At 74.3% G+C, this 56,706-nt stretch carries 45 protein-coding genes and 2 pseudogenes (1 of these 47 only partly in view); 25 read left to right on the top strand and 22 right to left on the bottom strand.

The genetic code is table 11. The features are described from left to right. The 5 genes from ABZY91_RS07915 to ABZY91_RS07895 form a co-directional block, all read left to right on the top strand. On the top strand, positions 1–7 hold the 3' end of the coding sequence (locus ABZY91_RS07915) for a sterol desaturase family protein (protein ID WP_355400648.1). 872 nt of this gene lie to the left of the window's left edge; 7 of the gene's 879 nt are visible here — the last part of the coding sequence; its start codon lies off the left edge, out of view; its stop codon occupies positions 5–7. A 269-nt stretch (positions 8–276) separates the two neighbouring features. Then, positions 277–10,047 carry an amino acid adenylation domain-containing protein gene (locus ABZY91_RS07910; protein ID WP_355400646.1) on the top strand — a complete coding sequence of 3,257 codons (9,771 nt, stop codon included), beginning with the start codon at positions 277–279 and terminating at the stop codon, positions 10,045–10,047. 154 nt (positions 10,048–10,201) lie between these two features. Then, positions 10,202–11,392, top strand: a complete 1,191-nt coding sequence (locus ABZY91_RS07905; RefSeq protein ID WP_355400644.1) for a cytochrome P450 — start codon at positions 10,202–10,204, stop codon at positions 11,390–11,392. Between the two features lie 63 nt (positions 11,393–11,455). Then, positions 11,456–13,270 carry an NAD(P)/FAD-dependent oxidoreductase gene (locus ABZY91_RS07900; RefSeq protein ID WP_355400642.1) on the top strand — a complete coding sequence of 605 codons (1,815 nt, stop codon included), beginning with the start codon at positions 11,456–11,458 and terminating at the stop codon, positions 13,268–13,270. Further along, positions 13,267–14,325 (top strand): NADP-dependent oxidoreductase, encoded by a 1,059-nt coding sequence (locus ABZY91_RS07895; RefSeq protein WP_355400640.1) that lies wholly within the window; start codon positions 13,267–13,269, stop codon positions 14,323–14,325. The genes ABZY91_RS07900 and ABZY91_RS07895 overlap by 4 nt, the downstream gene beginning before the upstream one ends. An 87-nt stretch (positions 14,326–14,412) precedes the next feature. On the opposite strand, the gene ABZY91_RS07890 is transcribed toward ABZY91_RS07895, so the two are convergent. From ABZY91_RS07890 to ABZY91_RS07880, 3 genes are all read right to left on the bottom strand, one after another. Then, positions 14,413–14,997 (bottom strand): TrmH family RNA methyltransferase, encoded by a 585-nt coding sequence (locus ABZY91_RS07890; protein ID WP_329885663.1) that lies wholly within the window; start codon positions 14,995–14,997, stop codon positions 14,413–14,415. Next, entirely contained in the window at positions 14,994–15,638 is a 645-nt protein-coding gene (locus ABZY91_RS07885) for a methyltransferase (RefSeq protein WP_329885662.1), read from the bottom strand. The genes ABZY91_RS07890 and ABZY91_RS07885 overlap by 4 nt, the downstream gene beginning before the upstream one ends. Before the next feature lie 138 nt (positions 15,639–15,776). After that, the gene (locus ABZY91_RS07880; RefSeq protein ID WP_355400637.1) at positions 15,777–16,319 is read right to left on the bottom strand and encodes a carboxymuconolactone decarboxylase family protein; all 543 of its coding nucleotides are present in this window, start codon (positions 16,317–16,319) and stop codon (positions 15,777–15,779) included. Positions 16,320–16,529: 210 nt separating this feature from the next. On the opposite strand from ABZY91_RS07880, the gene ABZY91_RS07875 reads away from it, so the two are divergent. After that, positions 16,530–16,721, top strand: coding sequence for a hypothetical protein (locus ABZY91_RS07875; protein ID WP_329885660.1), 192 nt, complete (start codon positions 16,530–16,532; stop codon positions 16,719–16,721). Positions 16,722–16,807: 86 nt separating this feature from the next. Here the strand turns inward: ABZY91_RS07875 and ABZY91_RS07870 are convergent, their stop codons facing one another. Beyond that, positions 16,808–19,390, bottom strand: a complete 2,583-nt coding sequence (locus ABZY91_RS07870) for a lysylphosphatidylglycerol synthase domain-containing protein (RefSeq protein WP_355400635.1) — start codon at positions 19,388–19,390, stop codon at positions 16,808–16,810. A gap of 205 nt (positions 19,391–19,595) precedes the next feature. On the opposite strand from ABZY91_RS07870, the gene ABZY91_RS07865 reads away from it, so the two are divergent. From ABZY91_RS07865 to ABZY91_RS07855, 3 genes are all read left to right on the top strand, one after another. After that, complete coding sequence (locus ABZY91_RS07865; RefSeq protein ID WP_329952365.1) at positions 19,596–19,862, top strand: UBP-type zinc finger domain-containing protein; 267 nt, start codon at positions 19,596–19,598, stop codon at positions 19,860–19,862. A gap of 174 nt (positions 19,863–20,036) precedes the next feature. Beyond that, positions 20,037–20,309 carry a hypothetical protein gene (locus tag ABZY91_RS07860; RefSeq protein ID WP_355400633.1) on the top strand — a complete coding sequence of 91 codons (273 nt, stop codon included), beginning with the start codon at positions 20,037–20,039 and terminating at the stop codon, positions 20,307–20,309. 280 nt (positions 20,310–20,589) lie between these two features. Then, the gene (locus ABZY91_RS07855) at positions 20,590–21,594 is read left to right on the top strand and encodes a sigma-70 family RNA polymerase sigma factor (RefSeq protein WP_355400632.1); all 1,005 of its coding nucleotides are present in this window, start codon (positions 20,590–20,592) and stop codon (positions 21,592–21,594) included. On the opposite strand, the gene ABZY91_RS07850 is transcribed toward ABZY91_RS07855, so the two are convergent. Further along, the gene (locus ABZY91_RS07850; protein ID WP_355400630.1) at positions 21,475–22,005 is read right to left on the bottom strand and encodes an STAS domain-containing protein; all 531 of its coding nucleotides are present in this window, start codon (positions 22,003–22,005) and stop codon (positions 21,475–21,477) included. The two genes, ABZY91_RS07855 and ABZY91_RS07850, sit on opposite strands and share 120 nt — an antisense overlap. Positions 22,006–22,145: 140 nt before the next feature. Between ABZY91_RS07850 and ABZY91_RS07845 the strand changes: the two genes are divergently transcribed. Beyond that, positions 22,146–22,583: an SRPBCC domain-containing protein gene (locus ABZY91_RS07845; protein ID WP_329885655.1), complete on the top strand. Its 438-nt coding sequence runs from the start codon at positions 22,146–22,148 to the stop codon at positions 22,581–22,583. A 198-nt stretch (positions 22,584–22,781) separates the two neighbouring features. Continuing rightward, a complete protein-coding gene (locus ABZY91_RS07840) occupies positions 22,782–23,273 on the top strand; it encodes an NUDIX hydrolase (RefSeq protein ID WP_329885654.1) in 492 nt (163 codons plus the stop codon). A 57-nt stretch (positions 23,274–23,330) separates the two neighbouring features. On the opposite strand, the gene ABZY91_RS07835 is transcribed toward ABZY91_RS07840, so the two are convergent. The 3 genes from ABZY91_RS07835 to ABZY91_RS07825 form a co-directional block, all read right to left on the bottom strand. Then, the gene (locus ABZY91_RS07835) at positions 23,331–24,080 is read right to left on the bottom strand and encodes a Clp protease N-terminal domain-containing protein (protein WP_355400627.1); all 750 of its coding nucleotides are present in this window, start codon (positions 24,078–24,080) and stop codon (positions 23,331–23,333) included. 172 nt (positions 24,081–24,252) lie between these two features. After that, positions 24,253–24,960, bottom strand: coding sequence for a class I SAM-dependent methyltransferase (locus tag ABZY91_RS07830; RefSeq protein ID WP_329952359.1), 708 nt, complete (start codon positions 24,958–24,960; stop codon positions 24,253–24,255). A gap of 107 nt (positions 24,961–25,067) precedes the next feature. Beyond that, a complete protein-coding gene (locus tag ABZY91_RS07825) occupies positions 25,068–25,514 on the bottom strand; it encodes a GNAT family N-acetyltransferase (protein ID WP_355400625.1) in 447 nt (148 codons plus the stop codon). 51 nt (positions 25,515–25,565) lie between these two features. On the opposite strand from ABZY91_RS07825, the gene ABZY91_RS07820 reads away from it, so the two are divergent. Beyond that, complete coding sequence (locus tag ABZY91_RS07820) at positions 25,566–26,138, top strand: GNAT family N-acetyltransferase (RefSeq protein ID WP_355400623.1); 573 nt, start codon at positions 25,566–25,568, stop codon at positions 26,136–26,138. Between the two features lie 22 nt (positions 26,139–26,160). Here the strand turns inward: ABZY91_RS07820 and ABZY91_RS07815 are convergent, their stop codons facing one another. Beyond that, positions 26,161–26,898: a tyrosine-protein phosphatase gene (locus ABZY91_RS07815; RefSeq protein ID WP_355400622.1), complete on the bottom strand. Its 738-nt coding sequence runs from the start codon at positions 26,896–26,898 to the stop codon at positions 26,161–26,163. A gap of 242 nt (positions 26,899–27,140) precedes the next feature. Next, on the bottom strand, positions 27,141–27,875 hold the full coding sequence (locus tag ABZY91_RS07810; RefSeq protein WP_355400621.1) for a hypothetical protein: 735 nt from the start codon (positions 27,873–27,875) through the stop codon (positions 27,141–27,143). Between the two features lie 524 nt (positions 27,876–28,399). Between ABZY91_RS07810 and ABZY91_RS07805 the strand changes: the two genes are divergently transcribed. From ABZY91_RS07805 to ABZY91_RS07795, 3 genes are all read left to right on the top strand, one after another. Further along, the gene (locus ABZY91_RS07805; protein ID WP_329885752.1) at positions 28,400–29,227 is read left to right on the top strand and encodes an RNA polymerase sigma factor; all 828 of its coding nucleotides are present in this window, start codon (positions 28,400–28,402) and stop codon (positions 29,225–29,227) included. Further along, complete coding sequence (locus tag ABZY91_RS07800) at positions 29,224–30,591, top strand: hypothetical protein (protein WP_355400620.1); 1,368 nt, start codon at positions 29,224–29,226, stop codon at positions 30,589–30,591. Before ABZY91_RS07805 ends, ABZY91_RS07800 begins: the two co-directional genes overlap by 4 nt. 565 nt (positions 30,592–31,156) lie before the next feature. Next, complete coding sequence (locus ABZY91_RS07795; RefSeq protein ID WP_355400618.1) at positions 31,157–32,704, top strand: protein kinase; 1,548 nt, start codon at positions 31,157–31,159, stop codon at positions 32,702–32,704. Between the two features lie 185 nt (positions 32,705–32,889). Here the strand turns inward: ABZY91_RS07795 and ABZY91_RS07790 are convergent, their stop codons facing one another. Next, positions 32,890–33,195 carry a cupin domain-containing protein gene (locus ABZY91_RS07790; RefSeq protein ID WP_355400616.1) on the bottom strand — a complete coding sequence of 102 codons (306 nt, stop codon included), beginning with the start codon at positions 33,193–33,195 and terminating at the stop codon, positions 32,890–32,892. A gap of 104 nt (positions 33,196–33,299) precedes the next feature. Between ABZY91_RS07790 and ABZY91_RS07785 the strand changes: the two genes are divergently transcribed. Further along, complete coding sequence (locus ABZY91_RS07785) at positions 33,300–33,671, top strand: VOC family protein (protein WP_355400614.1); 372 nt, start codon at positions 33,300–33,302, stop codon at positions 33,669–33,671. 62 nt (positions 33,672–33,733) lie between these two features. Here ABZY91_RS07785 and ABZY91_RS07780 read toward each other — a convergent pair whose 3' ends face one another. From ABZY91_RS07780 to ABZY91_RS07745, 8 genes are all read right to left on the bottom strand, one after another. Then, the gene (locus ABZY91_RS07780; protein ID WP_355400612.1) at positions 33,734–34,330 is read right to left on the bottom strand and encodes a potassium channel family protein; all 597 of its coding nucleotides are present in this window, start codon (positions 34,328–34,330) and stop codon (positions 33,734–33,736) included. 113 nt (positions 34,331–34,443) lie between these two features. Beyond that, complete coding sequence (locus ABZY91_RS07775; RefSeq protein WP_355400610.1) at positions 34,444–35,184, bottom strand: response regulator transcription factor; 741 nt, start codon at positions 35,182–35,184, stop codon at positions 34,444–34,446. Then, positions 35,181–36,431 carry a histidine kinase gene (locus tag ABZY91_RS07770; protein ID WP_355400608.1) on the bottom strand — a complete coding sequence of 417 codons (1,251 nt, stop codon included), beginning with the start codon at positions 36,429–36,431 and terminating at the stop codon, positions 35,181–35,183. The genes ABZY91_RS07775 and ABZY91_RS07770 overlap by 4 nt, the downstream gene beginning before the upstream one ends. A 67-nt stretch (positions 36,432–36,498) precedes the next feature. Further along, the gene (locus ABZY91_RS07765; protein ID WP_355400606.1) at positions 36,499–37,968 is read right to left on the bottom strand and encodes a hypothetical protein; all 1,470 of its coding nucleotides are present in this window, start codon (positions 37,966–37,968) and stop codon (positions 36,499–36,501) included. A 197-nt stretch (positions 37,969–38,165) separates the two neighbouring features. Continuing rightward, complete coding sequence (gene tatA, locus ABZY91_RS07760; RefSeq protein WP_355400604.1) at positions 38,166–38,471, bottom strand: Sec-independent protein translocase subunit TatA; 306 nt, start codon at positions 38,469–38,471, stop codon at positions 38,166–38,168. Positions 38,472–38,666: 195 nt separating this feature from the next. Further along, a complete protein-coding gene (locus tag ABZY91_RS07755; protein WP_355400602.1) occupies positions 38,667–39,140 on the bottom strand; it encodes a DUF202 domain-containing protein in 474 nt (157 codons plus the stop codon). A 214-nt stretch (positions 39,141–39,354) separates the two neighbouring features. Next, positions 39,355–39,993 carry a class I SAM-dependent methyltransferase gene (locus ABZY91_RS07750; protein WP_355400600.1) on the bottom strand — a complete coding sequence of 213 codons (639 nt, stop codon included), beginning with the start codon at positions 39,991–39,993 and terminating at the stop codon, positions 39,355–39,357. A 176-nt stretch (positions 39,994–40,169) separates the two neighbouring features. Continuing rightward, the gene (locus tag ABZY91_RS07745) at positions 40,170–41,693 is read right to left on the bottom strand and encodes an MFS transporter (protein ID WP_355400598.1); all 1,524 of its coding nucleotides are present in this window, start codon (positions 41,691–41,693) and stop codon (positions 40,170–40,172) included. A 135-nt stretch (positions 41,694–41,828) separates the two neighbouring features. On the opposite strand from ABZY91_RS07745, the gene ABZY91_RS07740 reads away from it, so the two are divergent. Further along, positions 41,829–42,464: a helix-turn-helix domain-containing protein gene (locus tag ABZY91_RS07740; protein WP_355400596.1), complete on the top strand. Its 636-nt coding sequence runs from the start codon at positions 41,829–41,831 to the stop codon at positions 42,462–42,464. Between the two features lie 15 nt (positions 42,465–42,479). On the opposite strand, the gene ABZY91_RS07735 is transcribed toward ABZY91_RS07740, so the two are convergent. Continuing rightward, the gene (locus ABZY91_RS07735) at positions 42,480–42,797 is read right to left on the bottom strand and encodes a cupin (protein ID WP_329885635.1); all 318 of its coding nucleotides are present in this window, start codon (positions 42,795–42,797) and stop codon (positions 42,480–42,482) included. Between the two features lie 183 nt (positions 42,798–42,980). Here ABZY91_RS07735 and ABZY91_RS07730 point away from each other — a divergent pair, with 183 nt between their 5' ends. Further along, complete coding sequence (locus ABZY91_RS07730; RefSeq protein ID WP_329885634.1) at positions 42,981–43,247, top strand: hypothetical protein; 267 nt, start codon at positions 42,981–42,983, stop codon at positions 43,245–43,247. 103 nt (positions 43,248–43,350) lie between these two features. Here ABZY91_RS07730 and ABZY91_RS07725 read toward each other — a convergent pair whose 3' ends face one another. Further along, on the bottom strand, positions 43,351–44,508 hold the full coding sequence (locus tag ABZY91_RS07725) for an acyl-CoA dehydrogenase family protein (RefSeq protein WP_355400594.1): 1,158 nt from the start codon (positions 44,506–44,508) through the stop codon (positions 43,351–43,353). 340 nt (positions 44,509–44,848) lie between these two features. Here ABZY91_RS07725 and ABZY91_RS07720 point away from each other — a divergent pair, with 340 nt between their 5' ends. Further along, positions 44,849–46,027 carry a TetR/AcrR family transcriptional regulator gene (locus ABZY91_RS07720; protein WP_355400592.1) on the top strand — a complete coding sequence of 393 codons (1,179 nt, stop codon included), beginning with the start codon at positions 44,849–44,851 and terminating at the stop codon, positions 46,025–46,027. 120 nt (positions 46,028–46,147) lie between these two features. On the opposite strand, the gene ABZY91_RS07715 is transcribed toward ABZY91_RS07720, so the two are convergent. After that, a complete protein-coding gene (locus ABZY91_RS07715) occupies positions 46,148–46,462 on the bottom strand; it encodes a hypothetical protein (protein ID WP_355400590.1) in 315 nt (104 codons plus the stop codon). A gap of 341 nt (positions 46,463–46,803) precedes the next feature. On the opposite strand from ABZY91_RS07715, the gene ABZY91_RS07710 reads away from it, so the two are divergent. The 6 genes and pseudogenes from ABZY91_RS07710 to ABZY91_RS07685 all read left to right on the top strand — a co-directional run. Next, positions 46,804–48,810 carry an ATP-binding protein gene (locus tag ABZY91_RS07710; protein WP_355400588.1) on the top strand — a complete coding sequence of 669 codons (2,007 nt, stop codon included), beginning with the start codon at positions 46,804–46,806 and terminating at the stop codon, positions 48,808–48,810. Positions 48,811–48,989: 179 nt separating this feature from the next. Next, positions 48,990–51,347: a hypothetical protein gene (locus tag ABZY91_RS07705; protein WP_355400586.1), complete on the top strand. Its 2,358-nt coding sequence runs from the start codon at positions 48,990–48,992 to the stop codon at positions 51,345–51,347. A gap of 104 nt (positions 51,348–51,451) precedes the next feature. Further along, positions 51,452–52,063 (top strand): annotated as a pseudogene (locus ABZY91_RS07700) (VTT domain-containing protein); the annotation flags it as partial. A 319-nt stretch (positions 52,064–52,382) separates the two neighbouring features. Beyond that, a complete protein-coding gene (locus ABZY91_RS07695) occupies positions 52,383–54,221 on the top strand; it encodes a threonine/serine exporter family protein (RefSeq protein ID WP_355400584.1) in 1,839 nt (612 codons plus the stop codon). An 89-nt stretch (positions 54,222–54,310) separates the two neighbouring features. Beyond that, complete coding sequence (locus tag ABZY91_RS07690) at positions 54,311–55,399, top strand: hypothetical protein (protein WP_329885626.1); 1,089 nt, start codon at positions 54,311–54,313, stop codon at positions 55,397–55,399. A 335-nt stretch (positions 55,400–55,734) separates the two neighbouring features. Further along, positions 55,735–56,706 (top strand): annotated as a pseudogene (locus tag ABZY91_RS07685) (hypothetical protein); the annotation flags it as partial.

The following is a 56,706-nucleotide window of genomic DNA, read 5'->3' as shown; positions in this document are numbered from 1 at the left end:
GACCTGACCCGTCCGACTCGCCGGGGCGACCGAGTCGACCTGACCGCCCGGGTCGCGCCGGCAGGTCCGGTCGGTCCGGGGCCCGGGGGTTCGGCCGGCCGGCCCTCCGTTCCCGTCCGACCGTCCGCGCTCAATCCCGGCTCTCCTCCGGCCCGTCCCTCTCGGCCGGCCCGTCTCCCGGCCTGCCCGGAGCCGGGCCACGGCCGCTGTTCCCATGCCCGTGCGGCTCTCCCACACTCGTGCCGCGCGCGAACGCAGCGACTCAAGGACTCGACCATGACGGATTCATGCTTCGCCGCATCCCCCGACTCTCCTGATTCAGCCGACCTCTCCGACCACTCTGACCTCTCTGACCTTTCCGACCTCTCCGCGCCCGTCGACCCCGCCGGCACTGCCGGTACCGCTGCTCACACGCGGGCCGCCCCTTCCCCGGCCGGCGAGGACCGGGAGAAGATCGCGATCATCGGGATCGGCTGCCGCCTGCCCGGCGGTGCCTGCGACCACCGGTCGTTCTGGCAGAACCTGGTGGAGGGCAAGGACTGCATCACGCCGACCCCGCGCAGCCGGTACGACGTGGCGACCCTGGGCAGCCGGGACAAGGCCAAGCCGGGCCGGTTGGTCGGCGGCCGAGGCGGCTACATCGACGGTTTCGACGAGTTCGACCCGGCCTTCTTCGGCATCAGCGGCCGTGAGGCCGACCACATGGACCCGCAGCAGCGGAAGCTGCTGGAGGTGGCCTGGGAGGCGCTGGAGGACGGCGGGCAGAAGCCCGCCGAGCTGGCGGGCCGTGAGGTCGGCGTCTACGTGGGCGCGTTCACGCTGGACTACAAGATCGTCCAGTTCTCGGACCTCTCCTTCGAGACCCTGGCCGCACACACCGCCACCGGCACCATGATGACGATGGTGTCGAACCGGATCTCGCACTGCTTCGACTTCCGCGGCCCCAGCGTCTCCCTCGACACCGCCTGCTCCTCCTCCCTGGTCGCCGTCCACCTCGCCGCACAGAGCCTGCTGCGCGGCGAGACCGATCTCGCCCTGGCCGGCGGCACCCTGCTGCACATCGCGCCGCAGTACACGATCGCCGAGACCAAGGGCGGGTTCCTCTCCCCGCAGGGCCGCTCCCGCACCTTCGACGCGGCGGCCGACGGCTACGTCCGGGCCGAGGGCGTCGCGGTGGTCGCGCTCAAGCGGCTCTCCGACGCGGTCCGCGACGGCGACCCGGTCCACGCCGTCATCATCGGCAGCGGCGTCAACCAGGACGGCCGCACCAACGGCATCACCGTGCCCAACCCGGACGCGCAGGTCGCGCTGATCGAGCGGGTCTGCGCCGAGGCCGGGATCGTCCCCGGCGGCCTGCAGTACGTCGAGGCGCACGGCACGTCCACCCCGGTCGGCGACCCGATCGAGGCGAACGCGCTGGCCAGGGCGCTGGCGGTCGGCCGCCGCCCCGGCGACCGCTGCTACGTCGGCTCGGTGAAGACCAACATCGGGCACACCGAGTCGGCGTCCGGACTGGCCGGGCTGATCAAGTCCGCGCTGGCGCTCAAGCACCGGCTGATCCCGCCGCACATCAATCTGGAACAGCTCAACCCGGCGATCGACCCGGCCACCCTGCCGTACGAGATCCCCACCGAGCCGACTCCCTGGCCGGCGCACGAGGGGCCGGCCCGCGCCGGGGTCAACTCCTTCGGGTTCGGCGGTACCAACGCGCACGTCCTGCTGGAGGCCGCCCCGCAGCCGTCGTTCCCGTCGTCGCGGGAGCCGTCCCCGGAGCATCCGGCGCCGGAGCAGTCGTCCCCGCAGTCCTTCCCGCAGTCCTCCCCGCAGCCGGTGCCGGTCGCGCAGCCCGGGCCGGACGGGCAGCCCGTCTGGACCGTCCTGCCGCTCACCGCCCGGGAGGCCGCCGCGCTGCCCGAGCTGGCCGCCGGCGTGCAGGCCGAGCTGGCCGGCGTCCGCGGCGGGACCGCGGCCCGCCCGGTCGACCTCGGCCACACCCTGGCCCACCGCCGCCAGCACCACGACGCCCGGCTCTCCGTGGTCTACGACTCCCGGGGCCACACCGCCCGCGCCTCGCTGGACGAGGCGTTCAGCGCCTACCTGCGGGGCGAGCCCCACCCCCGGGTGCTCACCGGCCACCGACGCGAGACCCGGCACCGGAGGCTGGCCTGGGTCTTCACCGGCATGGGCCCGCAGTGGTGGGCGATGGGCCGTCGGCTCTTCGCCACCGAACCCGTCTACCGGGAGGCCGTCGAGCGCTGCGCCGAGCACCTCGCCGAACTCACCGGCTGGTCCCTGACCGACGAGCTGGCCGCCGACGAGGCGCACTCCCGGATGGCCGAGACCTGGCTCGCCCAGCCCGCCAACTTCGCGGTCCAGGTCGGTCTGGCCGCGCTCTGGCGCAGTCGCGGCGTCCGGCCGGACGCCGTCGTCGGTCACTCGACCGGTGAGGTCGCCGCCTTCCACGAGGCCGGCGTCTACGACCTGGCGGACGCGGTCAAGGTGGTGGTCCACCGCAGCCGGCTCCAGCAGAAGCTGGCCGGGACGGGCGGCATGCTGGCCGTCGCACTCACCGAGGCCGAGGCGGTCCGCCGGCTCCGCCCGTACGGTGACGCGGTCTCGGTGGCCGCGATCAACAGCCCCACGTCGCTCACCCTCGCCGGTGACGAGACGGCGCTGGCCGAACTGGCCTCCGCACTCACCGCCGAACAGGTCTTCGTGCGCCCGCTGACGGTCGAAGTGCCCTACCACAGCGCCCGGATGGAGCTCATCAAGGACGAGCTGCTGGAGTCGCTCGCCGACCTCAAGCCCCGCCCGGCCCAGGTGCCGCTCTACCTCACCGGACGTGAGGGCACCGCGCGGGGCACCGAGCTGGACGCCGCCTACTGGTGGCAGAACGTCCGCGACAGCGTCCGCTTCCAGCAGGCGGTCGAGCGGCTGGCCGACGACGGGTACGCCCTCTTCCTGGAGATCGGCCCGCACCCGGTGCTCGGCCGCTCGATCCAGGAGACCGTGGAGGCCCGCCCCGGGGGCGCCGACCGTCCCGAGGTCCGCACGCTGCCCTCGATCCGCCGCCAGGAGGACGAGCAGGCGACCTTCACGGCCTCGCTGGCCGCCCTGCACAACCTCGGTGTCGAGGTCGACTGGTCGGTGCTCCAGCCCGTCGGCCGGACGGTTCCCCTGCCGCGCTACCCGTTCCGACGGGACCGGCACTGGGTCGAGCCCCGGTCGGTTGAGGCGGTCAGGCAGGGCCGGCTGGACCACCCGCTGCTCGGCCGCCGGCTGGCCGGCGCCGAACCGGCCTGGGAGGCCAGGCTGGACGCCGAGGCGCTGCCCTACCTGGAGGACCACCGGATCCAGGGCGAGGTGCTCTTCCCCGCCGCCGGCTACCTGGAGATGGCCGTCCAGGCGGTCCGCGCGCTGACCGGCGGCACGGACGCCGCGCTGGCCGGCATCGAGCTGCGCAAGGCGCTGTTCCTCCCGGACGACGAGAGCCGGGCCGTCCGGCTCACCCTCTCCGCCGAGCACGGGGGCTTCACCATCGCGACCGGCGGCGCGGGAGCCGGAGGCGTCGCCGCGGGCGGAGAGGACGGCGCCCCGGGCGGGGGCGGCCCCGAGCGCACCGTGCACGCCGTCGGGACCGTCCGTCCCGGCCAGCGGCGCCGACCGGGGCGACCGCTGGACGTCGCGGCGATCCGCGGACGGGCCGTCCGCCATCTCTCCGGGGCCGACTGCTACGCGGCGCTGGCCGGGCTCGGCTACCACTACGGCCCGGCGTTCCAGGGCATCGACGAGGTCTGGATCGGTCCCGGCGAGGCGCTGGCCCGGGTCCGGCCGACGACGGCGGTCGCCGGGCAGGGCGCGGACCACCAGGTGCACCCGGTGGTGATGGACGCCTTCTTCCAGACCCTGCTGACCCCCCAGCTGCTGGTGGCGGGCACCGATGCCGGGAGCGGGATCCGGCTGCCGGTCGCCATCGAGGAGGTCCGGCTGGAGGCGGTCGGTGACCGCCCGCTCTGGGTGCACGCGACCGTCACCCGGGACGCCGGCTTCGAGCTGGTCGGTGACATCGCCGTGCACGACGAGCACGGCGCGCCGCTCGGCGGGGTCACCGGGTTCCGGGCCGCCGACATTGAACAGGCGGCCACCGCCGTCGGCCTGGCCACCATTGACGGCTGGCTCGTCGAACCGGCCTGGATCGAGCTGCCGGAGGCTGCCGGGGCCCCCGACCTCCTGGCCGAACACCCGGACGACTGGCTGCTGTTCGCCGACGGTCAGGGCGTCGCCGAGGCGCTGGCCCGGCAGATCGCCGCGCGCGGCGGCAGCTGCCAGCTGGTTCTCCCGGCCACCGGCTACCGGCCCTCGGCCGACGGCCGGCCGGCCACCGTCGAGCCGGGCTCCGCCGCCGACCTCGCCCGACTTCTGGCCGACCGGCGGGCCGCAGGCGCGCCCGACCCGGCGGCCGTCGTCCACCTCTGGAACCTCGACCGGCCGGAGCTGGCCGCCGCCGACCACGACGCGGTGGCCGGTCACACCGGTGCCGGCGCGTACAGCCTGGTCACGCTCGCCGCGCTGCTGGCTACGGAACTCCCGCACACCCGGCTGCACATCGTCACCCGGTCCGCGCAGGCCACCGCCCCCGGTGAGCCGGTCGAACCGCTCGGTGCGCCTGCCTGGGGGATCGGCCGGGTGCTTCGCCACCAGGAGCTGCCCGGGCACCCGGGCAAGCTGGTCGACCTCGGTCCGATCACCGGTCCGATCACCGGGTCGGGCGCCGGTCCGGGCGCCGGTCCGGGCGCCGGTCCGGGCTCCGGCCCCGGTACCCGTCCGGCCGCCACCACAACCGCCACCGCCACCACAACCGTCACCGCCGTCGACGCCGAGGCGGCCGCGCTGCTGCGCGAGTTCGCGCTCGCGGACGAGGACGAGATCGCGCTCCGTCCGGGCCGACGGCTGACCAGCCGGCTCCGCCCGAGCGAGGGGCTCAGCCGTCCGCTTCCGCCCTGCCTCCGACCGGACGCCGCGTACCTGGTGACCGGTGCGTTCGGCGCGCTCGGCCGGCTGCTCTGCCGCACCCTGGTCCGGCGCGGCGCCCGACGGCTGATCCTGGTCGGCCGCAGCCCGCTGCCGCCGCGCGAGCTGTGGCGCGACCTCGACCCGGCGAGCTCGGACGGCCGGCGCGCGGCCTTCCTGCGCGAGCTGGAGGCGCTCGGCGCGGAGCCCGTCCCGGCACCGCTGGACATCACCGACGAGTCCGCGCTGGCCGACTGGCTCGCGGAGTACCACCGGCTGGACCGGCCGCCGATCCGCGGTGTCTTCCACCTCGCCGGGCAGGTCCGGGACACCCTGGTGGGCGAGCTGGACCGCGGGACCTTCGACGCCGTCCACGCCCCCAAGGTGCTGGGCGCCTTCGCCCTGCACCGCCGGCTGGCCGGCGAACCACTCGACCACTTCGTGCTCTTCGCCTCCATCGCCTCGCTGCTGACCACCGCCGGTCAGACCAACTACGCGGCCGGGAACGCCTTCCTGGACGCCCTGGCCCACCACCGCCGGTCCCTCGGCCTGCCCGCGATGAGCCTCGACTGGGGCCCCTGGGCCACCGGCATGATCGAGGAGCTCGGCCTGATCGACCACTACCGGAACAGCCGCGGCATGAGCTCGCTGGCCCCGGAGACCGGGATGGCCGTGCTGGAGCGGGTGCTCGGGCAGGACCGGGCCCAGCTGCTGGTCGCCACCGTGGTCGACTGGCCGGTCTTCCTCTCCTGGTACCCGGCCCCGCCGCCGCTGGTCGCGGACCTGGCCGCGAGCGCCCGGGAGGCCGCGCCGGTGACCGGGCGGGCGGGCCTCCTGGACACCCTGCGGGCCGCCGGCGAGGCCGAGCGGCTGGTGTTGCTCGGCGAGCGGTTCGTCCACCTGGCCGCCACCGTGCTCCGCGCGCCCGTCGAGCAGATCGACCCCGGCGCCGGCCTCGGCGGCCTCGGTCTGGACTCGCTGCTCGCGATGGAGCTGCGGGCCCGGCTCAACACCGAACTCGGCACGACCCTCCCGGTGGTGGCGCTGCTGAGCAACGCACCGGTGGGCGAACTGGTCGCCCGGCTGCACGAGTCGCTGGCCGAACTGCTGGACGAGGACCCGGTCGGCGTCGGCTCGGTCGCGGTCGAGCGCCACGAGGACGAGACGGCGTACCCGCTCACCCAGAACCAGAAGGCGCTGTGGTTCCTCAAGCAGCTCAACCCGGACGGCTTCGCCTACAACATCGGCGGGGCGGTCGAGGTCCGGGTGGAGCTGGAGCCCGAGCTGATGGCGGTGGCCTTCCGGACCATGGTCGAGCGCCACCCCGGCCTGCGGGCCAACTTCGTGCTGGACGGCGGCCGGGCCGTGCAGCGGATCTCGGCCGCGGTGGAGCCGGACTTCGGGGTCTTCGACGTCGAGCACCTGGATTGGGACGAGATCCACGCGCTGATCGTCCGCGAGTACCGCAGGCCGTACGACCTGGAACGCGATCCGCTGGTGCGGTTCCGGCTCTTCCGGCGCGGCCCGGACCGCTGGGTGATCATGAAGGCCGTCCACCACATCATCTCGGACGCGATCTCCACCTTCACCTTCATCGAGGAACTGCTCGCCGTCTACGAGGGGCTGCGGCAGGGCCGGGCGCCCGAGCTGCCGCCGGTCACCGCGCGGTACCTGGACTTCCTCAACCGGCAGAACGCCTTCCTGGCGGGCCGCGAGGCGCCGAAGATGCTCGACTACTGGCGCTCCCACCTGCCGGCCGAGGTGCCGATCCTCAGCCTGCCCACGGACAAGCCCCGCCCGGCGGTCCAGACCCACAACGGCGCCTCCGAGTTCTTCGTCCTCGACGAGGCGCTCAGCGCCCGGGTGCACGCGCTGGCCCGCGAGCACAACGTCACGGTCTTCATGGTGCTGCTCAGCGCCTACTACCTGCTGCTGCACGCCTATGCGGGCCAGGACGACATCATCGTCGGCAGCCCGGTGACCGGCCGCACCGACGAGGAGTTCGCCGGCGTCTACGGCTACTTCGTCAACCCGCTGCCGCTGCACGTCTCGCTGGCCGGTGAACCGACCGTGGCGGAACTGCTGGACCGGGTGCGGACCACCGTGCTCGGCGGGCTGGACCACCAGGAGTACCCGTTCGTGCTGCTGGTGGAGAAGCTCGGGCTGCAGCACGACCCGAGCCGCTCCGCCGTCTTCCAGGCGATGTTCATCCTGCTCCACCACAAGGTGGCCACCGAGAAGTACGGCTATCGCCTGGAGTACATCGAACTCCCCGAGGAGGAGGGGCAGTTCGACCTGACTCTGTCCGCCTACGAGGACGAGGCGGAGCACCGCTTCCACTGCGTCTTCAAGTACAACACCGACCTCTTCCTCCCGGAGACGATGGCCCGGCTGTCCGGCCACTACGTGAACCTCCTGGAGGGGCTGACCGAGGCCGGCCCCGGGCGGGCGGCCACCGGGCTGGAGCTGCTCGGCCGCGAGGAGCGCGCCCTGGTGCTCCGGGGGTGGAGCGGTGCGGACCGGCAGGTGGCCCACGAGGAGCCGGTGCACGAGCTGATCCTGCGTGCGGCGGCGGCCGATCCGGCGGCGCTCGCGGTGGCGGCGCCCGCCGAGTCCGGCCCGACCGTGCGGCTGAGCTACGGCGAGCTGGCCGAGCGCTCCCGGCGGGCCGCGGCCCGGCTGCGGGCGCTGGGCGCCGGGCCCGGCACGGTGGTGGCGCTCTGCCTGGAGAAGTCGCCGGAGCTGATCGTCGCCATGCTCGCGGTGCTCCGCACCGGGGCCGCCTACCTGCCGCTCGACCCGGGTCACCCGGCGGACCGGCTGGCGGACATGGTGGGGCGGGCGGGCGCCGGGCTGCTGGTCGGCGACGACCGGGAGCGGCTCGGTCGGCTGCCCGCCCGTCTGGTCACCACCGGCGAGCTGGACGAGGAGCAGGACCGTGAGCCGGGTGAGTTCACCGACGCGGCGGTGGGCCCCGACGATCCGGCGTACGTGATCTACACCTCCGGCTCCACCGGCAGGCCCAAGGCCGTCCGCGTCGGCCACGGCAACCTGGCCTCGGCCTACCAGGCGTGGCGGGCCGAGTACCGGCTGGACACCGAGGTCAGGGTCCACCTCCAGATGGCCGGCCCCTCCTTCGACGTCTTCACCGGGGACGTGGTCCGCGCGCTCTGCTCGGGCGGCGCCCTGGTGCTGGTCGGCCGGGAGCTGCTGTTCAACACGGCCCGGCTCCACGCGGTGATGCGCGCCGAGCGGGTGGACGCCGCCGAGTTCGTCCCCGCGGTGGTCCGCACGGTCGTCGGCCACTGCGAACGGACGGGCCTGGACCTGGGGTTCATGCGACTGCTGGTGGTCGGCTCGGACGTCTGGAAGGTCGAGGAGTACGAGCGGCTGCGGGCCCTCTGCGGTCCGGAGACCAGGCTGGTCAACTCCTACGGCCTCACCGAGGCCACCATCGACAGTGCCTACTTCGAGGGACCGACGGACGGCTTCGAACCGAGCCGGATGGTCCCGATCGGGCGGCCGTTCCCGAACAGCGCCTTCTACCTCCTCGACGATCACGGGCGGCCCGTCCCGCCCGGCGTCACCGGGGAGTTGTGGATCGGCGGCTCCGGGGTGGCGCTCGGCTACGTCGGCGACGAGGAGCAGACCGCCCGGCGGTTCGCCGTCCTCCCGCTCGGCGGTGCGGACGGCACCGAGCCGGTCCGGCTCTACCGCACGGGGGACCTCGCCCGCTGGGACGCGGACGGCGGGGTGCACCTGCTCGGCCGGGCCGACTCGCAGATCAAGGTGCGCGGCCACCGGATCGAGCTGGGGGAGATCGAGACCCAGCTCGCCGAGTGGCCGGAGCTGGAGCGGGCGGTGGTCACCGTCCGGCCCGACCGCGGCGGCGAGCACGTGCTCTGCGCGTACTGCGTGCCGGCGCCCGGGCGGACGCTCGACCGCCGCGAACTCCGCCGCCACCTGGCCGGCTACCTGCCGACCTTCATGATCCCGACCCACTTCACCGAGCTGTGCACGCTGCCGCTCACCGCCAACGGCAAGGTGGACGTCGCCGCGCTGCCGGCGCCCCGGGCGGATGCGGCGGACCGGGCCGTCGAGCCGCCGGTCACCCTCTACGAGGTCCGGATGGCCGAGCACTGGCGGACCCTGCTGGGCGTCGAGGAGCCCGGGTTGCAGCACGACTTCTTCGAGTCCGGGGGGTCCTCGATCCGGCTGATCGAGCTGATCCACGGCCTGCAGGCCGAGTTCAACATCAGCATCCCGGTCAGCCAGCTTTTCAAGGTCACCACCCTGCACGGGATGGCGAAGACCGTCGAGGCCATCATCACCGGCCGGATCGAGGGCGCCCAGCCGTACCTCTGGTTCAACCGGGAGCAGCAGCAGACGCTGTTCTGCTTCCCGCCCGCCGGCGGCCACGGACTGGTCTACCGCCAGTTCGCGGCCCACCTGCCGGAGTACCGGATGGTCGCGTTCAACTACGTGACCGGGGACGACAAGGTCGACCGGTACGCGGACCTGGTCGAGTCCCTCCAGCCGGACGGGCCGTGCGCCCTGCTCGGCTACTCGCTCGGCGGCAATCTCGCCTTCGAGGTGGCCAAGGAGCTGGAGCGGCGCGGCCGGGCGGTGCCCAACGTGGTGATCATGGACTCGCACCGGATCCCGGAGTCCTTCGACCTCGCCGACGAGCACGTCCAGGCCTTCGAGCGCGAGCTGGCCGAGCACCTCCGGCGGCACACCGGTTCGGACGTGGTCGCCCAGGAGACCCGCGAACAGGCCCGGGACTACCTGAGGTTCTGCAGCCGCACCCCGAACCTCGGGGTGGTCGCGGCCGCGCTCAGCGTGATCTCCGACGACGAGAAGGTGTCCCTCTACGAGGCCGGCCGGCACGGTGCCTGGCACGGGAGTTCGGCCACCCGGACCGCGGTCTTCAAGGGCTTCGGCACCCACGCCGAGATGCTCGACCGCGAGTTCATCGCCCACAACGCCGGGCTCGCCCGGTCGATCCTCACCGGAGTCGACGTCCATGTGTCCTGAGACCGGTACCGCCCTGCCTGCCCCTGGCCGGCCGCGCGGCAGCACCACTCCCGGCGCTCCCACTGTCCCCGGCGCCCCCGCTACCCCCGCTACCCCCGCTACCCCCGCTACCCCCGCTACCCCCGCTACCCCCGCACGAGAGGCGGACCCCCTCATGCTCAGGCAGCACCAGCCGCTGTCCTACCCCTTCGAGCCGACCGGCCTCGAACTCGACCCCACGTACGCGGAGTTGCGCGACAAGCCGCTGGTCCGGATCCGGATGCCGTACGGCGACGGCGCCTGGCTGGCCACCCGCTACGAGGACGTCCGGACGGTGCTCGCCGACCCGCGGTTCAGCCTCGCCGCCGCGATGGGCCGGGACCAGCCCCGGATGCGCCCGGTCGCCCGTACCGGCGCCGGCCTGTTCTCCACCGAGCCGCCCGACCACACCAGGCTCCGTTCCCTGGTGGCCCGGGAGTTCAGCGCCCGCCGGGTCGAGCGGCTGCGGGCGCGGGCCCGGGAGCTGGCGGACGAGCTGATCGACGGCATGATCGCCGCCGGTCACCCCGCCGACCTGGTCGAGGACTTCGCCATCCCGATGCCGACCACCATCATCTGCGAGGTGCTCGGCATCCCGGCCAAGGACCACCGGATGCTCTGGAGCTGGGCCGAGACGGTGCTCTCCGCCGTCACCCCCGGCGAGGTGCTCGCGGTCGAGGGCCAGGCGTTCATCGACTACATGGCGGGCGTGCTGGAGCTGCGCGGCCGGGAGCCGGGCGACGACCTGCTCACCGTGCTGGTCCGGGCCTGCCGCGAGCAGCGGCTGATCGGTGAGGACGAACTGCTCTCGATCGCCTGCGACCTGCTGATCGCGGGCTTCGTCTCCACCACCAACCAGATCGGCAACTTCTTCTACCAACTGCTCGTGAACCCCAAGGAGATGCGGCGCCTGCGGGAGCAGCCCGAGCTGATCCCCAGGGCCGTCGAGGAGCTGATGCGGTACGTGCCGCTGCTCACCGGCTTCAGCCTGCCCCGGTACGCCACCGCCGACGTCGAGCTGGGCGGGGTGACCGTCCGGGCCGGCGAGGCCGTGATGATCGCCACCGCCGCCGCCAACCGCGACCCGGAGGTGTTCGAGGAGCCGGAGCGCCTCGTCCTGGACCGCCCGGGCAACCCGCACATCGGCTTCGGCCACGGCGTGCACTACTGCATCGGCGCCCATCTGGCCCGGCTGGAGCTCCAGGTGGCGATCGAGCGGGTGCTGGCCCGGCTGCCCGGTCTGCGGCCGGCCGTCCCCGAGCGCGAACTGCGCTGGAAGGAGGACGCGATGGTGAACGGCCTGCAGGCGCTCCCGATCGCGTGGTGAGCACCCTCCGACAACGGCAACGCAACGGCAACGCACCCAACGGTACGGACGAGGAAGGCTGGAATGACGACACGGGAACCGGACGCCAAGCGCCGACGGGAGACGATGATCATCGTCGGCGGCGGCCTCGGCGGCCTCTCCACCGGGTGCTACGCCCGGATGAACGGCTACCGGACGCAGGTCTTCGAGATGCACGAGATCCCCGGTGGCTCGTGCACCGGATGGGACCGCAGCGACTTCACCTTCGACTGGTGCATCAGCTGGCTGCTCGGCAACGGACCGGGCAACGAGATGTACCAGATCTGGCTCGAACTGGGGGCGCTCCAGGGCAAGGAGATGCGCCACTTCGACGTGTTCAACATCGTCCGGGGCAGGGACGGCCGGGCGGTCCACTTCTACTCCGACCCGGACCGGCTGGAGGCGCACCTGCTCGACCTCTCCCCGGCCGACGCCGCGCCGATCCGGGAGTTCTGCGCCGGCATCCGGACCTTCCGCAAGGCACTCGCGGTCTACCCGTTCCTCAAGCCCGTCGGGCTGATGGGCAGGCTGGAGCGCTGGCGGATGCTGGCCTCGTTCGTCCCGTACTTCAACACCATCCGCAAGTCGATCACGGTGCTGATGACGGACTTCGCGCTGCGGTTCCGCGACCCGCTGCTGCGCGAGGCGTTCAACTTCATCCTCTACGAGAAGCACCCGGCCTTCCCGGTGCTGCCGTTCTACTTCCAGCTGGCCTCGCACGCCAACCAGGCCGCAGGGGTGCCCGAGGGCGGTTCGCTCGGGCTGGCCCGGTCGATCGAGGAGCGGTACCGCAAGCTGGGCGGCGAGATCACCTACAACGCCAAGGTCGAGGAGATCCTGGTCGAGCAGGACCGCGCGGTCGGAGTACGGCTCAGTGACGGCCGGGAGTTCCGCGCCGACATCGTGGTCTCCGCCGCGGACGGCCACACCACGGTGATGAAGCTGCTCAAGGGCCGGTACCTCAACGACACCTACCGGCGGCTGTACACCTCCCTGATCGACGAGCCCGGCCAGCTGTCGCCCGGCTACGTCTCCCTCTTCCTGGGGCTGCGCCGGCCCTTCCCGCAGGGGGATCCCTGCACCACGTACCTGCTGACGGAGGAGCAGGCGCGGGAGCTGACCGGGATCCGCTGCCGCTCGATGAACGTGCAGTTCCGCACCCGGCACTACCCGGAGCTGGCGCCGGCCGAGTCGACGGTGGTGTTCGCGACGTACTTCTCGGACATCGCCCCGTGGCGGGCGCTGCACGAGGGGCCGGAGCAGTCGTCCCGGGTCCGGCGCGGCGAGGAACTGCACACGCTGCCGGTCAAGCACGGCCGGGAGTACATGGCGGCCAAGCGGCGGGTCCGCAACGGCATCGCCGGTTTCCTGGACGAGCGCTTCCCCGGCTTCAAGGACGCGGTGGCCGTCGCCGACGTGTCGACCCCGCTGACCCAGGTCCGCTACACGGGCGTCTACGACGGCACCTTCCCGGGGTGGAACCCGTTCGTGGAGGGCGCCGAGACGGTCGAGGCGGAGATCAAGAAGAGCGGTCCGGTGCTGCCCGGGCTGTCGGGCTTCTACCTCTCCGGGGTCTGGGCGACCATCGGCGGCCTGATCCGGGCGGCCGCCGCCGGCCGCCACGTCGTGCAGTTCATCTGCCGGGACGACGGTCTGGAGTTCGCGGCCGAGGTCGATCTGAGCGCGCCCCTGCCGACGCACCGGGTCATCCCGGTCGGCGGGCCGCCGCGGCAGGCCGGGCCGGCCGACGGGGGCGGCGAGGGCGGGGAGACCGGCGGGACGGGCGGGACCGGCGGGACCCCGGGTAAGCGTGACGCCGCGAAGGACACCGAGAACATGGAGACAGGAGCCCTCGCATGAGGATCGAGAAGTGGGTGGTCCGGGAACACCTGGACGGGGTGCCCGACGTCAACCGGATCTACCGGAAGGTCGTCGAGGACGTCGAGATCGACCTCCGGCCGGACGAGATGCTCTTCCGGACGCGGTACGTCTCGGTCGACCCGTACCAGAACGGGCTCGCTCTGGAGACACCGATCGGCCACCACATGGGCGCCGACTCGATCATGGAGGTGATCGAGGCCGGGCCGGAGGCGGCGTTCCGGGTCGGCGACCTCGTGCAGGGGTTCGGCGGCTGGCGCAGCCACGTCGTGCACAACGGTGCCGAGGAGCTGTGGAAGACCGGGACCTTCCCGATGGTCTTCCCGGCCTACCGGCGGCTCGACCCGGCCTGGTACGACGAGCGGCTGCCGGTCTCCACCGCCCTCGGCATCATGGGCGCGCCGGGGATGACGGCGTGGGGCACGCTCACCCGGTTCATGGCGGTGCGGCCCGGCGACACCGTGGTGATCAGCGGCGCGTCCGGCTCGATCGGCACCCTGGTCGGCCAGTTGGCCAAGCGGTCCGGGGCCGGCCGGGTGGTCGGCACCACCGCCTCGCCGGGCAAGGCCGAGTACCTGCGGGGGCTGGGCTTCGACGAGGTGGTCCTCTACGACCAGACCGACGACGCCGAGAAGGTCCGTCAGGCGCTGTCGCTCGCCGCGCCCGACGGGGTCGACCGGTACTTCGACAACCTGGGCGGCACGGTCACCGACGCGGTGTTCACCATGCTCAACGTGGACAGCCAGGTGGCCGTGTGCTGGCAGTGGGCGACCACGGTGAACGGAGATCTCACCGGACCCCGGCTGCTGCCGTACATCATGTTCCCGCGCACCACGATCCGCGGGATCTTCGCCCAGGAGTGGTTCACCGAGCCGCTGTTGGCGCAGATGCACCAGGAACTGGGCGGGCTGGTCCGGGACGGGGAGATCCGTTACCACCAGACCGTGCACAAGGGGTTCGACGAGATCCCGAAGGCGTACCGGAGCCTCTACCTGGACCGGGAGGGCAACCGGGGCAAGGTGCTCGTCGAGGTCTGACGCACGCCGCCGGCGGGAGGGGGCGCCCCCTCCCGCCGGCGGCGGGCCGGTCGTCGTGCCCCGCCGGCGGCGGGTCGGTCGGGGCGGTCAGTCGTCGCCGAGGTCGCCCTCGTCGGGACCGCCCGCGTCGGAGCCGTCCGGGGCTCCGGTGATCGCGTACCCCTGGCGGCGCGCCTCGTAGCAGGCGACCGTCGCGGCGGCGGAGACGTTCAGCGAGCCGACCCGGCCCAGCTGCGGCACGAACACCACCTGGTCGCAGAGCGCCAGCGCGTCCGCCGTCACACCGCGGTCCTCGTGGCCCAGCACGAAGGCGACCGCCGGGGTCAGCTCGGCGGCGAACATCGGCACCGCCTCGTCCGCCAGCTCCAGCCCGACGACCTTGAAGCCGTCGCCCTTCGCCGCGGCCACGGCCTCGGCGATCGTCGGGAAGTACTCGACCTTCAGGTACTTGTCGGTACCCATCGCGGCCTTCTGCGCACCCGCCGACCGCACCGACGGGGTGTCGCCGGTGAGGTACAGCTTCTCCGCACCCATCGCGGAGGCGGTCCGCACGATCGAGCCGACGTTGAACGGCGACTGCAGGTTTTCGAGGATCATCGCGAGCCGGAACTCGTTGCCACGCCGCCACTGGCGGTGCAGCCGCTTCAGTTCGGTCCCGCGGAGCTGCTTCACGACGTCGTACCTCGTCCACTCTCGGGGCCCTCGCCCGCCGTCGGGCGGGGCCGCGCTTCAAGAATCCGGAACCCGTTCACCGACGTGACGCGGGTGGTCGGGTAGCCCTGGTCGTTCAGCCACTGCTGCAGAGAGTCCGAGCCCAGGTGCTTCTGGACCACCAGGAACGCCGAGCCGTCCGGGGTCAGCCGGCCGATCCACTGCTCCAGCAGGCTGCGCAGCGCGGTCTTGCCGATCCGGATCGGCGGGTTGGAGTAGATCGCCGCGAACCGCTGGTCGGCGGGGACCTCCTCGGGCAGTGCGGCCTGCACGTTGCCCAGCCGCAGCGCCTCGGCGTTCAACCGGACCAGCTCCAGCGCGCGGGTGTTGACGTCGACCGCCCAGACCGGCAGCCGTTTGCGCCGGCTGGCCCAGGTCAGGGCGATCGGGCCGTAGCCGCAGCCGATGTCCAGGATCGGGCCGCGCACCCGGGGCGGGGGCGCGTGCTCCAGCAGGATCCGGGTGCCCGGGTCCAGCCGAGTGCGGGAGAAGACGCCCGCGTCGGTGGTCAGTTCCAGGGTGAGGTCCGGCAGGGTGACCGTGATCGGGCGGCGTTCGCTGGCGACCTCGGGTGCACCGGTGAAGTAGTGCGAGCCGGACATGATTTCCCCGTCGTTCGTATGGGCCTCGGGGCCACCGGGAGGTGTGGGTAAGCCCTGCTGGTACGGCACCGATCGTACCCCCGGCGGCCTGTGACCCGTTCTCCCCGAGGGCGGGGGCGCCGGTGGCGCGGCCGGCGGCTACCGGGTACCCGGGGCCTTGCGGGTGGCCACGTTGATCCGGTTCCAGGCGTTGATCGTGAAGCAGAGCGAGATGAGCTGGGCGAGTTCCCTCTCCTCGAACAGTGCGGCGGCCCGCCCGTACACCGCGTCGGAGACGCCGCCGCCGATGTGGGTGATCTCCTCGGCCAGCGCCAGGGCGGCCCGCTCGCGGTCGCTGTAGACACCCTCCGGGGCCTCGCGCCAGACCGGGAGCAGGTAGATCCGCTCGTCGCTCTCACCGGCCTTGCGGGCGTCCCTGATGTGCATGTCGAGGCAGTAGGCGCAGCCGTTGAGCTGGGAGGAGCGGACCTGGACCAGCTCGACCAGGGCCGGGTCGAGGCCCTCCCGGGCGGCGGCGTCCAGGGCGATCATCGCGCGGAAGACCTTGGGGACGGTGCGGGCGTAGTCGAGGCGGCCGGCAGGCGGGTGCTCCTCGTGGGCCCGAGGCCGGATCCGGTCCTGGTCCTGGTCCTGGGGCCGGGTCCGGGTCTGCGCGGCGTTCGTGGTCGTGTTCGTCGTCATGGCGATGAGCCTAGGGAGCGAGTGAACCCCGTTCATGGTGCATTCACAGGTCTCTTTCGTGGGTCAATCCGCCACAGCCGGGCGGGCCCGCAGCGGCCGTGGACGTACGCCGGTCGGCGGGCGGCGCGTCGCGCCCGGGCGCCCGGCGGCGGATACTTCCAGTACCCCCACCGGACCCGAGGGAGCCTCCGAGCAGCGAGGACGGACGTCATGCCGCAGAACCACGAGGACTACCTGGACGAGGTCGCCGAGGCCGTGGAGCCGGACGAAGAGGTGGAGGAGGACGAGTACGACGAGCTCGCGGAGCGCCGGGCACTCGGCGCGGACCCGGCCACCGACGTCGCGGACGTCGCCGAGCAGAGCCGGGTGGTACAGCTCGACGAGGACGAGTACCGGGAGTAGGCGCTCGCCGGAGCGCGCGCCGGGGCGCCCCGAAGCCGGGCCGACGCCGGTCGGAGGTCAGGGACGGCCGCACCCGGCGGTCGGTGCTACAGGGCCCGGCGGCGCTGCAGCCAGGTGAACGCGGCCCAGCCGGGCAGCACCGGCAGGACGAGGGTGAGCAGCCGGTAGAGCGCGACGGCGGCCAGTGCCCCGCCCTCCTCCATCGACGCGGTGTGCTCCAGCAGCGCCACCAGCGCACTGTCCACGACGCCGGCCCCGCCCGGGGTCGGCGCCGCGCTGCCGGCCGCGTTGCCGATCAGGAACACCACCGCGACCGAGGCGAAGGCCGGCTCCCGCCCGACCGCCCGGGCACAGCAGTACAGGCAGGCGACCAGCGAGATCGAGACCAGCAGCTGGCCGGTGATCCCGACCGCCAGCCGCCCCGGGTTGCGGAGCAGCTCCAGCAGCCGGGGCAGGACCTCGGCGGTCAGCGGACGCAGCCTGGCGGCCAGCCACCGCCGGGCCGGCGGCACGGTGGACACCACGGCCAGCAGCACGGCCGCCCCGACGAGGCCGCCGACCACGGCGGGCAGGGCGTCCAGCTCGGAGCCGCCGGGTTCCAGCCCCAGCAGGTAGACGAAGGCGCCCAGCTGCAGCAGGTGCAGCACCAGGCCGAGGAGCTGGCCCACGCCGACGCTGGACACCGCCTGGGGGGTCGGGATGCCGGCCCGTTGGAGGAAGCGGATGTTCAGGGCGACGCCGCCCACCCCACCGGGGGAGACCAGCTTCACGAACGAGCCGGCGACCTGGGCGAGCACCGCGTTGCGGAAGTCCAGCCGCTCCGGGACGAAGCCGACGAACCCCATCGCCGACATGACGTGGCTGGCGGCCGCGGCGAGCAGGGCGAGGACGAGCCAGAGCGGATCGGCATCGACGACGGCGGCGATCGGGTTCTGTTCGGTGGCGAAGAACTGGGGCAGCAGCAGCCAGCCGGCCACCACGCCGCCGCCGACCGCGAGGAGGGTGCGGGGACGCAGCCGCTCCAGCCTGACCGGGCGGACCGGTGCCTGCGGCCGGGTGCGGAGCACCTCGGTGCGGATGGCGTCGAGCAGGTCGGGAGGCGTCGCCGCGGCGGGAGCGCCGTCCGTGTCGGGCGCGCCGGGCGTGCCCGCTGTGTCCGGCGCGGGGCGCTGGGGCGGGACGGCCGCCGGGGCCGGTGTGCAGTTGGCGAGGGCGGAGGACTGTTTGAGGGCGTGCCGGGTGCTGCGGGACAGGGCGATCGGTTGCAGCAGCGGGAGGGCCGCGCCGACCGCGTCCGGGCCGAGTACCGCGACCGCGGCCCGGACCGAGCGTTCGGCGCCGGTGCGCAGCGCGAGGGTGGTGAGCAGCTGGGCGATGTCACAGCGCAGGACGAGGTCGCTCGCCGCGATGTCGCCGTCCGCGAAGTCCACCAGGTGCACCGAGCCGGCCCCGTCGACCAGCAGCGCGGACGGGACCAGCGCCCGGTGGGAGATCTCGCGCCGCTGGAGCAGGGCGAGCTGGCGCCAGGCGTCGACGAGCAGCGCGTCGGTGACCTCGTCGTCGGCGAGCAGGTCGAGGGTGCGGCCGGGCAGGCGCTCGTACGCGACGAGTGCGGTGTCCCGGCCGAGTTCGGCGGTGGCGGCGATCCGGCAGGTGCGGACCCCGGCGGCGACGGCCGCGTACGAGACCAGTGCCTCGTGTTCCAGGCCGGTGCGGAGCGAGCGCAGCGCCCGCGGGTGCGGGGCGGTGCGCAGGCGCAGCCGGCGCCAGGCCCGTTGCACCAGGGCGGCGGTGACCGCCTGCCGGTCGAGCACCTGGACGTCGAGGTCGGGGCGGCCGGCCTCCTGGTGGACGAGGTAGCGGTCGGGGCCGGCCGGGACGGCGGCGACCGGGCGCAGGCCCGCCTCGCGCAGGGTGTGCAGGAGCTGCGCCGGCCGGGGCCGGGGGTCAGGGGTGCCGACGGCGTAGCGGGTGCCGTGGGCGGCCGTCCAGCCGATCAGCAGTCCGAGCAGCAGGGCGGTCGGGGTGGCGAAGCCGCCGGCGAGCCCGGCGAGTCCGGAGAGGGTGAGGACGGCTCGGGGCACCCGTCGTTCGCGGGCTCCGGACGCGGTGAGGAAGGCGAGGACGGGAGCGAGGTAGCCGTACACCGGTTCGGTGCGGGCGAGGGCGTCGCCGGGCAGGGGCTGGGTCAGCGCGGAGACCAGGGAGAACGGGGCGGGGCCGTCGATCCAGAGATCGATGACGAGCGAGACGCCGTACGCGAGGACGGCGGCCAGCAGACCGTCGGCGAGGTGCTGGAGGACGTGCCGGCGGTCGGGCACCGCGCCGAGCAGCCGCCGGGTCGCCGAGTAGGCGGGGACCAGCAGGAGGGCGGCGGTGGTGAGTCCGGCGGCGATGCCGGCGAGCGGGGGCGGTACCAGCTCGGCGGCCTGGGCGACGTCGGCGGCGATGCCGCCGGTGGTCGCGCGGGCGTAGTCGGCGAGCAGGAGGGTGAGGGTGATCGCGCCCAGGCCGACGAGCAGACGGATCAGCGCCACGGGCTGCCGGACCCGGCCGGTGCCCGCGATGCCCGGAAGGTCGGGCGGGGCCCCGGCGCTGCTCGTCGGCGCCTGGTCGGGCCCCTCGGCGGTGGGGGTGCCACCGGTGTCGCTGTTCGTTCTCCCCGTCACGTCCACCACGGTTGGCATGCTCCCACGCCGGGGTCGGCCGCCGGGCGGGGGTGCCGGGCGTGGTCCGGTGCGGGAGGCGGGGCCGGGTGGGTGGCGGACCGGCCGGCGGTCCGTGTCCGTGTCCGGGGCGGTCCGCGGCGGGGCGGGTGCGGAGTGCAGCGTGTCTCGGGGCGCGGTCCGGGGCGGTCGTCACTACTCTGCGTCCATGAGTGCCTGCGAAGACCTCGCCGCCGCACCCCGGGACATCGCGCCCCTCCCGCCCGCGGACGGCTGCTCCGACTGTCTCGCCGAGGGCCGTCGGGACTGGGTGCATCTGCGGGTCTGCCTGGACTGCGGCCACATCGGCTGCTGCGACTTCTCGCCGCAGCGCCACGCCACCTCGCACTTCCACAACAGCTCCCACCCGGTGATCCGCTCGTACGAGCCGGGTGAGGACTGGCGTTGGTGCTACGTCCACGAGGTGATGGGCTGAGGCGGTGGTGCGGGGTGTGCGGTGCAGGGTCCGCCGCCGGGGGTCGGTGCCGACGGTTCCCCGCCCGGACACCGGAACGGACTCCCAGGTGTAACTCGGCCATAATCGGGACATAACGCCCGTGCGGTCCCTCCGGCCGACACCCGGCCGGCCACCGCCGATGGGAGGCCGACGATGACCAAGCGAACACCGGGCAGCACCGACAAGCTCCGCAGGGGAACCCAGGAGCTGCTGGAACGCCGGGGCATGGCGACGACCCCGATGACGTCCCCACCGAGCCCGCGCACCGGCGCCGCGGCGGGAGCCGGCGGCGCGTACGGAGGTGACGCGGCCTTCCGGCACGGCGGCCGGGACATCCGGACGGGGTCCGTGCAGTCCGCACCCGCGCAGCACGCCGAGCTCAAGGGCCACCGGCACCGCGGGGCCGAGAAGCACTCGGCGCACTGATCGGGCTCTGATCGCGCACTGATCGCGTTCGGCCGCGCGCCGGTCACGGGCCGGCCGGATGCCGACCGCGCGTCGGTTCGTCGGCCGTTCCGTCCTCCACCGGGGCGGGAGCCGCACGACGGCTCCCGCCCCGCCGCCGTCCGTTCGGAGTAAGCGACCGAAGCGTCGGCGAGGCCGGAGCCGTCGACGCCCCGGTCGCGACGGCCGGTGTCGGTGGTCTGCGATACGTTCGTGCCGATCACCGGCAGGGCCGGAAACGGTGTGGGACGGGGGCAGGGCGATGGCCGACCTGATGACGGAGGAGCCGGTCGAGCTCCAGCTGGAGCGGCACCGGACGGAGTTGACCGGATACTGCTACCGCATGCTCGGCTCCGTCTTCGAGGCCGAGGACGCGGTGCAGGAGACCATGGTCCGGGCCTGGCGCGGGTACCGGGGTTTCGAGGGCCGGGCGGCCCTGCGGTCGTGGCTGTACCGGATCGCCACCAACGTCTGCTTCGACGCGCTGAACGGCCGCAACGGCCGGGCCCGTCCGATGGACCTGGCCGGCCCGTCCACCGTGGCCACCGCGACCGATGCCCAGCTGCCCGAGGTCACCTGGATCGGCCCGGCGCCGGACGGCCGGGTGGTGCCCGAGACCGGGGACCCGGCCGAGGTGGCCGCCCAGCGGGAGTCGGTGCGGCTGGCCTTCGTCGCCGTGCTCCAGCGGCTGGCGCCCCGCCAGCGGGCGGTGCTGATCCTGCGCGAGGTGCTCGCCTGGAAGGCCGGCGAGGTCGCCGAACTGCTCGGCGTGACCGTCGCCTCGGTGAACAGCGCGCTCCAGCGGGCGCGCGCCACCCTCGCCGCCGACACCGCCGCCGCCCGCCCAGCCCCCGTGCTGGACGAGGACCACCGCGCGCTGCTCGCCCGGTACGTCAGCGCCTTCGAGGCCTACGACATGGACGGGCTGGCCGCGCTGCTGCACGAGGACGTCACGCTCAACATGCCGCCGTACGCGCTGTGGCTGACCGGGCACACGGACATCCGCGAGTGGATGCTCGGCCCGGGCCACGGCTGCCGGGGCTCCCGGCTGGTGCCGGTGGTGGCCAACGGCAGCCCGGCCTTCGGGCAGTACCGGCCGAGCCCGGCGGGCGGCCACGAGCCGTGGGCACTGATCGTGCTGGACGTTTCAGCGGGCCGGATCGCGGGGCTCACCAACTTCCTCGACACCGACACGCTCTTCCCGCTGTTCGGCCTGCCGCCCCGGCTGGAGGCCGGTCAGGAGATCGGCGGGGAGATCGGGCGGTAGCCACGGCGGCAGATCCGTCAGCTGCCCGGGCTGCGGTTCGGGGATCGGGCCGGGCAGCCGGGCGGGGACCAGGAACGGGAGGTCGCCGGGCGGAGCCGTGGCGGTCACGGCCTCCGTTGCCTCCGTGGTCCCGGGGGCGTCGGTAGGTGCCTGGGTGGGGAGGACGGCGGCCAGCCCGCTGAACGCGAGCAGTTCCCGCAGAGGGCCGCTCGCGTTCCGCAGGGACAGACCGACGCCCTGCCGGGCGGCGGCGAGCCGGAGCCGGGCGAGGGCGTCCACGACGGCGAGGTCGGGGGCGGGCAGGGCGCCGAGGTCGCAGGTGACCTGGCGCGTGGTGGTCGGTCCGGCCGTGGGTCCGGTGCTGGGTCGGGTGTTCACGTAGGTGAGACCGGTGCTGCGCTCCCGGCTCATCGGCCGGTCGGGAGGATTCCCGAAAATTCTCGAAGAAGTTCGCCGAGGAGCGATGAGTTCCGTGCGGTGGTCCGGTCTACCCCTTCGAGAGCGCGACACCGAGCCGCACCAACGCGGCGGAACACAGCAGAGGAAACGACATGAGCGAGAACCTGGGCGAGCTGACCATCATCCGCGAGCTGCCCGCCACCCCGGCGGACGTCTTCCGGGCGTACGTCGAGCCCGAGCAGTTCGTCCGCTTCTGGGGTCCGGTCGGCACCCACGTGCCGCTGGACACCGTGACCATCGAGCCGAAGGTCGGCGGGCGGTTCGACAGCACGATGGTGATCGAGGAGACGGGCGACCGCTACCCGGTCCGGGGCACGATCACGGCGATCCGGGAGGGCGAGCTGCTGGAGTTCGTCGAGGACGGCATCGGGATGACGGGCAGCCTCACCTTCGTCGACCTGGGCGAAGGCCGCACCAAGGTGGTCATGCAGCAGCGCGACGTCCCGGAGATGTACCTCGGCCCGGAGGCCGAGGCGGGCCTCAACTCCAGCTTCGACCGCCTGGTGGAGCACCTCGCGGGCCGGAGCTGACCCGGCAACGGCGCTCCGGGCCACGGCGGGCCACCACGGACCGCCGAGGCCCGCTCCCGCCGGCCACGCCTGCCGGCCTCTCCCGCCGGCCTCGTCTCCGACCGCGTCCGTGAACGCCCGTGACGGTCTGAGGCTGCCTGCGGCGGGGCGGGATGGCAGAGTGGGCGCAGTCGTCCCCTGAGCCGGAGGAGGTCCGCCGTGGCGGCCGAGCCGTTGAAGTCCCGTGAAGAGTGGTTGGCGTCACTGCCCCGGATCTACGCGGCGGCGGGGTGCGTCCTGCGGGACGAGTCCGGACGGATCCTGATCGTCAAGGCCGGGTACCGGGAGTACTGGCAGTTCCCGGGCGGGACGATCGACCTCGGTGAAGGGCCGGTCGAGTGCGCGGCCCGTGAGCTGGAGGAGGAGACCGGGATCGTCCGCCGGGCCGGTGACCTGCTGGCCATCTCCTGGACCCACGCATCGGACGAACTCGACCACCCGGCCCAGCACTTCCTCTTCGACTTCGGCACCGTCCCGGACGGCACCCCCGTGACCGTCCCGGCCGGTGAACTGGACGACCACCGCTGGGCCGACGACGAGGAGGCGCTCGAACTGCTCGGTCCGGCGCGGTCGTTGCGCCTCCGCGCGGCGGTGGAGGCGGCGGCCGACGGGCGCGTGCGGATCATCACCACCCACGTGTCGGGATTCTGAGTCCGCGCACCGGGGGTTCCGGAGCCCCGCCCGTCCCGGGGCCCCGGAACGTTCCGGTCACCCCTGGTCGGTGGCGCTCGACGCGATGAACGCGGCGAGGAGGTCGGTGATGAAGGCCTCGGTCTCCGGCTTCCCGACACCGAGGTCGTTGAGCACGCCGGCGCCGTTCTCCAACTCCAGCAGCGCCAGCAGGATGTGCTCGGTGCCGACGTAGTTGTGACCGAGCTTCAGCGCTTCGCGGAACGTCAGCTCCAGCGCCTTCTTGCCCTGGGCGTCGTACGGGATAAGCGCCGGCACCTCGGCGGCGGCGGTCGGCAGCACCGCCGCCGTCGCGGTCCGGACGGCCTCCGGGGTGATGCCCTGGCCGGCGAGGGCCCGGACGGCCAGGCCGTCCGGTTCGGCGAGCAGGCCGAGCAGCAGGTGTCCGGCACCGATCTCGGCGTTGCCGGCCCGACGGGCCTCCTCCTGGGACGCCATCACGACCTTGCGGGCCCGGTCGGTGAACCGGCCGAATCCCTGGCTCGGGTCGAGGTCGGCGGGGGTGGCCGGGTCCTTGGGGACGAAGCGCTTCTGGGCGGCCTGCTTGCTGACGCCCATGCTGTGGCCGATGTCGGTCCAGGAGGCCCCGGAGCGGCGGGCCTGGTCGACGAAGTGGCCGATGAGGTGGTCGGCCAGCTCGTCGAGGTGGTCGGCGGCGATGACCGCGTCGGCGAGCTGGTCGAGCGCGTCGGTGTGGATCTTCTTGATCGCGTCGATCAGGTCGTCGAGACGCAGCGGAGTGGTCTTGGGAACGATCGGATTCTCCATAGCGTCAACCTTAGGTTGTCGCTGAAGGATCGTCAACCGATGGTTGACGATCCTGCGAGTTGTGTCCTCCGACCGTCTCCCTGACCTGCCTGCCTACCTGTCCTACCTGCCTACCTACCTGTCCTGCTCGGCCCGTGTGCCCCGGCTGCCCGCCCGCCGGTTCCGCCGGGACTCAGGCCCGCTTCTCCCAGACGTACGCCGCCGAGACCGGGTGGCTGCGGTACTTCTCCCACTTCGGCTTGAGCGCGATCCACTCGTCGTCCACGACCGCCTCCGCCATCTCGACCAGCGTCCAGCCGGCCGCCAGGCCGGCGGTGAGGTGGTCCGACACCAGGTGGACGTGGGTGGTGATGGCGATGTCGGCGCCGCCCTCACCGGTGAAGTGGGTCGGCATGCCGGCCGCCATGATGAAGTACGGGTGCAGGCCCACCAGCACGCAGCGGCCGCCCGGACGGGCCAGCCGCCAGGCCTCGCGGTAGTACGGGCCGAGGTCGGCGAGGTGCTCGTCGATCAGCGAGGAGATGACCAGGTCGTACCCGCCCTCCGCCAGGCCGGTGGCGGCGACGTCGCCCTCGGTGAGGCTGTCGTGGGCGCCCCGCTCCCGGGCCGCCGCGAGCATCTCGGGGGTGAGGTCCACCCCGTCGAGCACCAGGCCGTCCGTGGCCCGGGCGCGCAGCCAGGCGCCCGTGCGGCCGGTGCCGCAGCCGAGGTCGGCCGCGCGGCCGACCTCCGGCCAGGCCGGAGTGGTGAGGCGGTCGAGTACGGCGAGGTCCATCGCGTCCTCGACGGTCTGCTCGTACGTGGCCACCCACTGGGCGTAGCCGGTCCTGACGTCCACGGTGGGGTAGTTGCGGGTGTCGAAGTCGGAGAAGTGCACCATGTCGGGCAGTATCGTCGGCGGCGCCGGTCGGCCGCGAACGATTATCGGGGCCGGTCGCGGACCCGGTCGTGGCTCGGCGACGGGGCGCGAGGGGCGCAACTCGCCGCTCAGAGGGCCAGCTTGAACCCGTCGTGGCTGCGTTCGAAGCCGAGCGAGGCATAGAACCGGTGCGCCCCGGTGCGGCGCTTGTCGCTGGTCAGCTGGACGAGGGTGCAGCCGCGCGCGCGGGCCCGGGCGACCGCCTCGGTCAACAGCTCGTGTCCGAGGCCCGCACCCCGCCGGTCGGCCCGCACCCGGACGCCCTCGATCAGTGCGCGTTCCGCGCCGCCGCGGCCGAGGCCGGGGATGTAGGTCAGCTGGAGGTAGCCGATCACCGTGCCGTCGCCCTCGTCGAGCACCAGCATCTCGTTGCGGGCGTCGGCGTCCACCTCCGCGAAGGCGCGGGCGTAGGCTTCGTCGACCCGGACCTCGGCAGGGTCGGTCACGCCCTCCTCGTCGACGAGGAGGGCGATGACGGCGGGCAGGTCCTGGCGGGTCGCGGTGCGGAGAATCACGCCCGGAGTCTGCCAGAGCCGCGTCCGGGCCGGTCGATCGGAGGAGCGGTGATGCGGACGGTCACCCTGGCGGAGGCCGAGGTGCCTCGCGAACTGAAGCTCCAGGTGGCCGAGTTGCAGGACCAGGTCTGGCCCGGGCCGCCCGGCCCGTCGGCCGAGCCGGTGCACGACCCGGTGTTGCGTCCGCGGTCGATGCTGCTGCTGGACGGCGACCGGGTGGTGGCCGCGCTCGACGTGCTCTCCAAGTCGCTGGACCACGCCGGTCGGACGTACGCGGCGAGCGGGCTGAGTGCGGTGGTCACCGACCGGGCCCTGCGGGGTCGCGGGTACGGGCGGCGACTGGTGGTCGCGGCCCGCGCGGTGATCGAGGAGAGCGGCGCGGATCTCGGGCTCTTCACCTGCGACCGGGAGCTCCGGACCTTCTACGAGGGGGCGGGCTGGGAGCTGCTCCCGGGTGCGGTGCTGGTCGGCGGGACGGTCGAGCGGCCCTTCCCGAGTGATCGGGAGGGGTTCGACAAGCTGACCATGGCGGCGTTCCTGACCGGGCGCGCCCGGCGGCACCGGGCGGACTTCGCCGGTGCCCGGATCGGCCTCTACCCCGGTGAGGTCGACAAGCTCTGGTAGAGCAGGCCGGGATGGCGGGGCTTCAGATGGCGATCAGGCGGTCCCGGGCGGCGGTGAGGTCGGACGGGTCGACGCCTGCGGCCAGCAGGTACGGCACGGGGTCGAAGTCGTCGAGAGTGGCGTGCAGGGCGTCCTCGGCGGTGGTGCCGGCTTCGGCGAGCACCGCGTCGATGCGGCGGTACTGGTCCGGGAGGCCGAGCATGCCGTACAGCGGGCGGACGTTGGGCGCGCTCAGCAGGTAGTCGGTGACGATCTCGGCGGGCTCGACGCCGGCCAGGGCGAGCAGCAGCAGGGCGGCCAGGCCGGTCCGGTCGCGGCCGGCGCCGCAGTGCACGACGAGGCCGCCGGGGCGGGCGCCGGCGATCGTGGTGATCAACTCGGCTGCGGCGTGCGGGCAGTGGTCCAGGTAGGGGCGCAGCGCCAGGGGGGTGCCGTCGAGGTGCCCGTACGCCTCCCACCAGGCGGGGCCGGCGAGTTCGTCCAGTGGCACGCGGATCAGCTCGACGCCCTCCGGGAGCGGGAGGAGCGGTTTGTACTCCTCGATGTTGCGCAGGTCGACGACGGTGCGGACGCCGTGGTCGAGGAGGGCGTCCCAGCCCTCGGCGGTGAGCCGGTCCAGGTTGTCGGCCCGGGTGATCGAGCGGCGGGTGGTGCGGGCGCCGGTCGTGGTGCGGAGGCCGCCCAGGTCGCGGACGTTGAGGCAGCCGTCCCAGACCAGGGTGCGGTCCTCGGTGGTGGTCTGCGCGTGTGCCCGGCTCATTGGCTCCCCGTTTCCCGAACGGGGGCTCGTTACCCCCTCGTTATCTATGGACTCTCAGGGGGTCCGGATGGTTCCTCTGATGTTCGGACGATCGTATGCCTGATGGGGCGTCAGATGGGGTGTGATCGACGAGAGTGACGGGCCGGAGTGCGGGACGGCGGGACGGGTCCCCGCGGTCGGACGGAGGCTCCGCGCCGACCGGCAGGCCGCCTTCGGGGCTGTTCACCGGCGGGGGAGTCGGCTCACCGCTCCGGGGGGCGGCCGTCGCCGCCCGTGCCCCGGTCGAGGCCCGGGCCGAAGTCCCAGAGCGGCCGCCCGAGCGTGTCCTGGCAGCGGACGGTGCGGAAGCGCTCGTCCTCCGCCGAGAGGAACCCCCGGGCGACGCCCCGCAGGACGGTCCGGGCGGCCGCGTCTGCCCTCGTCCACGCGCCCGTGAGCACGAGGGCCTTGTCGACCAGCTCGGCGCGCTGGATCCGGGCGACCGCGACCGCCAGCAGGGTCGCGTTGACCTGCTCCAGTTCGGCGGGGGAGAGGTAGGTCTCGCCGACTTCGCCGCCCCGGTCGCGCCCGGCACGGCGGCGCAGCTCGGGAAGGCCGTAGTGCCGGACGGCGGCCACCGAGTCGTCCAGCGCGACCCGCCAGCGCGGCCCGGGCAGCACCTCCCACCAGACGTCCTCGCCGACCGGCATCAGCTCGCCGATCCGGGCCCGCCAGACCTCGATGCCGTAGACGGCGCGCGGGTCCGGACGCGGGCCGGGGAAGGCGGCCGCGGCCCAGTCGGCGCGGCCGACCAGGCTCAGGTCGAAGGTGTAGCGGAGCCGGTCCTCGGTCCGCTGCTCGACCAGGCCGAGCAGCGCCCAGTGGGTCTCGTCGGGGAGGCTGAAGGTCCGGAGCCGTCCGGTGAGACCGAGGAGGCGGAGAGCGGGGGCGAGGTGGTCGCGCAGCCCGCGCTCGTAGAGCTCGTGGGCGGTCGTCATGGCGGGTCCTGAACGGTCGTGTCGGGCGGGCGGGTGGTGCCGGTGGGGAGGCGGAAGGGGCCGGGACTCCGGCGGGGGTCGCAGCGGGGAGGCAGGGCTCGGCGGCCGGGGAGGCCGGCCGGGGAGGTGGGGCTCGGCGGTCCGGTCCGGGCTGCCGGGGAGAAGGGGGCGGCGGCTCGGCGGTCCGGTGCGGGCTGCCGGACTCGGGCCGCCCGAAGCGGGCGGCCGGGGCCGGCCGGCGGGTTCGGAGGCCGGATCCGAAGGTCGGGATCCGAGGGCCGGGGAGAGGCCGGCCGAATGGATCGTCCACTGACAACATAGGCAGGAGGCCGCTTCGACCGCTGCGGGCCAAGGCCAGCGGGTGGCAGGACCTTCGACCCGAAGGCCGGCTGTCCTTGGTCCGGTGGACCGGTGTCCCCGGCCGCGGTCACGGACCGCCCGCCGGACCCGTGTCCGCCCGTCCCCCGGGCCCCGCGTAACGGTCCGACTCCGCCACGGCCGGCTGTTCGCCCGGATGGCGCATGATGTGGCGGGTGCAGAGTGCAGAACGCCCCGGAGCGGGCACCGACAGGCACGTCGGCCGGTCCGTCCCGGTGACGACGTCAGGCCCGCCGCTCGGCCCGCCCGCGCGCGCGGCCACCTCCCCCGTCGATCTGACCGAGGCCGTGCGTGCCGCGCAGGACGGGGACGAGGAGGCCTACCGGCTGTTGTTCCGGAGCGTTCAGCCGGGTCTGCTCCGCTACCTGGGCGTGCTGGTCGGCGGTCGGCCCGAGGGCGCCCAGGACGCCGAGGACATCGCCTCCGAGGCCTGGCTGCAGATCGCCCGGGACCTGCGCTCGTTCTCCGGCGACGGGGACGGCTTCCGGGGGTGGGCCGCCACCATCGCGCGCAACCGGGCGCTGGACCACCTGCGGTCCCGGCGCCGCCGGCCGGTCGCGGACCTGCCGTTCGAGTACCTGGCCGAGCTCGCCGCCGGGGACGACACCGCCGGTGCGGCCCTCACCGCGGTCGGCACCTCGGACGCTCTGGCGCTGATCGCCCGCCTGCCGCGGGACCAGGCCGAAGCCGTGATGCTCCGGGTGGTGATGGAACTGGACGCCGAGAGCGCCGCCCGGGTCCTGGGCAAGCGGTCGGGCAGCGTCCGGATGGCCGCGCACCGGGGGCTGCGGCGGCTCGCCAAGCTGCTGGAGCAGCCCTTCGTGCCGGGGCCGGCCGGACCGGGGATCCCCGCCGCCCGGACGGGCGGGGGCGCCGGCAGGGCTGTCCGGGAGGGCGCCGGGACGCCGGTCGAAAAAAGTTCTCCGCAGGGTGTGACAGAACGCCGGGCCGCGACGCTGAAGGACATGAGATGAGCACCAACCGACCCCGTCGGATCGACCGTGACACCGCCGAGCAGCTGCTCTCCGGTGCCGTGGGAGGCCCGTCGGCCGGGCAGGGCGCCTCGCTCACCGGACCGGACGGCGGAACCGCGCGCACCGGCCCCAGGCCGCCCGAGGACGGGCGGACGGGGCAGGTCGCCCGCGTGCTCGCCGCTGCGGCGGCTCCGGCGACGCAGGGTGAACTGGCCGGGGAGGCCGCGGCCCTGGCCGCGTTCCGGGAGGCCCGTCTCGCACCTGTTCCGGCAGTGCCCGCCGCACCTGCCGTACCCGCACCCGTCCGGAGACGAACGATGGCGACCGCCGCGCTGACGAGGGCCTTCAGTACGAAGGCCGCTGCCGTCGTGCTCGGCGCCACGGCGCTCGGCGGGGTCGCGGTCGCGGCGGGCACGGGCAACCTGCCGTCGGCGCTGGGCGGCGGTGCGGACGAGCCGCGCCGCAGTCCGGTCGCGCCGACCGGCGCGGGCCCGTCGTCCTCCTCGGCGGTGCGGCCCGGAGCGGCGACCGGTACGCCGTCGCCCGCGCCGCTCACCGCGGGTCCGTCCGCCGGGTCGTCGGCCGGTTCCTCCGCTGCCCCCTCCGCCGGGTCGTCCGCGGGTTCGTCCGCGGGGTCGTCCGGCACCTCCTCCGGCGTCCCGTCCGAAGGCCCCACCGCCTTCGGCCCGTCCGCCGGGGCCGGCCGTCCTGCGGTTCCGGGTACGTCGGCCTCGCCGGACGCGGAGGGCCGGGGCCTGCCGGGTCAGGGCGTGTCGGCCGCCCTCTGCAAGCGCTTCACGGACCGGGCGGGCAAGGGCGAGCGGCCGCGCCAGCTGGTCAAGGACCCGCAGTTCGACGCGCTCATCGCGGCGGCGGGCGGCCCGGAGAAGGTGGAGGCCTACTGCGCGGACGTGCTCCGGAAGTCGGAGGACGATCGCCGAGGCAACTCCTCCTCGCGTCCGCAGCCCGGCGGGAACGGATCCGGCAAGGGCTCCGACGACGACCGCGACCGCGGCGGCCGCTCGGGCGGCTCGGGAGGTTCCGGGGACGGTCGCGGCAGCGGTGGCAGTGCCGGCAGCGGTGGTACCGGTGGTACCGGTGGTACCGGTGGTACCGGTGGGGGGAACGATACGGGCAGGGCGGACGCGGGCGCGGTGACCCCGACCGTGACCGCACCGCTCCCGCCGTCCACGGGCGCACCGGGCGCACCGGGCGGCCCGTCCACGGCCGCGTCCGCGCCGGCCGACCGGTCCGCCACCGGCCGTCCGACACCCGACCGAGACAGCAGGCCCGACAGCCGACCCGACGACAAGGTCGACACCCGGTCCGACACCCGGTCCGACGACGCCCCGTCCGAGAGGTGACCCAGAACTCCGGGTGGGCGGTGAGCGAATCCCCCCGGGCTCGCCGCCCATCCGGACCGCCCCACCCGGCACCACCCGTTCCACCCGCGTGACCCGCTCCACCGCAGTACCCAGCTCCACCCGAAGACTCCGGGTGGCCGGTCGGCTCCCCCGTGCCCGCCGCCCACCCGGCCCGGCCCCGGCCGGACCGGCGGGCGCACCTCCCGGACGCGCCCCCGGCCCGGCCGGGCCGGACACCCGCCGGCCCGCCCGCCCGCAGTCAGGGCGGGCCGGCACCCCCGCACCGCCGACTGCTCAGCTCCACAGCCCCACAGCTCCACAGCTCCGCACCTGGACCCGACCGTGACCGTCACCTGGTACGACCACGAGCCGGCGGCCGGGGATCCGCTGCCCGGTTCCCCGGCCGTCTTCCCCCCTCCGACGGGCCGCCGGGACCGCCGCCGCCCCGTGCTCCCGGACTTCCCCGGCCGCTGCCGCCGCCCGGGCGCGTTGCCCGCGGGGGCTATCGTGCACAGGTGAACGAGGCGGTCCGGGCCCCGGACAGGGCGCGTGAGGGGAGTTCCAGGTGATCGGACGGGCGCTGAACGGGCGTTACGAACTCGTCGAGATGCTCGGCGTCGGCGGCATGGCCACCGTCTGGCGCGGGCTGGACCACGTGCTGGGCCGCCAGGTGGCGGTCAAGGTCCTCAACGGGGGCCTCGCCGACGACCCGCGGTTCGCCGAGCGGTTCGGCCGCGAGGCGCAGCACGCCGCCATGCTGGTCCACCCGAGGATCGTCATGGTCTTCGACTCGGGGGTCGACCAGGGCTCGCCGTACATCGTGATGGAGCTCGTCCAGGGCTGTTCGCTGGCCGCACTGCTGGCCCAGCGGCCCGGGCTGCCGGTCGAGCAGGCGGTCGGGATCGCGGCCGCGGTCTGCGAGGGCCTGGCCGTCGCGCACGGCGCCGGCCTGGTGCACCGGGACATCAAGCCCGGCAACATCATGATCACGGACGACGGCGGGGTGAAGGTCGTCGACTTCGGGATCGCCCGGGCCGGCTCCTCCCACAACCTCACCCAGGCCGCCTCCGTGCTCGGCACCGCCGCCTACCTCTCGCCCGAGCAGGCCACCGCCAGTCCCCTCGACGGCCGTACCGACCTGTACGCGATCGGCTGCGTCCTGACCGAAATGCTCACCGGTGCCCCGCCGTTCGTCGCCGAGACGCCGGTGGCGATCGCCTACAAGCACGTCGGCGAACTGCCGCTGCCGCCCTCGGCCCGGCGGCCGGGCCTGCCGCCCGCGCTGGACGCCGCCGTGCTGCGGCTGCTCGCCAAGAACCCGGCCGACCGGCCGGCCGACGCGGCCTCCGCGCGCGCCGAACTGCTCTCCTGCATACCGGGGCTGATGGTCGCCGACCCGACCACGGAACTCCTCGCGGCGGTGCCCGTGCCGCAGGCCTACCCGGTCGCCGACCAGCAGCACACCGCGTTCCTTCCGCCGCAGCCCCCGGCGCCCCGGCCGCCTGCCGCGACCTCGGTCATGGCGCCCGTACCGGCTCCGCGGTCGATGCCCGAGCCCGTCCAGGAGGACCGGCGCAAGCCGCTGATCTTCGGTGCCCTCGGCCTGGTGGGGATCGCCGGCGCCGCGATGATCGCGCTTACGGCCTTCGACGACCCGGGAGCCCCGGCTGCGGGTGCCAGACCCGGAGCCAGCGCCAGCGCGACGGCGACCACGCCGACGCCGACCGCGCCCACCCAGACGCCGACCGCGACCCCGACCCCGTCGTCGACACCCACCAGCACGCCCACCAGCGCCCGCCCCACCACGCCGGCGCCGCACAACCCGGCTCTACTGGTCCAGATCAACGCCCTGCGCCAGAGCATCGCCCAGACCCAGGTGGAGAAGGACCGCAGCCGTCAGGTCGACCTGCTCCGGACGCTGGACGACGCCACCGCCCGGCTCAACGAGGGGCAGACCGACAGCGCCGTCCGCGAGTTGAAGGGCGCCCAGAAGACCGTCCGCGACCTCGCCCGGAAGCACGCCATCGACGGTCAGACCTACCAGAACTGGAACTCCCGGCTCTCCTCCCTGATCACCTCCCTCAACGCCACCGCCGACGCCGAGGAGGACTAGCCGGCCGGGACCTCGCCCCGAAGTCCCGCAGGAGCCGCCTCGAAGCCACGAGGGGGCGGCGGGCCACACGGGCCGACACGGGGTGGTCGGCAGGGCCCGGCTGCGTGGTGATCGTCCGATGACGATTCGGGGAGCGGGCGTCGGCAGGCCGCGACGGGTGGGCGGGGGTGGAGCGCACCCCGTCGTCATGCCGCGGTCGACTCCACGATGACGAGCGTCCCCAGGCTCCCCTCCCGGACCGTGTGGCGTGCGCCGGCCGGCACGACGCACAGCTCTCCCGGCCGTACGGACAGGTCGGCGCCCTCGACGGTCAGTTCCAACCGGCCGTCGAGGACCAGCAGCACCTCGGCGACACCGTGCACCTCCTCCGCCACCCCCGTCCCGTCCATCCGCAGGACCTTGACGCGGGCGGTCCCCACGTCGCCCAGCGCGCGCGAACTCCAGGCCTGCGGCAGTGCGGACGCCGTGCGGAACAGGTCGACCGGGTTCATGGCATGCCTCTCTCCGGTGGAGGCTCTCGCCTCGGGTCGGTGGATGTCTCGACGCTAGCCGGATCCGGCCCCCGATCGGTCGACCGTTTGGCAAAATCACCCGCATGCTGAAGATCGGTTCGGTGGTGCTCGGAGTGGCGGACGTACGGCGGGCGGCGGCGTTCTGGGGCGAGGCCCTGGGGTACGCGCCGCGGGGCGGCGAGGAGGTCGGGGACCGCTGGGTGGTCCTGGTCGCGCCCGGCGGGGCGGGTGTCCAGGTGGCGCTCGGGCGCAGCGAGTCGGCCGTCCAGGAGCACCCCCGGGTCCACCTCGACCTGTACGCCGACGACGCGGCTGACCAGACGGCCGAGGTCGAGCGGCTGGTGGGGCTCGGCGCGCAGCGGGTCGACTGGGACCTCTACCCGGAGGACCCGGACTTCGTGGTCCTGGCGGACCCGGACGGCAACAGGTTCTGCGTCATCGACACGAGCCGCTGAGCCCCGGCCGCCGCTGAGCCCCGGCTGCCGGTGAGCCCCGGGCCTGGGTGGCCGCGGCGGTGTCAGCCCGGGCCGTGCCGCCGCACGCGCTGTTCGACGCCGCTGCGGATGTGCCTGCTCAGCACTCCGGCGGCCGCGGCCAGGAAGACGAAGTTGTAGACGATCTGCATGATCACCACCAGACGCGGCCCCTGCCCCTCCGCGGTGATGTCCCCGTACCCGACCGTCGCCATGGTGACGATCGTGAAGTAGAGCGCGTCGAGCCGGGTGTTCAGGCCGTCGAACTCGCCGGCATGGGCGGCGAGGACGTAGTAGCTGCCGGCGAAGACGGTCAGCGCGAGGCAGATCAGGAACACCAGCCAGACGCCCGGGTGGTGGCCGGTGCCACGCAGCATGTCGGCGATCCTGGCGAGCAGGAGGGCGGAGAGCAGGACGAGGGCGGCTGCGAAGACCAGCCAGCTGAGCACCGGCCGGTCGTCCCCGAGGGTGCGCAGCGGCAGGGTGAAGTAGCCGATCATCAGCAGGGTGAACGAGCCCAGCAGCAGGCCCCAGGCCCGTCGGTCGACGCGGTCCCCGGGCGGCTGCACGGGCGGCTGCCGTGGGGTCGGTTGCGACGGTGGCTGCGGTGGAGGCTGCGGCGGCTGCTGGTCGGCGGACATCCCCGCCAGCGTGCGGCACGCCGACCGGTGCCCGCCCGCCGGGCTGCTCCGTCCGAGGGGCGCGAGGGGCGCGGGGCGTGGGGGCGCGAGGGGCGCGAGGGGCGTGGTCCGGGTCAGCCCGCCAGCCCCTGCCGGATCGCCAGTACCGCCAGCCGGACCCGGTTCGGGCTGCCGGTCTTGGCCATCAGGTTGGAGACGTGCGTCTTCACCGTGGTCACTCCGAGGTGCATCCGCTCGGCGATCTCGATGTTGGACAGCCCGCCCGCGATGTGCCGCAGCACCTCGTGCTCGCGCCCGGTGAACCGGGCCACCGGCTGCCGCCGGCCGTCCTCGCCGGTCCAGTCCGTGGCGGCCCGGGCCACCACCCGGCGCAGCACCTCGGGGCTGTACGGGCTCTCCCCGACCGCCGCCCGCCGCACCGCGTCCAGGACGGCGGCCGGTTCGACGTCCTTGGCGAGGAACCCGCAGGCGCCCGCGGCGAGCGCCGGGTAGAGGCGGTCGTCGTCGTCGAAGGTGGTGAGGACGACGACCCGGGTGGCGGGGAGCAGGCGATGGAGTTCGCGGGTGGCCGTGATGCCGTCGGTGCCGGGCATGTGCAGGTCCATCAGCACGACGTCCGGGCGGAGGCGCAGGGCCAGTTCGACGGCGTGGGCGCCGTCGGCGGCCTCACCGGTCACGGTCAGGTCGGGGGCGGACTCGCAGAGCATCCGGACACCGGCCCGGACGAGCTGCTGGTCGTCGACGATCAGGACGCCGATGGTCGCGGGGCCGCCGACGGCCGTGGGGCCGGGGCGCGCGGGATCGGCGGTCGCGGCGCCGGTGGTCGCGGGGCGGCCGTTCGGGATGCCGGTCATGCGGCTCCTCCGCGGACCCGGGGCGGTGCCGCCGGGGTCGGTACGGGTGACGGTGCCGGTACGGGTGACGGTGCCGGTGGAGCCCCGGCTCCCTCCGGGAACGGCCAGGAGGCGGCCAGCCGCCATCCGCCCGGCACCGGTCCGGTCTCGATCGTCCCGCCGACCAGCGCCACCCGCTCGCGCATGCCGAGCAGCCCGTGCCCGCCGTTCATGTCCGTCCGCCCCTTCTCCGCCGTGTCGTCCGGTAGTTCGTTCTCCAGCTCCAGCCGCACCCGGGCGCCCTCCGTGGTGGCCCGCAACCGTACCCGGGTGGCGGGCCCGGCGTGTTTGGCGACGTTGGCCAGGCCCTCCTGCACCAGCCGCAGCACCGTCAGGCCGCCGAGCGCGTCCAGCTCCGCGAGCCGCCCGCCGATGTCCGCGTCGATCCGCAGGCCGGCCTGCCGGGACCGTTCGACCACGCCGTGCACGGTGGCCGGCAGGTTGGCGGTGTCGGCGAGCAGGGGGGCCAGCTGTCCGGCGTCGGGCTCGCGCAACGCGGTGAGCAGCCGCCGCAGGTCGGTCAGCGCGGTGGTGGCGGAGGCGTGCACGTCGTCCAGGACGGCGGTCATCCGGGGGTCGGCGGACGGCAGGACGTGCCGGGCGATCCCGACCCGCAGCACCGTCGAGGCCAGGTGGTGGGCCACCATGTCGTGCAACTCGCGCGCGATGGCGGCGCGTTCGCCCATCCGGGCGCCCCATTCGGCGAGGTCCCGGTTCCGTTCGGCCTCGCGGGCCCGCGCCTGGGCCGCCCGGGTGGCCTGCTGGGCCGAGCGGATGTAGCCGGCCAGCAGGACCGGCACGCCGCCGACCACCGCCGCCCGGTAGCACGCGCCCACCACGCCGCCGGGCAGCCCCGTACAGGCGTGCGCCAGCTGCACGGCGAGGAGGACGCCGACCGCCCACCCGACCCGGGGGCCCCACTGGCGGACGGCCAGCTCGAAGAACGCCGCCGCGGCGCCGACCTTGACCTCGATCTGGACGGGGTGCGCCACCAGCGGCGCCATCAGCGCGCACTGACCGAGCGCCACGGCGAACGGCCACCGCCCACCGACCGTGGCCAGCACCAGCGCGCCCACGCCCACCGCCCGGTCGACGGCGTCCAGCAGGCCCGGGCCGCCCGCCCCGCCCGCCAGCAGCAGATAGCCGAGCCCGGACACCACGAGCGCGGGCCGCAGCAGCCGGAGTCCGATCCCTCGCGTTCCCCACACGGTGTCGAGCGTAGGACGGTGGGCGGCCGGGGTGATCGTCCCTCAGGCCGATCCCGGACCTCCTCCTTCAGGCCGGGTGTCCCGCGCCGCCGCCCGGTTCGTCCAGGAACTCCAGGACCGCGAGCACCGCCAGTAGCGCGAGCGCCAGACAGAGGGTCACCAGGGCGGTCGGGTAGCTCCAGAACAGGAACGCCAGCGCCGCACCGGCCACCGCCACCCAGCCGAGCCACGTCTTCCAGCGGTGCACGAACCGGCCGACCGGCCCGAACCGAAGCCCGGCCCGCTCCGCGCTGTGCCGGACGGCGGCCAGCCCGGACGCCCACATGCCCCGCACCGTCCTGGCCCAGCGCCCGGGGCCGCTGAGCCAGGCACCCAGGGCGACCAGCAGACCGAGCGCGATCACCACCCGGACGGCCGACCGCAGGTACCGCACCAGAGCGTCGTAGACCGCCGAGGCCGCCGCCTGGTCGACACCGGCCGGCAGTTTGTCGAGGTAGACGGCCCGGAAGACGGAGAGCCCGATGCCCAGGACCAGTGCGCCGCCGGCGATGCCCAGGGCGACGGTGACGGCGGCCCTGCGCCGTCGGACGGCCAGCAGGACACCGGCGACCGCGCAGGCCACCGTCAGCACCGGCAGCCAGAAACCGGCCAGGTCCAGCAGCCGGAAGGCGGTCCGGACCTTGGGGATGGCGTCCGACTGGACCAGGGTGTACTCGGTGTGCACCTCGGGGATCTTCGAGGCGACCGACAGACCGCTGTCGATCAGTCGGGTCTTCGCCCGGTCGATCAGCGGCGCGAGGTCCAGCACCACGGTGTCGTCCTTGATCGCGACGGCCCCGCCGCCGTGCCCGGTCAGCATCTTCTCGACGGCCGCGTGCGCGTTGCGGTTGATCTCCGTCCAGACGGTGGCGAAGGCGTCGCTCCCGACCAGCTGCTCGACGCGGTCGTGCACGAATCCGGTGAGTCCGCTGGTGAGCGCCTGGCTGACGGGGCCGAGCAGTGCGCTCAGACGGGGCCGGTCGTCGGGCGCGACCGACTCCAGCAGCGACTCGACCGGGATGTGCTTCATGATCTCGGTGGTCACCCGGTCGGTGACGGCCGCCTGGATCGCCGGGTCCCGGGCGAGCGGCGCCATCGTGGCGACGTACCGGTCGGTGTCGGTGATCTGGGACTTGGTCCAGGCGGCGGCCACGCTCAGCGGCGTCAGCACGCAGGCCAGCAGGACGAGGAGGACGGCGAAGGACGACCGGACGCGGTGGTGCCGCTGGGTGGCCTGCGCCTTCAGGCGGGCCGTCAGCCGGGCGTCGTGGTCCTCGACGGCGCTGAGGCGGGCGCGCAGCTCGGCGAGCTCGTCGGAGTGCCGGTCACCGGGCGGCCGGACGCCCGGGGACGGGTCGCCGCGGGGCCGGTCGTCCGGTTGCCGGTCTCCCGGGGGTGGGGCGTCGGGCTGTCGGTCGCCGGGGGGTGGGGCGGGCCGGCCGGCGGGCTGCTGGTCGGGCTGATCGCCGGGGCGGTCGGCCGGCTCGTTCGTCGGCATCCCTCAACTCCGTTCCTCCGGTGGTGCATTTCAGGAGATAACGGATCAAGAGGGTCGGCCAGTCGGGTCGGCCACTCGGGCCAGACGGCCCGTGGCCCGGTGGTGGGGCCCGGTGGTGGGGCCCGGACACGACGAAGCCCCCGCCGTGATGGCGGGGGCTTCGTCGACGCTCGGACGGCCCGGGTACGGGGCCGGTCTCAGGCGGTGGTCGTGGACCGGGGCTGCTCGGTGGCCTTGGTCACGTGGGTCGGCGTGACGGCGGGCTGCGCCGGCTGGGCCGCGGGCTGGGCCGGTGCGGCAGTGCTCTGCGCGGTGCCCGGGGCGGCGTCGGCGGCGGGGGCGGGGGTGTCGTCCTCGCGCATCGCCTTCGTCTCCGCCTTGAGGATTCGCATCGACTTGCCGAGGCCCCGGGCCATCTCCGGCAGCTTCTTCGATCCGAACAGCAGGATTACGACAGCCAGCACCACGAGTACGTGCCAGGGCTCAAGACCGTTCCGCAGCATCCCTGGCCACCGGTCCCTTCTTGTCTAGAGGCGTCCGTCACAGTTGGGCAAAAGCGCCCGACCTGGCCAGTATGCCTGGCCGTACCGGCGAACGTATACACCGGCCGGGAAACGCTGGTCAAAAACCAGATGTTGCGGGAACGGCCCAGGGACAGTGGTCGGGGCGGGCCGGCGTGCCCGGACGCGCCGGTCCGGTCAGTCCGCGTAGCCGATGATCAACCCGCAGAACACCGCCGCCACCAGGGTCACCCCGACCGAGAGGACGAGCAGCGTCGGAGTCCTCGGCAGCGGGGAGCCGGTCCGTATCGCCGCCTCGACCTTCACCCACCGCCGGTACGCGGCGGCGCCGAGTGCCGCCCCGCCGAGCGCGCAGATCACGGCCAGCGCGATCCGCAGCGGTGCGGGTGCGACGTCGGGGGTGAGCTGGTCCACGGCGATGCCGCCGGCCAGCAGGCCGAGCGCGGTGCGGATCCAGGCGAGGAAGGTCCGCTCGTTGGCCAGGGTGAACCGGTAGTCGGGCTCCTGGCCGCCCGCCGCTCCGGTGGGGGTCGGCCCGTCGTCCAGGTCGTCCCCCGGCCCGTCGCCCGGCCCGTCGTCCAGGTCGTCGGCGGACCTTCCGTCCGCCGGACGGTGCGGTGGACGGACCGGCGGCTCCTCCGGCTGCGGCATCGGGCCTCCGTTCCGCGCCGCACGTTGGCCGGTTCCGGACCGTGGCCCGGACCGTGCGCGGCCGTGGCGGGCGCTCCCCGCCGACCCTAGGACGGGCGCTGCCCCGCCGCAGCTCGGGCGGCGGTCGACAGCGGCGGCGGCCGACACCGGCGACGGTCAACATCGGCGACGGCCGGTCCGGGCGGCCGGTCCGGTCACCCGTGATCGGCCCCGGTCAGTCGCGGCGGGCGAGCAGGTAGCCCCGGCGGGTCTCCGCCTCCAGCGGGTAGGGGCCGCGTTCCAGCCGGGCCGTCACCGTGAACCCGGCCTCGGCCAGCAGCCCGGCGACGGCCTCCGGATCCAGGAAGTGGAAGTCGACGTCGACCGGGTGCCCCCACCACTCGTCCAGCCGTCGCACCTCGCTGCCGAGGTGGAACGCGACCAGCAGCACGCCGGCCGGCCGCAGCACCCGCCGCATCTCCCGGAAGGCGGGCCGCAGCTCGGCCGCCTCCAGGTGGATCACGGAGTAGAGCGCCACCCCGGCGGCGAACTCGCCGTCGGCCGCCGGCAGCCGCAGCAGGTCCCCGACCCGGAAATCCGCCCCGGGGTGGTCCCGCCGTGCGACCGCCACCATGGCCGGCGAGAGGTCCACCCCCACCGCCGTCACGCCGTGTTCGGCCAGCCACCCTGTCACGTGTCCGGGGCCGCAGCCCAGATCCGCGACCGCGCCGCCCGCGGCCTCCTCGACCACCGCTCCCAGCAGCGCCCGGTCCATCACCTTGTACGCGAGCTCGCCCCCGATCCGCTCCCGGTACTCCTCCGCGACGGCGTCGTAACTCGCCCGTACCCGACCGTGGTTCACCTCGTCCGACATGGCGGCAGCCTGGCACATCCGTTCGGCCGGGTGCACCCGGACGGCCTCCGGTCCCGACCCCGGCCCCGGCCGCGGGGCGGGCGCGGCGACGGCGAGAGCCCCCGTCCCGGGTGACCGGGCGGGGGCTCCTGATGACGCGCGTGCGGGTGGATCGGTGCCGGTCGGTGCCGGCGGTGTCAGACGGCGGGGCGGGCCGGAAGGTGACGCATCAGGCGGTAGGCGAGGAAGGAGGCGGCGACCGCGAAGAGCAGGCCGACCACGGCGGCGACGTGCAGGCCGTCGGTGAAGGCGACGCGGGCGGTGTCGAGGAGGTCGGTGCCGAGCCGGCCGGGGAGGCGGGCGGCCACGGTGACCGCACCGCCGAGGGTGTCCCGAGCGGTGCCGGCGGCGGCGCCGTCCAGACCGTCGGGGAGGGCGCCCTCCAGACGGGAGCGGTAGACCGCGGCACCGGCCGCGCCGAGCAGCGCGATGCCGAGGGAGCTGCCGAGTTCGACGGCGGTCTCGGAGGTGGCGGAGGCGGCACCGGCCTGGTCGACGGGGGCGGCCGTGACCACCATCTCGGCGGTGAGGGTCATGGTGCCGACGGTGCCGGCGGCCAGTACGCCCGCCGCGGTGAGGACGAGGGCGAGCGGGGAGTCCGCGCCGACCTGCGTCATCATCCCGAAGCCGGCCGCGCCGATCAGGAAGCCGCCGGCCATCAGGACCGCCGGGCGGACCTTGCCGGCCAGCGCGGAGCTCACGCCGACGGCCGCGCCGACGCCCACGCTGGGGACGAGCGACCAGAGCGAGGCGGTCAGCGGGCTCATGCCCTTGACCAGCTGCAGGTACTGGGAGGTGAAGAGCGTGAAGCCCATCATCGCGAACATCGCGACGGTGTTGACGCCGATCGCCCCGCTGAAGGCGCGGATCCGGAAGAGGCTCAGGTCGAGCAGCGGGTTGGCGGCGGTGCGCTGGCGCCGGTAGAAGGCGCCGGCGAGGAGCAGACCGGCGGGGACGGCGAGGACGGGGAGCGGGCTCCAGCCGTCCACCGCGATCGTCTTGACCCCGTAGACCAGCGGCAGCACGGCCGCGAGCGAGAGCGCCGCACCGGACAGATCGAAGCGGCCGCGCCGGGGGGAGCGGTACTCGGGCAGCAGGGCGGGCGCGGCCAGCAGGACCAGGGCCATGACCGGGACGGCGAGCAGGAAGGCGGAGCCCCACCAGAAGTGGTCCAGCAGCAGGCCGCCGGCGACCGGGCCGAGGGTGGCGCCGGTGGTGAGGATGCCGCCCCAGGCGCCGAGGGCGATCTGGCGCTGCTTGGGGTCGTGGAACATGTTCCGGATCAGCGCGAGGGTCGACGGCATCACGGTGGCCCCGGCCACGCCGAGCAGGGCGCGGGCGGCGATCAACTGGCCGGCGCCGTCCGCGTAGGCGGCGAGCAGCGAGGCGCCGATGAAACCGGCGGCGCCGATCATCAGCAGCCGGCGGCGGCCGATCCGGTCTCCCAGCGCGCCCATCGTGAGGAGCAGCCCGGCGAGCAGGAACGAGTACATGTCCATGATCCACAGCTGCTCGGTGCCGCTCGGCGCCAGCGTGGTGGAGATGTAGGGGACGGCGAAGAAGAGCACGCCCATGTCCATGGTCAGGACGAGGGTCGGGAGCAGGAGGACGGTGAGCCCGATCCATTCGCGGCGGCCTGCGCGGCCGGTGGTTGCGGTCATGGGGAGGACAGTACGGACGTGTCAGACGCTTGTCTAGTACACTCGTCTCAATCACTTGTGCAAGACGTTCGAGTCAGACGATCGAGCCAGACACTCGTGCAAGACACCCGTCCAGGAGGGACGTAGCATCGGGGCATGGGAAATCGCGAGGACCTGATGGCCGGCGCCAAGCGCTGCCTGTACGAGAAGGGCTACGGGCGCACCACCGCCCGGGACATCGCCGCCGCGGGCGGCGTCAGCCTGGCGGCCATCGGCTACCACTTCGGTTCCAAGGAGGCGCTGCTCAACGCGGCGCTGATCGAGGCGACGGGCGAGTGGGGTGCCCGGCTGGCCGCCGTGGTGGAACGGGCCAACAGGGCGTCGGACGACCCGGAGGAGCGGTTCGTCGCCGTCTGGGACGGCGTGAAGGAGACCGTCGCCGAGCACCGCGGCCTCTGGGCCGCGCAGTTCGAGGCGATGGTGCAGGTGGAGCGGGTGCCGGAGCTGAGGGACGCGCTCGCCGATGCGCAGCGGCGCGGACGGCTCGGGCTGTCCGCGCTGTTCCAGGGGCTGACCGAGGTGCCGGACACCGAGGAGGAGATGGCCCGCGGCGTCTTCTACCAGGCCCTGCTGGTGGGCATGGCCGGGCAGTGGCTGGCCGCCCCGGAACTCGCCCCCGGCGGACGGGACTTCCTGCGCGGACTGGAGCTGGTCGGCGGTTCGGTCCTCAGGGGCGGGGCGGGCCCGGGCTGGCACGGCCCCGCCGCGGCCCCGGGCGGACCTGCCGACTGACCGTCCTGCCGGTGGTCAGACGGTGACGGCCGTCAGCAGTACCACCGAGTCGATGTGGGCCAGCAGCCCGTGCCGCTCCTGAGGCACGGGGTGCAGCTGGCCCGCCGAGAGTTCCACCCGCCGTCCGCTGATGGTCAGCGAGACGCGGCCGCGGAGGACCTGGAGGCTGGCGGCGGTCGGCGCGTTGTGCTCGTCCAGTGCGGTGCCGGCGGTCAGTGCGATCACGGTCTGCCGCAGGACGCCGTCGTGCAGCACGAGGTGGGCACTGCGTCCGTGCGGGCTCTCGGCGGCGAGCGCCGCGTGCTCCGCGACGAGCTGTTCGAGATCGATCATCACGCGTCCTCCTGCGGCGGGCGTGCCGGGGTCCGGCGGGCGTGCCGGGGACCGGGCAGTGCCCGTCCCCTCCGGCCCAGCGTCGCGGACGCGCTGGGCGCCCGCACCCGGAGAGCCGCCGGGTCGTCACCGTACGGGACCACTCGGGGTGCGGAGGCCGGCGGCTGCACCCATGGTGGAGGCATGGTGACCAACGAGCGTTTTCTCAGCGGATTCCAGGTCAACCGCTCGCTGCTGGCCGGCGGCGCGGTGCTCACGGGCATCGGCGCGCTGCTCGGGGCGGCCGGAGCGGTGATGGTGTGTGCGGCGCTGGCCACGGCCGGCCGCACCTGGGTGCGGGGTCTGGAGACCCCGCCGACCGCGCTGGCCCAACGGGCGCTGCGCGAGGCCAAGGTGGCCTCGGCGGCCGGCTGGGAGGCGTGGCGCACCGAGCACCATTCGCCCAACTGAGCCGGGCAGGCGGGTGGATCGCAGCCCGGGCGGCTCGGGCAGGCCGGGCAGGCCGGGCGGACGGGTGTCCGGCCTGCGCCCCGTTCCGCCGGGCCGGTCCCGGCTACAGCCCGAGCGACTTGGCGACGATGCTGCGCATGACCTCGCTGGTCCCGCCGTAGATCCGGAAGACCCGGTTGTCCGTGTAGAGCCGGGCGATCGGGTATTCCAGGATGTACCCGTAACCGCCGTGCAGCTGAAGGCACTTGTCGATCACGACGGACGCCGACTCGGTGCAGAACAGCTTGGCCGCCGCCGCGTCCGCGACGGTCAGCTCGCCGCCCTGGTACAGCTCCAGCGCGCGGTCGACCATCGACTGCTGCGCCACCACCTGGGCCTCGCAGTCGGCCAGCGTGAACTTGGTGTTCTGGAACTCGGCGACCGCCTTGCCGAACACCTTGCGGTCCTTGACGTACTGCACCGCGAACCGCACCGCCGCCGCGGCGGCCGCGTACGCGCCGACCGCGATCGCCAGCCGCTCCTGGACCAGGTTGTGGGTCAGGTACGCGAACGCCCGGCCCTCCTCGCCGAGCAGGTTCTCCACCGGCACCTTGACGTCGCTGAACGCCAACTCGGCGGTGTCCGACGTGCGCAGGCCGATCTTCTCCAGCTTGCGGCCGACGCTGTAGCCGGGGGTGTCGGTGTCCACGCAGAGGATGGAGAGGCCGGCCCGGCGGTTCTCCGGGTCGTACGGCGCGGTGCGGCACACCACCAGGACGAGGTCGGCGAGGACGCCGCCGGTGATGAAGGTCTTGGCGCCGTTGAGGACGTAGTGGGTGCCGTCCTCGGAGAGCCGGGCGGTGGTGGCGATCCCGGCGAGGTCGGAGCCGGCTCCCGGTTCGGTCATGGCGATGGCGGTCATGATGTCGCCGGAGACAAAGCCGGGCAGCCATCGGCCCTTCTGCTCCTCGGTCGCGTACTCCAGCAGGTAGGGGAGGACGAGGCCGGTGTGCACGCCGGAGGAGCCGAAGCTCACGCCCGCCCGGGCGGTCTCCTCGGCGACCACCGCCTGGAACTTGAACCCGCTCTCGCCGGCGCCGCCGTACTCCTCGGGCACCTCGATGCCGTAGACGCCGAGTTCGCCGAGCTTGCGGTAGAAGTCGCGCGGCGGGTGGCCCGCGGCCTCCCAGCTCTCGTAGACGGGGACGACCTCGTTGGCGATGAAGTCCCGGATGGTCTCCCGGAAGGCCTCGTGGTCCTCGGTGAACACGGTGCGGCGCACGACGGCGCTCCCTTCGGTGGGCCGGATGCTGCGGGGCCGGGCGCCGATGGGTCGGGTGGCCCGGTGATCGCCCCACAAGTTAATCCCCGGTAGCTTCGACTGTCCAGGGTCGGCGTGGGGCCGGAACGGGAGCGTCCGGCCCGCTTCCGGGGCCGGAGGCGCGGGGCCGGGGGCGGCCGGAAGTGAATCCCTGCTAGCCTCCCCGGTCGAGGTCGAACGACCGTCCGAACGTCTGGCCGTTCGTCCATCAGTCAGTCAGTCAGTCAGACAGACCGACCTACCGGCCGGGCCGGAGCAGCGCCGGGCAGTGCGGGCAGTGCGGGGAGGTCGGGAGGCCGTGGTGGTGCGACGACCGCCCGCCCGCGCCCGGCAGGCGCAGATCCTGGCCGTGGCCGCGGAACGGTTCCACCGTGACGGCTACCACCGGGTCTCGATGGCGGAGGTCGCCGCCGGGGTGGGCATCACTGCTCCCGCGCTCTACCGGCACTTCCGGAGCAAGTCCGAACTGCTCGACCGCGCCGTCCGGGTGGGCCTCGACGCACTGGCCGAGGGGGTCCGCGCCGCGGACTCGACGGCCTCCCTGGGCGCCGCGCTGGCCGCCGTCGCGGTCGGGCACCGGTCGCTGGGCACGCTGGTGCAGCGGGACGCCCGACTGCTGCCGCCGCACCGGCGGGTGGCGCTCCGCCGTGAACTCCGCGCGGTCGTCGTGCGGATGGTCGTCGTGCTCCGCGCCGGGCGTCCCGAACTCGCCGCCGGAGATGCCGAGGTGATCTGCTGGTCGGCACTGTCGGCCGGGGCCGGGCTGTCCTACCTGTCGGCCGCCCCGCAGCCGCGCCGGGCCGAGCGGCTGCTCCGCGACCTGCTCGGGGCGGTGCTGGCGGTCCGGCCGGACGCCGCCGCCGCGGCCGGGTCGCGGCCGGCTGCTCCCCGTCCGCCCGGCGGCGCGGGCGGTGCGGGGCCGCAGCCGCGTCGGGAGGAGCTGCTGGCCGCGGCCGTCCGGCTGTTCCACCGGCGCGGGTTCGACAACGTCAGCACCGACCTGCTCGGCGCCGCCGTGGGCATCTCGGGCCCCAGCGTTTACCGGCACTTCGACAGCAAGGCGCAACTGCTGGCGGTGGCGCTGGTGCGCGGCCGGGAGCGGCTGTGGCACGAGGTGGGGGGCGCGATCGCGGCCGCACCGGGCGGGCCGGAGGCGGAGCTGGTGGCGGGCCTGGCCGCCTACGTGGGTTTCGCGCTGGGCAACGGGGACTACCTGGGCGTGCTGCTGAGCGAGACCGAGCGGCTGGCGCCGACGGACCGGCGGGCGGCGGTCGACTTCCGGCGGGACTTCCTGCGGACCTGGGTCGACCTGCTCGGCCGGGTCCGACCGGAGGAGGACGCGGTGACCGCGCGGATCCGGGTGCACGCGCTGTTCTCGCTGGTCAACGACGGTGTGCGGAACCGTCCGTCCGGTGCGCGTCCGGATCTCGACGACTGCCTGGTGCGGCTGGGCCGGGCCGTCCTGGGGCTCGGACCCTGAGTCGGGCCGGGCGCGGCGCCGGGGCTCGGGACCCGACGGCCGAGGCCGGGTGCCCGCCCCGTGTTGGGGGCGGGCACCCGGCCTCGGCACGGGCCGGTGCGCCCGGGGGAGGAGTGCCGATCAGCCGCCGAAGTGCGGGGCGATCAGGGCGGCGAGGTTGCCGTTGCCCTGCAGGGCGCCGACGTTCCCGGAGTTGCCGGCCACGGCGAGGCCGTTGTTCTGGTTGCTGGCGCCGGACCCGGTGGCCGTCTGCTGGGTCGTGACCACGTTGCCGTGGACGTTGCCGATGATGTTGTTGGAGCCGGTGTTGTTCACCACGCTGCTGCTGGAGTGGTGGTCCGCGCCGGCGCCGTTGTCGGCGTGGGCGGTGCCGATGCCGGCGAGGAGGAAGGCCCCGAGGGCGGTGACGGCGGCGGCTGCGCGGATACGGGACACGGTGGTCTCCTGAGGGTGGAGTGCGAATGGTGGCGCGTTCCGGAGTGGCCGCTCCGAAGCGCCGTTGCCTGACGTCGCACGACCAGCATTCACCAGCACCGCGGACGAACTCCACCGAATGGGTGGCAATTCGCCCGATGGTGTCATCTGACGGGCATTTCCGCGCTCTTCGCCAGGGCGTGACGGTTGACGGCTGATCCATCAACTCCCTTTCAAGTGGCGGCAGTTGTGAGGACGTCGAACCGATCCGTTGACGCCCGGATGTCAACTCAGTGTTGACCGGACCCCTTTCCCTAGAAAGAAATGGTCGCCGGATAGTCGCACTGGCACACTGGGGACCCATGTCTGAAGGTCTCCCGCCCGACCATGCCCCCGCCGAGGATCTGCGTACGACCGAGGTCGATCTCGGCGGACTGGTGAACGTCCTCGCCACCCACCTCTACTCCACCCCGCTGGTCGCCCTGCGGGAACTCGTCCAGAACGCCCACGACTCGCACACCCGGCGCCGGCTGGAGGACCCGGCCGGCGGCCACCGCCCGCTGATCCGGGTGCGCGCGGACGCCGGCCGCCGGACCGTCGGCATCGAGGACACCGGGGCCGGGCTGACCGAACCGGAGATCCACGCCTACCTGGCCACCGTCGGCACCGGCTACACCCGGATGCTGCGCGAACTCACCGGCAACCAGGAGCTGATCGGCGCCTTCGGCCTCGGCTTCCTCTCCGCCTTCTCGGTGGCCGACGAGGTCACCGTCACCACCACCTCGCACCGCGAACCGCGACGCGGTCACCGCTACCGCAGCCGGGGCGGCGAGCAGTACAGCGTCGAACCGGTGCCCGCCAGGCCGGTTCCCGGCACCCTGGTCGAGCTCGCGCTGAAGGCCGAACACGCCCACCTCGCCGACGAGTCCACGCTCCGCGAGGTGCTCGGCCGGTACTGCGTACTGCTGCCCGTCCCGGTCTACGTCGGCGACGACGAGCGGCCGGTCAACGACGTCCCGGTGCCCTGGCGGCAGGACGGCGCGGCCGGCGGGGACGGCGGCGGCCCTGCCGCGGACGGCGGGAGCGCGACCGGCCGGCCCGACGGCACGACGGCCGGCGGTGACGGGTACGCCGCCCGGATGCGGTTCGCCACCGCCTTCGGCCGCCGCTTCGAACCGCTCACGGCCTTCCCGGTCCGCCCCGTCGACGGCGATCCCGCCGAGGGCGGCACCGACGCCGTCGGCCTGCTCTGGGTCCAGGACGGCGGCACCTACGGCAGCAGCGACAACCGCGATCTCGCCGTCTACCTGCGCGGCATGCTGCTCACCGAGGACGCCCGCGACCTGCTGCCCGGCTGGGCGGGGTTCATCGGCGGGGTGGTCGAGTCCAGCCGGCTGACCCCGACCGCCAGCCGCGAGGACCTCCAGCGCGACGACCACTACCGCGCCCTCCAGCGGGCGCTCACCGACGCGGTGGTGGACGGGCTCTACGAGACCGCCCGGCTGCGGCCGGCCGTCTGGCGCCGGATCCTCGCCCGGCACGGCCAGGACCTGCTCGGCGCCGCGCTCTGCGACGAGCGGCTGTTCACCCTGCTCGCCGACGACGTCCCGGTGCCCACCTCCCAGGGCGACCTCACGGCCGGGGCGCTCCGGGCGGCCGGCGGGGGCGCGGTGCACGTCGCGCTCGGCTCCGGCGGTGGCTTCGAGGAGATGCTCTACCGCGCCATGCAGGTGCCGATCGCCCGCGGCGACCGCTACGCGGTGCTGCCCTTCCTGCGCCGCTACGCCGGGCTGCGGGACTGCCGGCTGGTCGAACTCGGCAGCGAGAGCGGCAACCGCGAGCTGTTCCGCGACCCGGAGCGCCCGCTCCCCGCGGAGGAGAGCGGCTGGCTGGCCGCGGCCCTCACCGATCCGGGCGAGCAGCTCGTCCCGGCCCGGTTCGACCCGGCGGGGCTGCCGCTCGTCCTGGTGCCGGACCGGGAGGCCGAACTGAAGGCCCGGATCGAGGACGACCAGGCCGACGCCCGGATCCCGTCCGCCGCGCTCCGGCTGGCCAGGTCGTTCACCGCCCGTACCGACGGCGAGGTCAAGGCCCGGCTCTACCTCAACCTGGCCTGCCCGGCCGTTCAGGACCTGCTCACCGCCTACCGGTCCGGTCACACCGGCAGCACCACCGCCGCCGGGCTGCTCCGCTCGCTCAAGGTGATCATGGCCGCCGCCTCGTCCGGCGCCGCGCCGGGCGGCGCGTCCGGCGACCTCACCGCCGCGCTCGGCGGGATCGGCACCGCGGTCTCCGCACTGACCGCGGCCGTCCCGCCCGGCCTGCCCGCCGTCCCGGACACCCTCGACGGACTCGCCGGGGAGGGCTGACGGGTGGATCCCGCCGGCACCCCGCCGCCCGCCGTACCCGCCTCGGCCGCGCCCGCCGCGCCCGCCGTGCCCGTGCTCGGCCCGTCGGCGGAAGCGCCGTCAGTGAACGACTTGTCAGTGGCGACCGCCACACTGCCCACCAGTACGACGCACCACCCGCAGGGGGAGACGGAAGCGGTATGAGCACCGACATCTGGGCCTGGGTCCACGACACCCACCGCCGCCTGGCCGAGGCCGGCCACCACCGGCTGGCCGACGCCATCTACGAGCTCCCCGGCCACGCCAACGAGGGGCGGAACGAGCAGCTCGACGCCGTCTACCCCGAGGCGGTCGCCGCCGCCCGGGCCCTCGACCTGCCCTGGGTCGAGGTCTACCTGCGGCACTGGCGGATGCAGAACCTGCTGAACAAGCGGCACCAGGGCGAACAGGCGCTGCCCGAGGCGGTCGACCTGCTGGAGTTCGCGCACCGCGAGCAGACGGCCGGCTGCCCGCAGTCCGTCTGCGTGGTGCAGGACTTCGCGATCTGCCACGCCCGGGTCGACGGCCCCGGCTACGTGCCCGAGCGGCTCGCCGTGCTCAGCGAGACCCTGGAGCGGATCGAGCCGGCCCGGGCCTGCTTCGACTGCCTCTCCCGGGAGTACTCGGACGCCCTGGAGGACGACGGCCGCCCCGCCGAGGCGCTGACCTACCTGGACGCCGCCGCCGGCCGGATGCGTGCGTCCGGCCAGCAGCTCTCGCTCCACTTCCACCACGCCCGCGCCGGGACCCTGCACCTGCTCGGCCGGCACGAGGAGGTGCTCGCCCTCCTCGACACCGCCGAACAGGCCGAGCGCGCCCGCGGCCGGGAGGTCGACGAGAGCGACCGGCGCTGGGGCGCCCTGCTGCGGGCCCGCGCCCTGGCCTCGCTCGGTCGCACCGACGAGGCCACCGACCTCCTGCCCGGCGCGGCCGAGGCGGAGCGTCACGCCGACCTCCGGCCGGCCTGGACCACCACCGTCGAGCTGCTGGTCGCCGCCGGCGCCCGGGAGAACGACGCCGAGCTGGGCATCACGCTGGCCGGCTGGGTCGGCTACCTCGACGGCACCGGCTCGCACCGGCCGTGCGTCGACCTGCTGCTCGCCGCCGGACGGCTGGCGCTGGCCCGCGGCGCCCGGACGGTCGCACTCACGCTCGCCGCCACGGGCGAGCGCAAGCTCGGTTCGCTGCGCCGCCGGGACGGCGTCGCCGAGCAGGTCGCGGAGCTCCGGGCGGCCGCCGAGGCGCTGCCCCGTCCCGGGCTGCCGGTCCCGGCGGAGGACCTGCCCGGCCACCTCGCCGAGGGCGGGGTGCCGTTCGAGACCGGCGCCGACCTGCTCTCCGTCGCCCTGGACCGGTACCGGGGCGAGCCGTCCGGCGCCACCGCGCTGGTCCTCCTGCAGGCCGGGGTGCTGGGCGGCCTCGGCCATCCGAGGGCCGCCGCCGACCTGCTCTGGCGGCAGCTGGACGCCGACCCGGCGGGCGAGGAACTGCCCGGCACGCTCGGCGCCTTCCTGATCGAGGCCGGCGACGCCGAGGGGGTGCGCCGACTCGCCGACCGGCTGGCGGCGACCAGCCCGGCCGACGGCCACTGGGTCCGGGCCCGCTGGGCCGCCGCCGAGGGGCGCTGGGCCGAGGTGGTGGAGCAGTGCGAGGCGATCCTGGCGGCGCAGCCGGACCGGATCAACACCCGTCGGCTGGCCGCCGGCGCCGCCACCGAGCTGGGCGACCACGTCGCCGCGCAGCGCTTCTACCAGGACCTCCTGGTCCATGCGCTGCCCGCGGACACCGCGTCCGAGGAGGAGCTGCACCGGACGGTCCGGCCGGCCGACCTCTGGCACCTGATCACCGCCGCCACCGCCAACCGGGACTGGACGGTGGTCCGTTCCGCCGGCGCCCGGCTCGGCATCGAGTTCGACGAGCCCGAGGGCCCGGTGGACGAGGAGTGGCAGATCGTCACCGTCCGGGCAGGTCGGCGGGACGGCTCCACCGCCGACCTGCCCGCCGTCCGGACCGGCCCGGCCACCGCCCGGATCCTCCCGGTGCTCGGTGACGAGGTGCCGCTCAACCACGGCGACGTGGTGGTCTTCGCCCCCGCCCCGTTGGAGGAGCCGCCCGCCGAGTCCGCCCCGGAGGAGGAGGGGCGTGGCCGGCCCCCGGTGTTCGCCCTGCTCACTCTGCTCGACCCGGCCGGCTACACCACCTACTGGGTGGACGGCGGCTGGCCGGGCGACGAGGCGTGGGCCGAGCTGCGCGAGAAGCTGCGGGGCGAGGGCTACGCGGTCTGGGCGTACAGCGGCGACCAGTACACCATCACCGACCCGGCCGACGAGGACGCCGTGCTGCCCGGGATCTACGCGGCCCTCGCGGTGCCGCCCACCGCGCACGCCGCCGACGCCGACGCGCTGCTGCACCGGTTCACCGACTCCTGGCCGCACCCGCTGGCCTGGCTGGAGCTGGCCGAGGCGGCGGGTGCGGACACCGCCGCGCACCGGGAGGTGATCGAGCGGTACGGGCTGTAGTCCGGAGCCCCTGCGGCCACGGGGCGGACCTGACGGTAGGGGGAGTTCTTGGTGAATGCTTTACTGTTTCATTGCCAAGAGTCGACCCTTCAGGAGTCCGCCCCGTGACCAGCCTCGCCCTCGGCCCGTCCTGGCTCGATCCGACCTACCTGATCTCCACCTTCGAGCTGATCGGCATCCTCGCGATCGTCTTCGCCGAGTCCGGCCTGCTGATCGGCTTCTTCCTTCCCGGGGACTCGCTGCTCTTCACCGCCGGCCTGCTGGTCGCCGGCGACACCTACCTGCAGCAGCCGCTCTGGCTGGTCTGCTCGCTGATCGTGGTCGCCGCGGTGGCGGGGGACCAGGTCGGCTACCTGTTCGGCCGGAAGGTCGGACCGAGCCTGTTCCGGCGCCCCGACTCGCGGCTGTTCAAGCAGGAGAACGTGGAGAAGGCGGCGGCCTTCTTCGACCGGCACGGGCCCAAGGCGATCGTGCTGGCCCGCTTCGTGCCGATCGTCCGGACCTTCACCCCGATCGTCGCCGGGGTGAGCAGGATGAACTACCGCACCTTCGTCCTCTTCAACGTCATCGGCGGCGTGCTCTGGGGCGGCGGCGTCACCGTGCTCGGGTACTTCCTCGGGCAGATCCCGTTCGTCCGGGAGCACATCGAGGCGATCCTGATCGGCATCGTGCTGTTCTCGGTCGTCCCCGTGGCCGTCGAACTGCTCCGCGCCCGCCGGTCCCGGCCGTCCGCCGAGCCGGTGCCGTCCGCCGCGCAGGCCGGGGCCGCCGAGCACGCCCCGCCGGGGGGGGGCGGGGGGCCCCCCCCCCCCCCGGCGCCCCCCCCGCCCCGCCGCGCCCCCCCCCCCCCCCCGCCCCCCCCCCCCCCCCCCCCCCCCCCCCCCCCGCCCCCCCCCCGCCGGGGAGGAGCCCGGGCGGGGCCGTGCTCGCCGCCGCGTACATGTGCGTCCGGCAGTTCGATCAGGCAAGGTGTATCCGGAGATCGAACGGCGGCCCGGGGTGGCCCGGCGCCGTCAGGGGCGGCAAGGAGTGGAAGTGCCTAAGCGGGGCCGGTCGGGTGGCGGCAAGAGGGCCAGGGGCGGCCGAGCGGCCCGGCCGCAGCGGCAGGCCCGCCCGGCGCCCGGGGCGCAGCCGGTCCACCCGTCGGAGGCGCCGCCCACGGAAGGACTGCTCGGTCACCCCGCTCCCGTCGCCGAGCACACCGTGCTGGTGCCGTTCCTCCTGCCGGCCCCCGAGACCAAGGGCCTGCTGACGCCCGAGCCGGAGCCCGCACCGGAGCCCCTTCCCGAGCCGGAGCCCGGACCCGAGCCCCTCCCCGGGCCGGACCAGCCGCGGGCCGCGGCGTACCGCCGGCGTCCGGGTGCCGAGGACACCCTCACCCCCGAGGAGTGGCGCGCCGCCGGCTACACGCCGCCCACCGGCGTCGCCGTCCCCGCGCTCATGCCCGGCGCTCCCGGCGAGGCACCCTGGCCGGACCGGATGCGCACCCTGCTGCGCATCCCGATGTCCGAGCGCCCGTCCTTCGAGCGGACCGCCCGCGAGCTGCACCCCTCCGCCGGCCGCAACGTCCCCCGCATCCTCGACCTGACGCTCCGTATCGGCGAGCTGCTGCTCGCCAGCGGCGAGGCCGCCGAGGACGTCGAGGCGGCCATGCTCGGCATCGCGCACGCCTACCGGCTGGACCGCTGCGAGCCGCAGGTCACCTTCACCCTGATCGGCATCTCGCACCAGCCGTCGCTGGTCGAGCCGCCGATCACCGCCGACCGCGTGGTCCGCCGCCGGACCTCCGACTACACCCGGCTCAACGCGGTGTACGAGCTGGTCGCCGACATCACCGCCGAGAAGGTGAGCGTCAACGACGCGTACCGCAGGCTGGCGCTGATCCGCCGCAACCGGCACCCGTACCCGGCCTGGCTGCTCGCGCTGAACACCGGTCTGCTGGCCGGCGCGGCGACCTTCCTGGTCGGCGGGCGGATCGACGACAAGGCCTGGCTGGTCTTCATCAGCGCCTTCGTCGCCGCCGTGCTGGGCGACCGGATGGCCTCGACGATCGCCCGCCGCGGGCTGCCGGAGTTCTACCAGTTCGTGCTGGCCGCGATGCCGGCCGCCGCCTCCGGCCTCATCCTCTCCTTCAACGACCTGGGCCTGCGGGGATCCGTGGTGATCACCGGTGGGCTGTTCGCCCTGCTGCCCGGCCGGGCCCTGGTCGCCGCCGTCCAGGACGGTCTGACCGGCTTCTACATCACCGCAGCGGCCCGGCTGCTGGAGGTGATCTACCTGGTGGCGGGCATCGTCATCGGCGTGATGCTGATCCTGTACCTCGGGGTCGGGTTCCAGGCCAAGCTCCGGCCGGACGAGTCGCTGGTCGGGGTCAACTACCCGCCGGTCCAGATGATCGCCGCGCTGGTGCTGACGCTGGCCTTCGCGATGCTGCTGCAGACCGACCGCCGCTCGCTCGCCCTGGTCACCCTGAACAGCGGCATCGGCTGGGCCAGCTACGGCGTGCTGGTCTACAACGCCGCCATCTCGCCGATCGTCGCGACCGGCGTGGCGGCCGGCCTGGTCGGCCTCTTCGGGCAGCTGATGGCCCGCTACCGCAACGGCTCCGCGCTGCCGTACGTGACCGCCGCGATCGGGCCGCTGATGCCCGGCTCGGCGCTCTACCTCGGCATGCTCTCCTTCGCCCAGGGGCACGCGAGCGGGGGTCTGGTCCAGATCACCCGGGCCGCCGCGATCGCCCTGGCGCTGGCGATCGGGGTGAACCTGGGCGGTGAGATCGCCCGTCTCTTCATGAAGCTGCCGGTCGGTGTCGAGCGGCCGTCGCTGGCCCCGGTCGTCCCCCGGCGGGCGGCCAAGCGCACGCGGGGCTTCTGACGCCCCTACGGGCACGGGTTCGGACGCCGTTGGCCCCCGGGCCATGTCGTGGCAGAGCGGACGCAGTACCAGGAACGAAGGTAAGACGCATGACCACACTGCTGGACGGCTACCGCGACCACATCGTCGCCACGCACAAGCAACCGCTGCTCCTGCTGCTGGTCGGGTTCATCACGTCCTTCGTCTTCATCCGGTTCAGCGTGCGGATGATCAGGGCCCAGGTGCGCTGGTGGCCCGGCAACGTGACCCCCGGTGGGCTCCACATCCACCACATGGTGTTCGGTCTCGGCTTCCTGCTGGCCGGGGGGATCGGGGTGTTCGCCACCTACGGCGGGCACCCGTGGATCGACGTCTTCGGGCTGCTCTTCGGCATCGGCTGCGGACTGGTGCTGGACGAGTTCGCGCTGATCCTGCACCTCGACGACGTGTACTGGAGCGAGCAGGGCCGCAAGTCGGTGGACGCGGTGATCTTCGGGATCCTCTTCACCGGCCTGCTGCTCATCGGGTACGTGCCGCTGGGTGTGGTCCCCGGCGAGGAGACCAGGTGGGGGCTGGTCACCGTGATCTCGATCAACGCGCTGGCCTCGATCGTGACCCTCCTCAAGGGCAAGGTGTGGACCGGTCTGCTCGGGATCATGGTGCCGGGCCTCTCCTGGATCGGTGCGATCCGGCTGGGGCGGCCGAGCAGTCCTTGGGCGCGCTGGCGCTACGCCACGCGCCCGCGCCGACGGGCGCGTGCGCTCCGGCGCGAGCGCCGACTGCACCGGCGTGCGGACATCGCCCGCACCTGGCTTTTCGACCTGATCGCGGGCGCCCCCGACAAGGTGCCGGCCAACCATCCCGCCGCGCACCGGGTGGCCGAGCGGATGGCCGCCCGGGCCAGCGCCCACCTCGACGCGCACACCGCCCGGGCACTGGCCCGCCGGTCCGCCCGGCTGGCCGACCGTCGCTCGGCGGCGGGCGCGGCGGAGCACGGGGCCGGAGGCCGGGGGGCCGGCGGGTTCGGCGGGTACGGCGCTCCGGCGGACCCGCCGGGCCGGGAGGGCGGCGCGCGGCAGCGCCGGCGCACCGTCCGGGCCGGCCGCAGCCGGACGTACGCGGCCCGTCCGACCGGTCTGGAGCCCCGGCCCGACCGCCCGCGCCGGTTGCGGACGCACACGCCACGGATCCGCCGGTAGTGCGTGTACCTTGCGTTGGAGCAGGTCCGAGGCCACCTGGTCGAGGCCGATATCCGGTCGGATCATCCGATAGTCACCCGGCCGGCGGGTGCGGGCTTCAGGTGTGAAAGCCGCCCGGCTTGAGAACATGGCGGTCAGTGACCGTCTTGTCACGCAATGGGATGGTTCGTCCGGCCGTCATCGGCGGACGGGGTCGTCGGGCCGCCCGGCCGTCGGGTCACCCGGCCGTCGGGCCGTCGCCGGGACGGTGCCGGATCTTCGCCGAACGGGCGCGGTTCCGTCGCCGCCGGGTACGGCGGGCCGTCCTCCCTCGTGACCGTTCGAAGGGGTGACCCGTGGCGCGCAGAATCCTGCCGACCCTCCTGATTGCCCTCACCGCCCTGCTCGGTCTGCTTCCCGCCGCGACGGCCGCCCCCGCGGCCCCCGCCGAGCCGGCCACCTCCGCCGAACCGGGCGCCAGCACCCCCGCCGAACCGGGCGCTGCCGCCCCCGCAGCAGCCGGGCCGGGGGAGGGGGCGTACCCGTCGGCCCAGGAGATCGACGAGTCCCGGGCCGAGGCCGAGCGCCGGGCCGGCTCGGTCGCCGCCATCGAGGCCGGCCTCACCGCGGCCAAGGGCGAACTCGACCAGGCCGGCCGCACCGCAGAGCAGGCCGTCGAGGCCTACAACGGCGCGCAGCTCGGCCTCACCCGCGCCCGCGTCGAGGAGTCCGCCGCCGGCGACCGGGCCGCGGCGGCCGAGGCCGATCGGGTCGAGGCCGCCGAGAGCGCCGCCCAGTTGGCCGCCGAAACGTACCGGCAGGGCACCAGCGCCGAGCTCTCCGCCGTCAACGCGCTCCTCGGCGCCCGGGGGCCGCGCGAGGCGGGGGACCAGGCCGCCGTGGTCGGTGTCGCCAGCGACCGGACCCGGCAGATCCTCGACGCGGCGGTCTCGACGGCGGACGCCGCCGGCCGGGCGTCCAGCGCCGCGCGGGTCGCCACCGAGACCGCCGCCCGGGCCGCAGCTGAGGTCGGCGCGGCCCGGGAGCGGGCCGAGGCCAGGCTGACGGCGCAGCAGGAGCAGGTCGTCGCGGTAGGACTGCGGCGGGAGCAACTGCTCGCCGACCTGGCCGCCGCCCGGCACACCACCGTCGAGATGGAGCGGCAACGGCGCGAGGCACTGGAGGCGATCGCCGCCCGGGAGGCCGAGGCCGCCGCCCGCGCCGCTGCCGAGAAGGCCGCGGCGGAACGGGAGGCCGCGGAGCGGGCCGCGGCGGAACAGGCAGCCGCCGAGCGGGCGGCGGCGGAACGGGCCGCCGCCGAGCGGGCC

Source organism: Kitasatospora sp. NPDC002965 (genome assembly GCF_040611255.1).
Lineage (GTDB): Bacteria > Actinomycetota > Actinomycetes > Streptomycetales > Streptomycetaceae > Kitasatospora.
This window is presented reverse-complemented; position numbering and strand designations above follow the sequence as displayed.

Excerpts from the sequence above, each read along its gene's own strand:
- ABZY91_RS07765 (WP_355400606.1), bottom strand. The coding sequence starts at position 37,968 with ATGCCGACGAACGAGCCGGCCGACCGCCCCGGCGATCAGCCCGACCAG.
- ABZY91_RS07750 (WP_355400600.1), bottom strand. The coding sequence starts at position 39,993 with ATGTCGGACGAGGTGAACCACGGTCGGGTACGGGCGAGTTACGACGCC.
- ABZY91_RS07690 (WP_329885626.1), top strand. The coding sequence starts at position 54,311 with ATGACCACACTGCTGGACGGCTACCGCGACCACATCGTCGCCACGCAC.
- ABZY91_RS07730 (WP_329885634.1), top strand. The coding sequence starts at position 42,981 with ATGGTGACCAACGAGCGTTTTCTCAGCGGATTCCAGGTCAACCGCTCG.
- tatA (WP_355400604.1), bottom strand. The coding sequence starts at position 38,471 with ATGCTGCGGAACGGTCTTGAGCCCTGGCACGTACTCGTGGTGCTGGCT.
- ABZY91_RS07710 (WP_355400588.1), top strand. The coding sequence starts at position 46,804 with ATGTCTGAAGGTCTCCCGCCCGACCATGCCCCCGCCGAGGATCTGCGT.
- ABZY91_RS07850 (WP_355400630.1), bottom strand. The coding sequence starts at position 22,005 with ATGAGCCGGGAGCGCAGCACCGGTCTCACCTACGTGAACACCCGACCC.
- ABZY91_RS07835 (WP_355400627.1), bottom strand. The coding sequence starts at position 24,080 with ATGGAGAATCCGATCGTTCCCAAGACCACTCCGCTGCGTCTCGACGAC.
- ABZY91_RS07865 (WP_329952365.1), top strand. The coding sequence starts at position 19,596 with ATGAGTGCCTGCGAAGACCTCGCCGCCGCACCCCGGGACATCGCGCCC.
- ABZY91_RS07755 (WP_355400602.1), bottom strand. The coding sequence starts at position 39,140 with ATGCCGCAGCCGGAGGAGCCGCCGGTCCGTCCACCGCACCGTCCGGCG.
- ABZY91_RS07880 (WP_355400637.1), bottom strand. The coding sequence starts at position 16,319 with ATGACGACGAACACGACCACGAACGCCGCGCAGACCCGGACCCGGCCC.
- ABZY91_RS07745 (WP_355400598.1), bottom strand. The coding sequence starts at position 41,693 with ATGACCGCAACCACCGGCCGCGCAGGCCGCCGCGAATGGATCGGGCTC.
- ABZY91_RS07820 (WP_355400623.1), top strand. The coding sequence starts at position 25,566 with ATGCGGACGGTCACCCTGGCGGAGGCCGAGGTGCCTCGCGAACTGAAG.
- ABZY91_RS07785 (WP_355400614.1), top strand. The coding sequence starts at position 33,300 with ATGCTGAAGATCGGTTCGGTGGTGCTCGGAGTGGCGGACGTACGGCGG.
- ABZY91_RS07910 (WP_355400646.1), top strand. The coding sequence starts at position 277 with ATGACGGATTCATGCTTCGCCGCATCCCCCGACTCTCCTGATTCAGCC.
- ABZY91_RS07845 (WP_329885655.1), top strand. The coding sequence starts at position 22,146 with ATGAGCGAGAACCTGGGCGAGCTGACCATCATCCGCGAGCTGCCCGCC.
- ABZY91_RS07775 (WP_355400610.1), bottom strand. The coding sequence starts at position 35,184 with ATGACCGGCATCCCGAACGGCCGCCCCGCGACCACCGGCGCCGCGACC.
- ABZY91_RS07705 (WP_355400586.1), top strand. The coding sequence starts at position 48,990 with ATGAGCACCGACATCTGGGCCTGGGTCCACGACACCCACCGCCGCCTG.
- ABZY91_RS07885 (WP_329885662.1), bottom strand. The coding sequence starts at position 15,638 with ATGTCCGGCTCGCACTACTTCACCGGTGCACCCGAGGTCGCCAGCGAA.
- ABZY91_RS07815 (WP_355400622.1), bottom strand. The coding sequence starts at position 26,898 with ATGAGCCGGGCACACGCGCAGACCACCACCGAGGACCGCACCCTGGTC.
- ABZY91_RS07790 (WP_355400616.1), bottom strand. The coding sequence starts at position 33,195 with ATGAACCCGGTCGACCTGTTCCGCACGGCGTCCGCACTGCCGCAGGCC.
- ABZY91_RS07860 (WP_355400633.1), top strand. The coding sequence starts at position 20,037 with ATGACCAAGCGAACACCGGGCAGCACCGACAAGCTCCGCAGGGGAACC.
- ABZY91_RS07830 (WP_329952359.1), bottom strand. The coding sequence starts at position 24,960 with ATGGTGCACTTCTCCGACTTCGACACCCGCAACTACCCCACCGTGGAC.
- ABZY91_RS07805 (WP_329885752.1), top strand. The coding sequence starts at position 28,400 with ATGTGGCGGGTGCAGAGTGCAGAACGCCCCGGAGCGGGCACCGACAGG.
- ABZY91_RS07875 (WP_329885660.1), top strand. The coding sequence starts at position 16,530 with ATGCCGCAGAACCACGAGGACTACCTGGACGAGGTCGCCGAGGCCGTG.
- ABZY91_RS07735 (WP_329885635.1), bottom strand. The coding sequence starts at position 42,797 with ATGATCGATCTCGAACAGCTCGTCGCGGAGCACGCGGCGCTCGCCGCC.
- ABZY91_RS07800 (WP_355400620.1), top strand. The coding sequence starts at position 29,224 with ATGAGCACCAACCGACCCCGTCGGATCGACCGTGACACCGCCGAGCAG.
- ABZY91_RS07740 (WP_355400596.1), top strand. The coding sequence starts at position 41,829 with ATGGGAAATCGCGAGGACCTGATGGCCGGCGCCAAGCGCTGCCTGTAC.
- ABZY91_RS07810 (WP_355400621.1), bottom strand. The coding sequence starts at position 27,875 with ATGACGACCGCCCACGAGCTCTACGAGCGCGGGCTGCGCGACCACCTC.
- ABZY91_RS07895 (WP_355400640.1), top strand. The coding sequence starts at position 13,267 with ATGAGGATCGAGAAGTGGGTGGTCCGGGAACACCTGGACGGGGTGCCC.
- ABZY91_RS07780 (WP_355400612.1), bottom strand. The coding sequence starts at position 34,330 with ATGTCCGCCGACCAGCAGCCGCCGCAGCCTCCACCGCAGCCACCGTCG.
- ABZY91_RS07905 (WP_355400644.1), top strand. The coding sequence starts at position 10,202 with ATGCTCAGGCAGCACCAGCCGCTGTCCTACCCCTTCGAGCCGACCGGC.
- ABZY91_RS07900 (WP_355400642.1), top strand. The coding sequence starts at position 11,456 with ATGACGACACGGGAACCGGACGCCAAGCGCCGACGGGAGACGATGATC.
- ABZY91_RS07855 (WP_355400632.1), top strand. The coding sequence starts at position 20,590 with ATGGCCGACCTGATGACGGAGGAGCCGGTCGAGCTCCAGCTGGAGCGG.